Source organism: Salinisphaera sp. G21_0, from assembly GCF_017744115.1.
Classification (GTDB): domain Bacteria; phylum Pseudomonadota; class Gammaproteobacteria; order Pseudomonadales; family Endozoicomonadaceae; genus Endozoicomonas.
Genome location: NZ_JAGHQW010000005.1, coordinates 57,672 through 115,342, shown reverse-complemented (window position 1 = coordinate 115,342; position 57,671 = coordinate 57,672). Strand labels below are relative to the sequence as shown.

The 57,671-nt window shown below is 49.9% G+C and carries 50 protein-coding genes, 1 tRNA gene and 1 pseudogene (3 of these 52 running past the window's edge); 25 read left to right on the top strand and 27 right to left on the bottom strand.

Features of this window, described 5'->3' with window-relative positions; genetic code table 11:
• Positions 1–36, bottom strand: the 5' end (the start) of a protein-coding gene (locus J7439_RS26890) for a sugar-binding domain-containing protein (RefSeq protein ID WP_209200557.1). It extends 222 nt beyond the left edge of the window; the window shows 36 of its 258 coding nt (coding positions 1–36); it begins with the start codon at positions 34–36; the stop codon falls past the left edge of the window.
• Positions 1–319, bottom strand: partial view of a hypothetical protein gene (locus J7439_RS04110; protein ID WP_209200601.1) — the 5' portion only. Its footprint begins 41 nt before the window's first position; 319 of the gene's 360 nt are visible here — the first part of the coding sequence; it begins with the start codon at positions 317–319; its stop codon lies off the left edge, out of view. The genes J7439_RS26890 and J7439_RS04110 overlap by 77 nt, the downstream gene beginning before the upstream one ends.
• Positions 320–688: 369 nt before the next feature.
• Between J7439_RS04110 and J7439_RS04105 the strand changes: the two genes are divergently transcribed.
• From J7439_RS04105 to J7439_RS04025, 17 genes and pseudogenes are all read left to right on the top strand, one after another.
• Positions 689–1,366, top strand: coding sequence for an START domain-containing protein (locus tag J7439_RS04105; protein ID WP_209200556.1), 678 nt, complete (start codon positions 689–691; stop codon positions 1,364–1,366).
• Positions 1,367–1,636: 270 nt separating this feature from the next.
• Positions 1,637–2,281 (top strand): hypothetical protein, encoded by a 645-nt coding sequence (locus tag J7439_RS04100; protein ID WP_209200555.1) that lies wholly within the window; start codon positions 1,637–1,639, stop codon positions 2,279–2,281.
• A 196-nt stretch (positions 2,282–2,477) separates the two neighbouring features.
• Positions 2,478–3,485, top strand: coding sequence for a CobW family GTP-binding protein (locus J7439_RS04095; RefSeq protein WP_209200554.1), 1,008 nt, complete (start codon positions 2,478–2,480; stop codon positions 3,483–3,485).
• A gap of 322 nt (positions 3,486–3,807) precedes the next feature.
• Complete coding sequence (locus tag J7439_RS04090; RefSeq protein ID WP_209200553.1) at positions 3,808–4,737, top strand: hypothetical protein; 930 nt, start codon at positions 3,808–3,810, stop codon at positions 4,735–4,737.
• Between the two features lie 484 nt (positions 4,738–5,221).
• Complete coding sequence (locus J7439_RS04085; protein WP_209200552.1) at positions 5,222–5,872, top strand: thiopurine S-methyltransferase; 651 nt, start codon at positions 5,222–5,224, stop codon at positions 5,870–5,872.
• 200 nt (positions 5,873–6,072) lie between these two features.
• On the top strand, positions 6,073–7,011 hold the full coding sequence (locus J7439_RS04080) for a hypothetical protein (protein WP_209200551.1): 939 nt from the start codon (positions 6,073–6,075) through the stop codon (positions 7,009–7,011).
• 192 nt (positions 7,012–7,203) lie between these two features.
• Positions 7,204–7,587 (top strand): MerR family transcriptional regulator, encoded by a 384-nt coding sequence (locus tag J7439_RS04075; RefSeq protein ID WP_209200550.1) that lies wholly within the window; start codon positions 7,204–7,206, stop codon positions 7,585–7,587.
• A 52-nt stretch (positions 7,588–7,639) separates the two neighbouring features.
• Complete coding sequence (locus J7439_RS04070) at positions 7,640–8,809, top strand: isovaleryl-CoA dehydrogenase (RefSeq protein ID WP_209200549.1); 1,170 nt, start codon at positions 7,640–7,642, stop codon at positions 8,807–8,809.
• Between the two features lie 18 nt (positions 8,810–8,827).
• The gene (locus tag J7439_RS04065; RefSeq protein WP_209200548.1) at positions 8,828–10,435 is read left to right on the top strand and encodes a carboxyl transferase domain-containing protein; all 1,608 of its coding nucleotides are present in this window, start codon (positions 8,828–8,830) and stop codon (positions 10,433–10,435) included.
• Between the two features lie 13 nt (positions 10,436–10,448).
• On the top strand, positions 10,449–11,297 hold the full coding sequence (locus J7439_RS04060; RefSeq protein ID WP_209200547.1) for an enoyl-CoA hydratase-related protein: 849 nt from the start codon (positions 10,449–10,451) through the stop codon (positions 11,295–11,297).
• A complete protein-coding gene (locus tag J7439_RS04055) occupies positions 11,290–13,266 on the top strand; it encodes an acetyl/propionyl/methylcrotonyl-CoA carboxylase subunit alpha (RefSeq protein WP_209200546.1) in 1,977 nt (658 codons plus the stop codon). Before J7439_RS04060 ends, J7439_RS04055 begins: the two co-directional genes overlap by 8 nt.
• Positions 13,267–13,293: 27 nt before the next feature.
• Positions 13,294–14,232: a hydroxymethylglutaryl-CoA lyase gene (locus J7439_RS04050; RefSeq protein WP_209200545.1), complete on the top strand. Its 939-nt coding sequence runs from the start codon at positions 13,294–13,296 to the stop codon at positions 14,230–14,232.
• A gap of 56 nt (positions 14,233–14,288) precedes the next feature.
• Positions 14,289–16,232 carry an acetoacetate--CoA ligase gene (locus J7439_RS04045; RefSeq protein ID WP_209200544.1) on the top strand — a complete coding sequence of 648 codons (1,944 nt, stop codon included), beginning with the start codon at positions 14,289–14,291 and terminating at the stop codon, positions 16,230–16,232.
• 298 nt (positions 16,233–16,530) lie between these two features.
• The gene (locus tag J7439_RS04040) at positions 16,531–18,420 is read left to right on the top strand and encodes a M26 family metallopeptidase (protein WP_209200543.1); all 1,890 of its coding nucleotides are present in this window, start codon (positions 16,531–16,533) and stop codon (positions 18,418–18,420) included.
• 179 nt (positions 18,421–18,599) lie between these two features.
• Positions 18,600–19,142: pseudogene (locus tag J7439_RS04035) on the top strand (AMP-binding enzyme); the annotation flags it as partial.
• Positions 19,143–19,441: 299 nt separating this feature from the next.
• Complete coding sequence (locus J7439_RS04030) at positions 19,442–21,475, top strand: M26 family metallopeptidase (protein WP_209200541.1); 2,034 nt, start codon at positions 19,442–19,444, stop codon at positions 21,473–21,475.
• Positions 21,476–22,116: 641 nt separating this feature from the next.
• Positions 22,117–23,340 (top strand): ankyrin repeat domain-containing protein, encoded by a 1,224-nt coding sequence (locus J7439_RS04025; protein ID WP_209200540.1) that lies wholly within the window; start codon positions 22,117–22,119, stop codon positions 23,338–23,340.
• Positions 23,341–23,491: 151 nt separating this feature from the next.
• On the opposite strand, the gene ggt is transcribed toward J7439_RS04025, so the two are convergent.
• Positions 23,492–25,240: a gamma-glutamyltransferase gene (gene ggt / locus J7439_RS04020; protein WP_209200539.1), complete on the bottom strand. Its 1,749-nt coding sequence runs from the start codon at positions 25,238–25,240 to the stop codon at positions 23,492–23,494.
• 208 nt (positions 25,241–25,448) lie between these two features.
• Positions 25,449–26,027 carry a hemerythrin domain-containing protein gene (locus J7439_RS04015; protein WP_209200538.1) on the bottom strand — a complete coding sequence of 193 codons (579 nt, stop codon included), beginning with the start codon at positions 26,025–26,027 and terminating at the stop codon, positions 25,449–25,451.
• Between the two features lie 267 nt (positions 26,028–26,294).
• Between J7439_RS04015 and J7439_RS04010 the strand changes: the two genes are divergently transcribed.
• From J7439_RS04010 to J7439_RS03995, 4 genes are all read left to right on the top strand, one after another.
• Complete coding sequence (locus J7439_RS04010) at positions 26,295–26,483, top strand: hypothetical protein (RefSeq protein ID WP_209200537.1); 189 nt, start codon at positions 26,295–26,297, stop codon at positions 26,481–26,483.
• Positions 26,484–26,715: 232 nt separating this feature from the next.
• Positions 26,716–27,282: an elongation factor P-like protein EfpL gene (gene efpL / locus J7439_RS04005; protein ID WP_209200536.1), complete on the top strand. Its 567-nt coding sequence runs from the start codon at positions 26,716–26,718 to the stop codon at positions 27,280–27,282.
• A gap of 304 nt (positions 27,283–27,586) precedes the next feature.
• Complete coding sequence (locus J7439_RS04000; protein WP_209200535.1) at positions 27,587–28,111, top strand: hypothetical protein; 525 nt, start codon at positions 27,587–27,589, stop codon at positions 28,109–28,111.
• Positions 28,112–28,185: 74 nt separating this feature from the next.
• On the top strand, positions 28,186–28,794 hold the full coding sequence (locus tag J7439_RS03995; RefSeq protein WP_209200534.1) for a DUF416 family protein: 609 nt from the start codon (positions 28,186–28,188) through the stop codon (positions 28,792–28,794).
• A 51-nt stretch (positions 28,795–28,845) separates the two neighbouring features.
• Here the strand turns inward: J7439_RS03995 and J7439_RS03990 are convergent, their stop codons facing one another.
• Entirely contained in the window at positions 28,846–30,888 is a 2,043-nt protein-coding gene (locus J7439_RS03990) for a hypothetical protein (RefSeq protein WP_209200533.1), read from the bottom strand.
• Between the two features lie 52 nt (positions 30,889–30,940).
• The gene (locus tag J7439_RS03985; protein WP_209200532.1) at positions 30,941–31,303 is read right to left on the bottom strand and encodes a hypothetical protein; all 363 of its coding nucleotides are present in this window, start codon (positions 31,301–31,303) and stop codon (positions 30,941–30,943) included.
• 241 nt (positions 31,304–31,544) lie between these two features.
• On the opposite strand from J7439_RS03985, the gene J7439_RS03980 reads away from it, so the two are divergent.
• Positions 31,545–31,742, top strand: a complete 198-nt coding sequence (locus tag J7439_RS03980; protein ID WP_209200600.1) for a DUF2788 domain-containing protein — start codon at positions 31,545–31,547, stop codon at positions 31,740–31,742.
• 58 nt (positions 31,743–31,800) lie between these two features.
• On the opposite strand, the gene J7439_RS03975 is transcribed toward J7439_RS03980, so the two are convergent.
• On the bottom strand, positions 31,801–33,249 hold the full coding sequence (locus tag J7439_RS03975; RefSeq protein WP_209200531.1) for a DASS family sodium-coupled anion symporter: 1,449 nt from the start codon (positions 33,247–33,249) through the stop codon (positions 31,801–31,803).
• 89 nt (positions 33,250–33,338) lie between these two features.
• Here J7439_RS03975 and J7439_RS03970 point away from each other — a divergent pair, with 89 nt between their 5' ends.
• Positions 33,339–33,995 (top strand): pseudouridine synthase, encoded by a 657-nt coding sequence (locus tag J7439_RS03970; protein ID WP_209200530.1) that lies wholly within the window; start codon positions 33,339–33,341, stop codon positions 33,993–33,995.
• Positions 33,956–34,420, top strand: coding sequence for a VanZ family protein (locus tag J7439_RS03965; protein WP_209200529.1), 465 nt, complete (start codon positions 33,956–33,958; stop codon positions 34,418–34,420). Before J7439_RS03970 ends, J7439_RS03965 begins: the two co-directional genes overlap by 40 nt.
• Positions 34,421–34,560: 140 nt before the next feature.
• Here J7439_RS03965 and J7439_RS03960 read toward each other — a convergent pair whose 3' ends face one another.
• From J7439_RS03960 to J7439_RS03865, 20 genes are all read right to left on the bottom strand, one after another.
• Entirely contained in the window at positions 34,561–35,322 is a 762-nt protein-coding gene (locus tag J7439_RS03960) for an amino acid ABC transporter ATP-binding protein (protein ID WP_209200528.1), read from the bottom strand.
• Positions 35,306–36,256: an amino acid ABC transporter permease gene (locus tag J7439_RS03955; protein ID WP_353622994.1), complete on the bottom strand. Its 951-nt coding sequence runs from the start codon at positions 36,254–36,256 to the stop codon at positions 35,306–35,308. The genes J7439_RS03960 and J7439_RS03955 overlap by 17 nt, the downstream gene beginning before the upstream one ends.
• 45 nt (positions 36,257–36,301) lie before the next feature.
• Complete coding sequence (locus tag J7439_RS03950; protein ID WP_209200526.1) at positions 36,302–37,111, bottom strand: transporter substrate-binding domain-containing protein; 810 nt, start codon at positions 37,109–37,111, stop codon at positions 36,302–36,304.
• Between the two features lie 190 nt (positions 37,112–37,301).
• Positions 37,302–38,693, bottom strand: coding sequence for a Fic family protein (locus tag J7439_RS03945; RefSeq protein WP_209200525.1), 1,392 nt, complete (start codon positions 38,691–38,693; stop codon positions 37,302–37,304).
• A 332-nt stretch (positions 38,694–39,025) separates the two neighbouring features.
• A complete protein-coding gene (locus J7439_RS03940) occupies positions 39,026–40,885 on the bottom strand; it encodes a V-type ATP synthase subunit A (protein ID WP_502950403.1) in 1,860 nt (619 codons plus the stop codon).
• An 18-nt stretch (positions 40,886–40,903) separates the two neighbouring features.
• Positions 40,904–41,593, bottom strand: a complete 690-nt coding sequence (locus tag J7439_RS03935; RefSeq protein WP_101747255.1) for a DUF2764 family protein — start codon at positions 41,591–41,593, stop codon at positions 40,904–40,906.
• A gap of 196 nt (positions 41,594–41,789) precedes the next feature.
• Positions 41,790–42,482 (bottom strand): hypothetical protein, encoded by a 693-nt coding sequence (locus tag J7439_RS03930; protein ID WP_101747257.1) that lies wholly within the window; start codon positions 42,480–42,482, stop codon positions 41,790–41,792.
• A 134-nt stretch (positions 42,483–42,616) separates the two neighbouring features.
• A complete protein-coding gene (locus tag J7439_RS03925; protein ID WP_209200523.1) occupies positions 42,617–43,066 on the bottom strand; it encodes an ATP synthase subunit C in 450 nt (149 codons plus the stop codon).
• 2 nt (positions 43,067–43,068) lie between these two features.
• Positions 43,069–44,916, bottom strand: a complete 1,848-nt coding sequence (locus J7439_RS03920) for a V-type ATP synthase subunit I (RefSeq protein ID WP_209200522.1) — start codon at positions 44,914–44,916, stop codon at positions 43,069–43,071.
• Between the two features lie 34 nt (positions 44,917–44,950).
• On the bottom strand, positions 44,951–45,577 hold the full coding sequence (locus J7439_RS03915; protein ID WP_209200521.1) for a V-type ATP synthase subunit D: 627 nt from the start codon (positions 45,575–45,577) through the stop codon (positions 44,951–44,953).
• Positions 45,578–45,582: 5 nt separating this feature from the next.
• Entirely contained in the window at positions 45,583–46,986 is a 1,404-nt protein-coding gene (locus tag J7439_RS03910) for a V-type ATP synthase subunit B (protein WP_209200520.1), read from the bottom strand.
• A gap of 410 nt (positions 46,987–47,396) precedes the next feature.
• Positions 47,397–48,404, bottom strand: coding sequence for an ornithine carbamoyltransferase (argF, locus tag J7439_RS03905; protein WP_209200599.1), 1,008 nt, complete (start codon positions 48,402–48,404; stop codon positions 47,397–47,399).
• Positions 48,405–48,737: 333 nt separating this feature from the next.
• Positions 48,738–50,552 carry an RING finger protein gene (locus J7439_RS03900; protein ID WP_209200519.1) on the bottom strand — a complete coding sequence of 605 codons (1,815 nt, stop codon included), beginning with the start codon at positions 50,550–50,552 and terminating at the stop codon, positions 48,738–48,740.
• Between the two features lie 29 nt (positions 50,553–50,581).
• A complete protein-coding gene (locus J7439_RS03895; protein WP_209200518.1) occupies positions 50,582–51,352 on the bottom strand; it encodes a PepSY domain-containing protein in 771 nt (256 codons plus the stop codon).
• 80 nt (positions 51,353–51,432) lie between these two features.
• Complete coding sequence (locus tag J7439_RS03890) at positions 51,433–52,383, bottom strand: 5-oxoprolinase subunit C family protein (RefSeq protein WP_209200517.1); 951 nt, start codon at positions 52,381–52,383, stop codon at positions 51,433–51,435.
• A complete protein-coding gene (gene pxpB / locus J7439_RS03885; protein WP_209200516.1) occupies positions 52,350–53,078 on the bottom strand; it encodes a 5-oxoprolinase subunit PxpB in 729 nt (242 codons plus the stop codon). The genes J7439_RS03890 and pxpB overlap by 34 nt, the downstream gene beginning before the upstream one ends.
• The gene (locus J7439_RS03880; protein ID WP_209200515.1) at positions 53,075–53,818 is read right to left on the bottom strand and encodes a 5-oxoprolinase subunit PxpA; all 744 of its coding nucleotides are present in this window, start codon (positions 53,816–53,818) and stop codon (positions 53,075–53,077) included. Before J7439_RS03880 ends, pxpB begins: the two co-directional genes overlap by 4 nt.
• A 4-nt stretch (positions 53,819–53,822) precedes the next feature.
• Positions 53,823–55,073, bottom strand: a complete 1,251-nt coding sequence (locus J7439_RS03875) for a valine--pyruvate transaminase (protein ID WP_163369720.1) — start codon at positions 55,071–55,073, stop codon at positions 53,823–53,825.
• A 126-nt stretch (positions 55,074–55,199) separates the two neighbouring features.
• A complete protein-coding gene (locus tag J7439_RS03870; protein WP_209200514.1) occupies positions 55,200–56,168 on the bottom strand; it encodes a P1 family peptidase in 969 nt (322 codons plus the stop codon).
• 238 nt (positions 56,169–56,406) lie between these two features.
• Positions 56,407–56,482: transfer RNA gene (locus tag J7439_RS03865), tRNA-Glu, on the bottom strand.
• A 152-nt stretch (positions 56,483–56,634) separates the two neighbouring features.
• Here J7439_RS03865 and J7439_RS03860 point away from each other — a divergent pair.
• Positions 56,635–57,671: the 5' portion of an ATP-binding protein gene (locus J7439_RS03860; RefSeq protein ID WP_209200513.1), read on the top strand. 1,300 nt of this gene lie beyond the right edge of the window; only the first 1,037 of its 2,337 coding nucleotides appear in the window; the start codon lies at positions 56,635–56,637; its stop codon lies beyond the right edge, outside the window.

Sequence of the window (57,671 nt, the reverse complement as noted above, 5' to 3'; positions counted from 1 at the left end):
TATGAACAGATTTTTGCGAGTAGGAGGATTGCCCATAAAAATAACTACCCCCGCCCTGGCCATTATCAATATCCCAGACATGAGGAATGTTGACCTGCTCCCAGCTACTGTCATCATAACCGCTGATGACAGACTCCGGGGAAATGTAGTCCATCCGGAATTGCCAGTCATTATTGATCAGGTCACTCTCCCTGGGTTGGGAGGTAAACCCGGGCTCGGGATTGATTACTGGAGGGGAAGTATCGTCGTTATCGTCGTTGTTACACCCGGCTATCAGGGCCAGCGACAGAGCCGGGATCAACAAATGATGCTTCTTCACTCAATTATTCCTTTATTGTTTCCGGAATGAGACGTTGAAGGCGCATCATGGGGCATTTGGCCTGACATCATACTGACTTATGTCAAGCATGGTGTCAGACCAATTCAAAAGATAACACACAAGTTCAGAGAGTGATCAATAACTTGCCGTATCGACTAAGTAGTTGATCTTGAATATCAGGTGCTGGTCAACTCAATTGAAGCCCGAATGACGGTGTGTGACTTTTTATCTCACGGCTTTTTATAATGTAGCCTGAAGGGGCGGTATTTTTTGTCCGTGTCAGAGTGGATTAACTTTGCAACAATGGTGCTGCCTGTCGTGAACAGATTGCACTTTCTCCACCAATAATAATGTTATGGAGCAACAGTAATGAAGTATTTGATTACCTGTGGTATCTCGGTTTTGTTAGCCTGGACTACTCTGGCTCTGGCCGAAGAGAAAAGCGAGCACTTCGAATGGCAACTGGTAAAAGACGACAGTGATTCAGGCATTAAAGTTTTTACCCGAAACGTTGCCGGTTCAGAGCTGCGGGAGTTTCGTGGTGAAATGACCATTTCATCCACGCTGACAGCGCCGGTAGCGTTAATCGAAGATGTTGCCGTCGCAACAGAGTGGATGCATAACTGCGGTGGCATCGATGCTATCGAATACCACCAGGACCGGGGTGAAGCCATTACTTATATGATCACCAAAGCCCCCTGGCCAGTATCGGATCGTGACACCGTTGTACACTCCCGTACCCGTCAGGATGCAACCAGCAAAGTTGTTCGTGTTGACCTGACGGCCAAAAATGATCAAATGCCTGCAAATAACGATTATGTACGTATTACCAGAATGAATGGCTTCTGGTTGTTTACGCCAGCAGCAGACGGCCAGATTGATGTTGTTTATCAGGTGCATGCAGAGCCGGGCGGCGCTCTCCCTGCCTGGTTATCCAACAGTATTGTGGTTGATACACCGTATCACACACTGAAAAACATGCAGATAATTATTCAGGCCCGGCGTTACCAGAAAGCGCAACGTAACTATATTCAAAACGACGTATAACGTCCTTTGCCGCTGTGACAGCAACAGCGCATAAGTCATTGCCATGTCACAGACGGTTTATCTGGCTGGTAAACAAGGAGCTCACCCGTCGTGATTAATGGCTTTAAGCAGTTGGCGAAATGGCATCGTAAATTTCATTTGGTTACCGAGGGAACTATTGGCGGATTAAACAGACTAAACGACAGCATAAGCTCTTTGTCTGTGCAGAGTGATTAAGTTATTCAGCTCATCTGAACAACAACATCTACGTCTCAACAAAAAGGTCTTTTTATGCTTGATCCAACAGGAAATAATGACACTGTTTATACCACACCATTGACCGGTCCTACCTCTTACAATACCGCTCCTCCCTCTTACAATGCTGTCATGGCAGAAATGGCACAGGAAAGTGCGACATTTAATCAGTCATTAACAACCGTTAACCAGAAAGTTGATGCTCTTGTTTTAACGGCAGCTGCGGAGAACAACTGTCAGGCACACCAGATTGTCAGGCCACTGATTGATCATCTTATAGAACGTTTTCAACTGACTGTAACGCAACTTCAGCAGGTCAGTACCGCTGCACGAAACCCCAATGAACCCGATAATTGGAACTGGGACCAATGGCAAAAGAAACATTATGTACCCTCCTGGTCGGGGAAAGACTGCTTCAGCCCAAAATCAAAGGAGAAAGTAAATAGGGTTATACTTGCACTTCACGATCAAATAAGCTCCGATGGTTCATTTAAAACCTGTCAAAATCTACCTTATGTAAAGGAACAATTTGGTCTTGGCGCAGCTCAGGAGAGCAAGGATTTTCTGGATCTTTCACAGCTATTTAGCCAAACTTTAAAACCACTGACACCATTTATTCGCCAATGCATTGCGGCAGGTTTGTTCACAAAAAACTTTATTAATAAATTGTATGCGATGTGAAGGCCCTGGTCTCAGGTCTGGAATAACCTCAATACCTCCTTCTCCGGTCGTCAATATACTGCCCGGAGAAATCAGGAAACACTGACTGCCGCTATGGCCATGATGAATTAGCCCTGCTCCCTTCCTGACCACACCTTATTTTTAGAATCTCGAGCAGGCTGCTACACTTGCCTGAAATTGCAAGGCTGTTAATACAATGCAGAAAAAAATTCCTGCCAATTTGATCACCGGCTTCCTGGGCTCCGGTAAAACCACCGCCATTTTGCATTTACTCAGGCAGAAACCGGAAAACGAAACCTGGGCTGTGCTGGTCAATGAGTTTGGCGAAGTCGGTATTGATGGTGCCCTGTTACAAGGCTCTTCGGCACGTAATGATGTATTCGTGCGAGAAGTGCCCGGGGGCTGTATGTGCTGCGTGGCCGGACTACCCATGCAGATTGGCCTTAATATGCTGATCGCCCGCAGCAAACCGGACCGGCTGCTGATTGAGCCCACCGGGCTGGGCCATCCCCAGGAAATTATTAACACACTGCAAGGAGAGTATTACCGTGAGGTTCTGAGCCCGGAAGCGAGTATCTGCCTTGTGGATCCGCGCAACCTTGAAGATACCCGATACCTTGAGAATGACAATTTTCGGGATCAGATTCATCTGGCCGATGTTCTGGTAGCCAACAAAACTGACTTATCCTGCGAAACTGACCGCAGACGTTTTGAGCAGTTTGCAGACCAGCTGCCGGAGCCAAAACCAGAAACGGCCTGGGTAAAGCAAGGTGCATTATCCGTAGAGTTGCTGGATCTTCCTCACCGTGATCGTGTGGCGGTTAACCCCAAAGCACACCATGCACATCAGAAAAGCCCTGATCAGCTGCAGACCACCGAAGCCATGGGCCTCAAGCTACCTGAAGGCCAGCTTTTCCTCCGTAAGGAGAACACAGGCCAGCATCATTTCAGCTGTGGCTGGCTGTTTTCTGAAAGCGCTTCGTTTTCATTTGACCGGCTGTTCTCACTGATTCATGCGCAAACTGCCCAGCGATTAAAAGCAGTGGCAAAAACAGACCAGGGGGTGAAAGGTTTTAATATGCAGGATGGCATTGTCAGTGTGATAGAGATTGAAGAAACGTCAGATAGCCGCCTGGAAATCATCAGCAGCGCACCTATGGACTGGGATGACTTTGAAACCAGGCTACAGGAAACCATTATCTGAAAACTTCATTCATGCATCGGGACTCCAACCAGGAAAAAGGAATATCCCGATAAAGCTGTTTACCGCCGACCACTTCTGCAAGAAAAGCTTTTCCCTCTCCTGCCTGCCAGAAAATGACTCTTTATCTTATGTCCAACATTTATTAGACCCAGAGTGTGAACTTTCCTACCCAACATCTTGTCCAATCAAGTAAGATCAAGTTTCATCAACATTTAATGATTTAATCACCCTGTTATTTAATCTCTTGTAATATGTTACTAGACAAAATTAAATCAACAACATATTTATTTCAGAATGATAATAAATTTTCAGGATAGCTGTAATGAATTTTGATAAAATCAACCTCCCTCCTGATTCGTGTAATCGTTTCAGAGCACATTCTCAAGACACTGAAAGCGGGCAAGTCGATTTTGGCCCTTTTCGTGTAGATATATCCCCAACCCGGGCTGTCACTCATTTCTCTCAAGTAGATGGAGCTTCAACTGAAGCTGATAAGAATGATTACACCTCCAGATTTGAAAACGTTGGTACTGTTTCATCTAATGAGGCTGCCAGCCCCCCGAAGGTTACCCCTGCATTGATTGCAAACACTGGCAAAGTTTTTGAACAAAACGAAAAATTCCCTGTTGAGTTTATTAATGAAATTATCGAACTATTAGAAAACAACCATACTTTTGCAGAATTATCCGAATTGAAAAAAGATAAAAATGCACTGATGTTATTACTGAAGCCCCAAGAGGCAAAGGACGAGGACAATATAAGCTGCAATGAATACGTGGATTTAAAAAATATTGATATTAAGGGTATCCCGTTACCAAATATTATGAAAGAGCATAATATGAAGGAGCATAAACTGAAGCCAGGCACTACGCCAGAGGTAGAAACAGTTTACTCATATTGTGATAGTGACTGGTATATTCATGACTATGATGATACGCGGATTGCCTTTGGAATTCTGAAAAGCGGTGACCCATTCCAGTTCAAATATTTTTTCAATGTCAGTAGTCAGAGTTTCGATTTAGATAGCCCTGACCTCATTATTGCACCTGACTGGAACATTCTGATTGATAATTTAGCAGATGACGATCTGAAAATATTTGTAACAAATATGAGTAAATCCAATTCCGCCTTGTTACACGATTGGCTTAAAATCCACCCATCAGTCAGCCTTACTGATACACGTGAAAAATTAAAAATTGTTTTAAATCCCGATTTATTGGATAAGTTTTGTCAACAGGTGATCAATAATTGAGTCACCTGCTCAAAACGGGCTGTTTCACACCCTAAGTAGTTGGCCAAATGGAATCGTATATTTCTGGCTAAGTGGACAGTTACTATGCAAGGCGCAACGTAGGAAGCATAGCCGTAGCTATGTGACCGGAGTTGCAACGCCGCAGAGTGACTGTCCACTTAGTCAGAAAAATATGATTTCATTTGGTTAACTACTTATTCACAGGCCAGGTATTAATGGGGGGGCGGCCGGTATCGGACAGCACAACCCTGCCCCTGGATGTCAGTTTCTTTGCCAGGGAATTTCCCATCGTGGATCTTCCTGCTCAATGCGTCCCTTCAATCACAACCAGTGGCATTCTGCTACCTTGTATGCACCACTTCAGAGAGTAAAGCTGATCATGAACTACACTCAGCTATTTATCTTCCTACTGGCAGCCGGTATGGTTAGTAATTGCAAAGCATCCAATTCAGTGTCCGACCATGATAACGGGATATCAATAGCAATGGACGAGATTAACTGGCAGTCTCATTGGCAGAACAATAACATTGGCTTCCATCTTGATCAGGCCAACCCTATGCTGGTTAAACACTGGCCCAAAATACGCGCAGTACCAAAGGATATGGTGTTCGTTCCGCTGTGTGGCAAAAGCCTTGATATGGTTGAGCTCCATAAGCAGGGACACTTTGTTATTGGCTCCGAATTGAGCGAGATTGCCGTGGATGCTTTTTTTTCCGAGCAAAACCTCAATTACACAAGGCAGACCGCCGGTGAACATGAGTACTGGTCCAGCGAACGGTTAGCCCTGATTCAGGGGGATTTTTTCACCCTGACAGAAGAGAGTATTCCGGCCAGATTTGTTTATGACCGGGCAGCACTGGTTGCACTCCCTCCCGGCAAGCAGGAAGCCTACATAGAACAACTTCTGCGCATCGCAACGGATATTGAGCAAATTCTGTTGATCACGGTTGAATATGATGATACTGCCGCAGCAGCGCCACCATTCAGTATCCCACCCAATCGGGTAAAAGCACTCTACGGTGACCACTTCGAGATCGATCTGATTGAGACACGGGACACCAAACCCTCACCACGAAAACAGGCCCAGGGTTTGCAAGTAATTACAGAGCATGTTTTCAAACTTGACCGGAAGTAGTTTCTAACCACTTTTTACCGGGACCAGCAGTGTCAATTCCTTCTCCTGCCTGATATCACCAGGCAGGCTATCTATGTCGTCTAAACTCTACTTTTTTATCTGCCATCCACACTTCTTTTGTGATTGATTGGGCTGTATCAGGGAGGAACTTTTTAAAGAAGGGACAGTCTCAAGCGGTAATTCAGTATTTCTATAATTCAATGAACACATCTAACGCAGGCTCAAATTTCGGTTTTGTTTATCCGTGTTTTCGGGATTTGTCAGGAACACCTTTAGCAAACCCTTATGCTATCAGCACACATCGAGGTATGGCTGGCAATTATGTACAGATAGTTCATTCACCCCATGCCAGATACATAAATAATTACGTAACCAATCAGGGCATGCCGACTTCTACCAGACGCTCCCTTAATGATTTTTCCATTTCTTATTTACTATCCACTGAAAACAAACCACCGTTTCCCGGATTCTATGTACAGGCAGACCTTGTTGCCATTGTCCCTTGTGATGTAACCAGGAAAGCCGCTGATAATTTTACAAAAAAGGATTTAACCCCAAGAAGCTCTCAACAAATAGCTCAGCAATTACCCTCGAAAAATGCATCAGTCAGTTTTTCTCAGTCATCATGGAGTCCAGCGGCTGTAGTCGATCCATGGAATACAGCAACACAACAACAAGCGTGCAAAGAAACTGGCTGGTTGAAAGTAACTGAACCATACGATTCTGGTGAACCTCTGCTTGTTTCGCGCAAAGGTGTATGTACTTTTGAAAGACGCAGGCCAAACCAGGCAAAAAGTAAAGCCAAATATGCCACATCCGAAAAACGCAGGGAGGCCCATGCCAGAAGTGCAGCCAAACACGCCAAAACCGATAAAGGCAAGGCTAGCAGGGCCAAATACGCCAAATCCCAAAAAGGCAGAGCCAATAATAACAGATGTGTAGCCAAATACGTCCAAACCGCTAAAGGCAAGGCAATAAAAGCCATATGTAATGCAAGATCAAACGCCTATAGAGCAGCCTTAAAAAAAGGCTTTAGTGAAAAAGTAGCGAGGGAAAAAGGAGAGCTGGCAGCGAATGCAAAAAAAGCAGAATTATCCATCACTTCCCTCTCTTCCTACGCCTTCACCCCCCCTGACTGAAGGAATATTAATATCCCTGATGAAGCTCTCCTCACCCTGACTGGTAAGCAATCGACGCTAAAAAACAGTTACCAGACCAGAAAAGTCCGTGGGTCCAGCAGACAAGTTTACGTTTACGTAAGGGGAAGCTATACTCAAGTCGTGATTAGAAAGAAGCGTCTTTAACACGCTGCCAATAATGAGCACAGAACCATGTCCGAGAGCACGTTCACTATTTCAGAACTCGCCAGGGAGTTTGACCTCACTCCCAGGGCGATACGCTTTTATGAGGATCAGGGGCTACTCAGCCCAAAGCGTAATGGTCTGCAGCGCGTATATAGCAAGAAGGACCGCGTTCATCTTAAGCTTATTGTCCGGGGCAAGCGTCTTGGTTTAAGCCTGGCTGAATCCAGAGATTTGATTGCGCTGTATGACCCGACGTCCCGAAATAAAAAGCAACTCCGGGCAATGCTTGATGCCATTGATACGTCCAGTATGCGTCTTGAGCAACAGCTTCAGGATATTCACATAATGCAGGATGAACTTACCAAAGCCAGAAAGCGCTGTGTTAAAGCCCTGAAGGAAAGCGAACAGTAAACCGTTAGATAAAACGCCCACAGCAATAACAATAAAAAGTGAGGAAGCCCCAATGAGCCAATACTCAGAGCTGAATTTCAACCTTGGAGAAACCAACGACATGCTCAGGGAGCAGGTCAGGCAGTTTGCGGCAAAAGAGATTGCGCCAAGGGCCACGGAGATCGACCAGACCAACCAGTTCCCCATGGATCTCTGGCAGAAAATGGGGGATATGGGTTTGCTGGGTATCACCGTATCTGAACCGTATGGCGGCTCAGCCATGGGGTATCTTGCCCATGTTATCGCCATGGAAGAGATCAGCAGGGCTTCTGCTGCCGTTGGGCTCAGCTATGGTGCCCACTCCAACCTCTGTGTCAACCAGATTTTCCGGATGGGTAGCGATGCGCAAAAAGAACAATATCTGCCTGACTTGATCAGTGGCCAGGCCGTTGGAGCGCTGGCCATGAGTGAACCGGAAGCCGGTTCCGATGTGGTCAGTATGAAGCTTAAGGCCGAAAAGAAAGGTGACCGCTTTATCCTGAACGGTAACAAAATGTGGATCACTAATGGTCCTGATGCCTCCACCTACGTGATCTATGCCAAGACAGAACCGGAAAAGAGATCCCGTGGCATCACCGCCTTTATTGTCGAAAGGGACTTCCCGGGATTCTCCAGGGCCCAGAAACTGGACAAACTGGGCATGCGGGGTTCAAACACCTGCGAACTGGTCTTTGAGGACTGTGAAGTGCCCGCACAGAACATTCTGGGCAACCTCAATGGCGGTGTTGAAGTGCTGATGAGCGGACTGGACTACGAGCGGGTGGTTCTGTCAGGAGGCCCCACCGGCATCATGCAGGCCTGCCTGGATGTGGTTCTGCCTTACATTCATGACCGTAAACAGTTTGGCCAGTCCATCGGTGAATTTCAGCTGATTCAGGGCAAGGTTGCCGATATGTACACACAGATGAATGCCTGCAAAGCATACCTCTATGCTGTCGCTGCCGCCTGTGACCGTGGCGAAACAACCCGCAAGGATGCGGCTGGCGTTATTCTCTACTGTGCCGAAAGAGCCACCGCACTGGCACTGGAGGCCATCCAGATACTCGGTGGCAATGGCTATATCAATGACTACCCCACCGGACGCCTTTTGAGGGATGCAAAACTGTATGAGATCGGTGCCGGCACATCAGAAATCCGTCGTATGCTGATCGGCCGGGAGCTGTTTCAGGAAACGGGACATTAAAACGGAGGGGGGATTGTCATGGTGGCACTTACCACAACAATAGCTATTGACAGCGCAGAATTTAATGACAACCGTCGTCAAATGCAGGCACTGGTTGATGAACTGCAGCAGAAGTCTGATCACCTGAAACAGGGAGGTTCTGCAAAAGCCCGGGAAAAACACATCAGCAAAGGCAAACTGCTGCCAAGGGATAGAATCGCCCTGTTGCTGGACCCTGGCTCCCCTTTTATGGAAGTAGGACTTTTTGCGGCCGACAAGGTCTACAACGAAGCAGTACCCTGTGCCGGCGTGGTGGCCGGTATTGGCCAGGTTTCAGGCCGTGAGTGCATGATTGTCGCTAACGATGCCACCGTCAAAGGCGGCAGCTACTTTCCACTCACCGTTAAAAAGCATTTAAGAGCCCAGGCCATCGCCGAGCAGAATCACCTGCCCTGTATCTATCTGGTGGATTCCGGTGGTGCCAACCTGCCCAGACAGGATGAAGTGTTCCCTGACCGGGAACACTTTGGCCGGATTTTCTTTAATCAGGCCAATATGTCGGCCAGGGGGATTCCACAGATTGCCGCGGTGATGGGCTCCTGCACCGCCGGCGGCGCTTATGTTCCTGCCATGGCAGATGAAAGCATTATTGTCCGCGGTCAGGGCACCATTTTCCTTGCTGGCCCTCCCCTGGTGAAAGCTGCCACCGGCGAAGAGATTAGCGCTGAAGCGCTGGGTGGTGCAGACGTTCATTGTCGTCAATCCGGCGTGGCCGACCATTACGCCAATGATGATGCCCATGCCATCCGCCTGATCCGACAATCGGTATCCCGCCTGAACCTGGTAAAAAAAAGTTATTACGACCTCCAGCCGAGTATCGAACCACTGTATGACATCAAAGAGCTCTACGGGGTTGTCCCTTCGGACCTGAGACAACCCTATGACGTCAGGGAAGTCATCGCCCGTATTGTTGATGGCTCCGATTTTGATGAGTTCAAGGCGCTGTTCGGGGAAACGCTGGTGTGTGGCTTTGCCCGAATCCATGGGCATCCGGTGGGGATTGTTGCCAACAACGGCATACTCTTTTCCGAATCCGCCCAGAAAGGTGCGCACTTTATCGAACTGTGCTGTCAGCGCAAAATGCCACTGGTGTTTCTCCAGAATACCACCGGTTATATGGTGGGATCTCAGGCGGAGTCCGGGGGTATTGCCCGCCATGGCGCGAAAATGGTCAACGCTGTTGCCTGTGCCAGAGTCCCAAAGTTTACGGTGATTATCGGTGGCAGTTTTGGTGCGGGAAATTATGGCATGTGTGGCAGAGCCTACGACCCCCGATTTCTCTGGAGCTGGCCCAATGCCCGTATTTCGGTGATGGGCGCAGAACAGGCCGCCAATGTCCTGGTCCAGGTCAAACGTGATGCCATGGAGAAACAGGGGCAGGCATTAAGTGAAGAGGAAGCCCGGGCCATTCGTCAGCCCATTCTTGAGAACTACAATCACCAGGGCAATCCATACTACGCCAGTGCACGACTCTGGGATGACGGGGTGATTGATCCGGCGGATACCCGTACCGTCCTTGGGCTGGGCCTTTCTGCGGCAATGAATGCCCCTATTGAAGAGACCCGCTTTGGCATATTCAGGATGTAAGGTGCGCATCACAATGAACTATAAGAACCTGACCCTCGATATAAGTGACCGTCAGATCGTTACGCTCTGTCTCAACCGGCCTGAAACCGGCAACGCCCTGAATAAAGAGCTGATTGCCGAAATGCACCAGGCTCTTGATCAGATTGAGCAGACGCCCACCCGCCTTCTGATACTCAAAGCCAATGGTAAACATTTCTGTACCGGTGCTGACCTCAACTGGATGAAACAGTCGAAAGCACTGAGCAAAGAAGAAAATCATCAGGATGCCCGGCAACTGGCCAGCCTGATTCAACGGCTGGACCAGTTCCCTGCCCCTACTATAGCGGCGGTCCAGGGTGCAGCATTTGGTGGTGCCCTGGGGCTGATCACCGCCTGCGATATCGCCATCGCCAGTAAATCCGCAAAGTTCTGCCTGAGCGAAGTCAAACTTGGGCTTATTCCTGCGGTCATCAGTCCTTACGTTGTTCGAGCCATGGGAGCACGCCAGGCACGACGCTATTTTATCAGTGCAGAAACCATCTCAGCCAAACAGGCTCTGCGCCTGAACCTGATTCATGAACGGTGTAAAGAGCAGGATTTATCGTCGACAGTCAAAGCACTTTGTGACCAAATCATTCAAAACGCCCCCGTTGCCATGGCTGAAGCGAAAAGATTAATTGATGACATCAGTCATCAGCTGATTGATGAAGACCTCATTAATCTGACCTGTGAACGAATTGCCAGTCTTCGTATTTCACCGGAAGGTCAGGAGGGATTGAGTGCTTTTCTGGAAAAGCGGGCTCCGGGCTGGGGAGAGCCTTCAGCCAATAAAAAGCCATCAGCCAATAAAAAGCCATCAGCAGAGGAGCAACACCATGATTAAACGCCTGCTGATTGCCAACCGTGGGGAAATCGCCTGCCGAATTATAAAAACAGCCCATGCCATGGGTATGGAAACCATTGCCCTCTATTCCGATGCCGACCATCGGGCACTCCATACGACCATGGCCACTAAAGCAGTCTATGCTGGCCCCAGCCCTGCTCTTGAGAGTTACCTGGATATTGAGAAAATATTATCTATAGCAGAGCAGGAAAAGGCGGATGCCATTCACCCCGGTTATGGTTTCCTGTCGGAAAATGCCGACTTTGCCCTGGCCTGCCAGCAAAAAGGCATTATCTTCGTAGGCCCTCCAGCTTCGGCTATCGATGCCATGGGCTCGAAAAGTGAAGCCAAGAAAATCATGGCAGAGGCCGGAGTCCCTCTGGTTCCCGGTTACCACGGCGAGCACCAGAGTAACCAGCAGCTGATGGCTGAAGCCGAACTCATTGGTTACCCCCTGCTGATCAAGGCTGCTTTTGGCGGTGGTGGTAAAGGGATGCGTGTTGTTGAACATTCAGAGCACCTGGAGCAGCAGCTGGAATCAGCAAGGCGTGAAGCAGAAAAAGCCTTTGGCAATGACCAATTGCTCCTTGAACGTTTTGTCACAAAAGCGCGGCATGTTGAAGTTCAGATCTTCTTTGACCAACAGGGAAATGGTGTTTTTCTGTTTGACCGGGACTGCTCTTTGCAGCGCCGACATCAAAAAGTGATTGAAGAAGCGCCTGCCCCCGGCCTGACTCCCGAACTGCGCGAAGCCATGGGCAATGCCGCCGTCGCCGCCGGAAAAGCCATCGGCTATCAAGGGGCGGGTACCGTGGAGTTTCTGCTTGATGGTGATCAATTCTACTTTATGGAGATGAATACCCGCCTCCAGGTGGAGCATCCGGTAACGGAAATGGTCACCGATCTGGATCTGGTTGAGTGGCAGTTAACCGTGGCATCCGGCAAGCCTCTGCCATTGGATCAGGCGTCATTACACTGCCATGGCCATGCCATTGAAGCCCGGTTGTATGCAGAAAACCCAAGTCTGGATTTTCTACCCACCTCCGGACGCATTTTGACCCTGGAATGGCCAGAGACCCATGGCAACCTGCGTATTGATACCGGCATTCAGGCCGGTGACAGCATCACCGCCTGGTATGACCCCATGATGGCAAAAATCATTGCCAGAGGCCCCAGCCGACAAGCTGCAATAGCACAGCTTCAGACGGCGCTGGCCCAGTATTATCAGGCAGGGATCTGCGATAATCGGGACTTTCTCGCCCACCTGCTGGCAACGCCGGAATTTATTGATGCCAAACTCAGTACTGACTTTATTGATCATCACCCTTTTCCCGCTTTATCCCCGGAGCAAAGAGAGCAGCTGTTAGCGGTTGCGGCTATTTATCAGTTTGAATGTGGCAACCTCGCCAGACCGGATAAGTTACTGCCAACCTTATGTGGCTCCACTTTCAGCACAGAATCCCTGGTTCAGCTTTATCTGGATGAACAGCGCTGGCTGGTCAGGATCGATAAACATTCCAACCGTTATCGACTCCGTATCGAAGATAAATCACTGACTATAACCGCCAATGTTAACCACAAAACCTGCGGCGCATCAGTGAGCCTCCGTTTTGACACGACAGACGCAGAGAAATTACAGCCAATCATTTGCCGTATAATTCCCCAGCCCGGGGAATTATTGAAAGTCATTCTTCCGGAAATCAGCTATGAAGTTGCACTCCCCGGCCACCCCATGGAACAGGAAGACCATCAGGATAATGTACCTCTTGCTCCGATGAGTGGCTCCATCACCTGCGTGATGGTCAATGAGGGCCAGTCTGTGGTGCAGGGAACCCCGCTGCTGATGATGGAAGCAATGAAGATGGAGCACTGCATCACCGCCAAAGAGTCCGGAACCATTGAGCGGATACTTTATCAGGCCGGAGACCAGGTTGGGGCAGGTTCGCCATTACTGACGTTCATCGAATAAGCAACACTAAAAACATGGAGCAAAGGGATGGCCAGTGATACAGCCAATTCACAGCAACTGCCTGACAGGGTAACGCTGGTTGAGATGGGTGCCAGAGACGGGCTGCAGAATCAGCCGGAGATACTCTCTGCCGGGATTCGCTCTGAGCTGATCAACCGTCTTGCCAGAACAGGACTGAAGCGTATTGAAGCTGGCAGCTTTGTGTCACCAAAAGCCGTTCCGCAAATGGCAGACTCCCACAAAGTTTTTGATCTTCTTCATCGACAACCGGGAATCACCTATGGTGCCCTGACCCCAAACCTCAAAGGTTTTGAGGCAGCCCTGGTCGCTGGCGCTGATGAAGTGGCGGTATTTGCTTCAGCCTCAGAAGGGTTCAGCCAAAAAAATATCAACTGTTCCATTGCCCAAAGCCTGCAGCGTTTTGAACCGGTTATGGCAGCGGCAAAAAAATACGGTTTAAACGTCAGAGGCTATGTTTCCTGTGTGATGGGATGCCCCTATGATGGCGATATCCGCCCTTCTGCCGTTGCCGGAGTGGCCGAACAACTCTGGCAGATGGGCTGCTATGAAATATCCCTGGGTGACACCACTGGCGTTGGCACGCCCCTCAACGCCAAAAAAGTTCTGGAGCACACTTCCCGACATATTCCCGTCTCAGCCCTGGCGGCACACTTTCACAATACCTATGGACAGGCACTGGCCAATGTTTTAGCACTGCTCGAAGAAGGGCTTTCGGTGATTGACAGTTCGGTTGCCGGCCTGGGAGGTTGTCCTTATGCCCCCGGGGCATCGGGCAATCTGGCGACGGAAGATGTGGTCTATATGCTGCACGGCATGGGCATAAAAACCGGGATAAATATGGAGGAACTGCTCAAAGCGGCTACATTCATTTGTGACCAGCTGGGCATACCCTCAAGATCAAATGCCGGGTTGGCATTGAGCCGGTCGATTCAGCCTTCCGGGTGAATTACCACTCGCGAATCCAGAAAAGAACCCAGAAAAGAATCCAAAAGAGAAAGCCAATGACAGCACTGTGGATACCGGATCAAAACACAATAACATCATCCAATCTTCAGGCGTTTATCAACCGCGTAAAAGAAGTCACAGGTTTGCCACTGGAGGATTATTCTGATCTATACCGATGGAGCATTGAAGACCGCCCGGCCTTCTGGCAACAGCTGGCGGAATTCTACCGCGTACAATTTCATACCCAACCCACCGCTCCCTTAATAAACGACAGTATGCCAGGCGCTCAATGGTTTCCTGACTCAACACTGAACTATGCAGAACACCTTCTGCAACGAAGAGATAATAAAACAGCCCTGGTATTCAAAGGTGAGAATGGCCGTCGCCGAAACCTGAGCTACCGGGAGCTCTATCAGTCAGTAGCCGCAGCCCAACAGGGGTTGATTGAAGCCGGTGTCAAAAAAGGGGATCGTATTGCGGCCTTTATGCCCAACTGCCCGGAAACCATTATTCTGATGCTGGCCACCACAGCGCTCGGGGCAATCTGGTCATCCTGTTCGCCAGATTTTGGTATTCAGGGCGTGCTGGACCGTTTCGGACAGATTGAGCCCCGGCTCCTGCTCACGGTTGACGGTTACTTTTATGGCGGTAAAACCATCGACTGTATGGCAAAAACAGCACAGATTCAGCAATACATCCCATCGCTGGAAACCACCGTCGTTGTGCCTTTTGCCAATCCGGAGCCGGATATCGGGCAACTCAACAATGCGGTGCTCTGGGCTGATTTCTGCCAGCCATCCAATGAATCGGTGAGTATCGTACCTGTCGAGTTTAATCATCCACTGTTCATTATGTACTCTTCAGGTACCACTGGTGCCCCCAAGTGCATTGTTCATGGTCATGGAGGAACGCTGCTACAGCATTTGAAAGAGCTGGGCCTTCATACCGATCTGAAAGCCCGGGATACGATTTTCTACTTTACCACCTGTGGCTGGATGATGTGGAACTGGCTGGTTTCCTCGCTAGCCCTTGGGGCCACTGTCGTTTTGTACGATGGCTCCCCCTTTTATCCCGAACCTGCAACTCTGATGGATATGGCAGAGGCGGAGAACGTTGCCATTTTTGGTACCAGTGCCAAGTACATTGCCGCCCTGCAAAAAGCCGGCGTCAAACCTGCCAGCAGTCATAACCTTCAACATCTCAAAGCCATTCTGTCGACAGGCTCTCCCTTGCTGCACGAAAGCTATGACTATGTCTTTCAGGCGGTAAAAGCGGATGTCCGGCTTTCTTCCATATCCGGTGGCACGGACATCATCTCCTGCTTTGCCCTGGGCTGCCCGATACTGCCGGTCTATCGTGGTGAACTGCAGTGTCGGGGGCTGGGTATGGATGTTCACTTTGTGGATACGGCAGGGACTCCTGTGACTGAAGAAAAGGGAGAGCTGGTCTGTCAGTCCAGCTTCCCGTCCATGCCCATTGGCTTCTGGAATGATCGTGATGGCAGCAAATACCACAACGCCTACTTCAACGAGTTTGCAGGGGTTTGGGCTCATGGCGATTACGGCGAGCTGACCCGGCACGGTGGCGTTATTATCCATGGCCGGGCCGATGCCGTATTGAATCCGGGAGGTGTCCGCATTGGTACTGCCGAGATTTATCGCCAGGTTGAAAAGGTAGAGGAAGTGCTAGAAAGCATTGCGGTAGGACAGGAATGGGAAGACGACACACGCATTGTGTTGTTTGTGCAGCTTCGTGATGGCGTGACACTCAATGATCAATTGATCCGAAAAATCATCCAGACCATTCGCAGCAACACTACGCCTCGTCACGTTCCCGCCAAGGTTCTTCAGGTAACCGACATTCCAAGAACCATCAGCGGTAAAATCGTTGAGCTGGCGGTGCGTGAAGTTATCCATAATCGGCCGGTAAAAAATACCGATGCCCTGGCCAACCCGGATGCCCTGGATCAGTTCAGACACCGTCAGGAGCTTTTTTCCTGAGCTTTTCGAAGTACTGAAGGGCTCACGCATTTCAGGCTGGCCCGTTTTATACGCTTCTCGGGAATTTTCACGGCAAAGTAACGCATCCGGGGCTATTCTACCCTGCGGGTTGTTTGCTCTTTGCCGTGAGAATCCCCGAGTCAGGCACGAATAGGCCTTCACTACCCGTGTGGCATTTTCATTATGCTGGATGACCGAACAATCAAATTACAAAGTCTCATGACTGTCTGTGGCGGTCTTGGGAATTTGAGCGGTAGGAAACCAGCGCAATAATTAACGCCATCATGAGGGAGTGATTTTGATACAGCCACCAACCATGCCCGGCAGCGTTACTGCCAGCGCCTCACGACCTGCAACAACCCAGTCTGTCGGGCCACAGGGACGGTGGGGGCGACTGGGTGTGTGCACAGAATCTGACGCCGTACCGTTGTTACAGGACAATACCCGGGAGGAAAACCCGGTAAACGACCACAGTACAATAAAAAACAGACAGCAAGACGTACCGCCGCAGCACCGTAAACCGGCCAGCACAACGCCCCGGACTCGTCAGCTGCCGAACCTGACCATGGTACCATGTGCTCCGTCCGGCCTCACTGCTGCCAATGCGACAGCCACAGCCAACGATCACAGTGACCGGTGGATAGCGGTGCCGGACGCTGCAACCCTGGGCAAGATCGGCCATGACCCTGACTATCCACTCAATGGTACTTACCGACAGACCGGGGATATTGATGGTAGCCAGTTGGGCCAGCCCATTGGTAATGATACTCATCCATTTACCGGCACCCTCCGTGGCGAAAACGGCACCATTTGTAATCTAAGCCATTGTCTGGTGCAAACGCTGGGCGATGAAGGCCGGATCGATGGCCTGAGCTTTAACGGTGCCAATATAAGAGACAAAGGCCCGGTCGCGGTAGTGGCCTGTATCATTGCAGACGAGGCCATGGTCAGTAATGTCAGCGTTGACAATGCCCGTGTAGTAGCCCTGGGTGACAGTGCGGGAATTACCGGGGGGGATGTCCGGGGAACGGTGTTCAACACCACCGCAGTCAACTGTTCAGTGGCAACCTCCGCTGGCGGTAAAGAGACCGGGAACGCAGGTATTGGTGCCGGGCTAATTAGTGGTAATGGTAATGTTGTCGATACCACCGCGGTGAACTGTCACGTGACAGCTTCCCTCAGGGATGGAAGTGCAGGCATCGGCGTGGGTACGGCTTTTGGTAATGGCACGCTTGCTGACACCACGGCGGTGAACTGCAAAGTCGAAAACTCCGGAGATTATGGCTACGCAGGTATTGGCGCGGGCAGAGCTGCTCTTTTTGGCATGGTTGCCGACACCACAGCGGTGAACTGTAACGTGACAGCTTCCGGCTTGGATGGAAGTGCAGGCATCGGCGTGGGTGGGGGCGTTTTTAGTTTGGCAACTGTTGCCAACACCACAGCGGTAAACTGCAATGTGACAACCTCCGGCACTGGCGGGGGTGCCGGCATCGGGGCGGGCACGCTTTTAACTGGATTTGATTCTACAAAGATTGCTGACACCACCGCGCTGAACTGTACCGTGGCATCCTCCGGAAAGGACGCATCTGCTGGCATCGGAGCGGGAATATTAGATTCTAAAGCCATCATTGCCAGCACCACTGCGATAAATTGCGAAATCGACAGTGAATATGCAGTGGCTTCTATCAAGGGTGGTTCTGACCCTGATATCTGTAATGTTCGTATTAATGGACGCTGGCAAAACAATACCGTTCCTGGTTGTCAGCCCTGGCTGGATAATTTATGTGCAGGTATTGACTATGGTCTGCTGACGCCAGATTGTTGGCCTGGTGAGGCACTGGCAAACAATCCTGTTCGTCAGTGTGGGTTCTTCCCTGTCGTCCCGACAACAACCCCAACCACTTCCAGCAATAGCAGCTCAAGGGCTTTGGACCTGAGTCAAGCTGCTATAGCCGGTATTGCCCTGGGCGGTGTGCTTTTTGTGCTGGTGGGGGTTTTGTGCATCTACCGTTACTATCGCAACCTGGCATCGTCTGCGGCTCCGGCTGGCTATAGCCCCATATTGGCCGGGGGCATAGGGGACGACAATCCCGTGACCAGATCCCCCGAGCGCTCCGTGAACCCACTACCCGATCTTGCAGAAGACAACGATGATGGTGAATTAGTGCCGTTACTCCGGTTGGTATAGCATCCGAAACTTAGAAAGCACGCATGGTATCAATTAAGGACTGTTTCCAAGCTCAAAAATAAACTCACTTGCAGCCTTTACAACAGGCACAGAAAAATTACTGCCAATTATTTGCCGTATAATTCCCCAGCCGGGGGAATTATTGAAAGTCATTCTTCCGGATATCAGCTATGAAGTTGCACTTCCCGTCCATGCCCGTTGGCTTATGGAATGACCCTGATGGCAGCAAGTACCACAACGCCTACTTCAACGAGTTTGCAGGGGGCTGGGCTCATGGCGATTACGGCGAGCTGACCCGGCATGGCGGCGTTATTATCCATGGCCGGGCCGATGCCGTATTAAATCCGGGAGACGTCCGCATTGGTACTGCCGAGATTTATCGTCAGGTTGAAAAGGTAGAAGAAGTACTTGAAAGCATTGCGGTAGGACAGGAGTGGGAAGACGACACACGCATTGTGTTGTTTGTGCAGCTTCGTGATGGCGTGACACTTAATGATCAGTTGATCCGGAAAATCATCCAGACCATTCGCAGCAACACTACGCCTCGTCACGTTCCCGCCAAGGTTCTGCAGGTCACCGACATTCCAAGAACCATCAGCGGTAAAATCGTTGAGCTGCCGGTGCGTGAAGTTATTCATAATCGGCCGGTAAAAAATACCGATGCCCAGGCCAACCCGGATGCCCTGGATCAGTTCAGAAATCGTCAGGAACTTTTTTCCTGAGCTTTTCGAAGTACTGAAGGCCTCACGCATTTCAGGCTGGCCCGTTTTATGCTCTTCTCGGGAATTTTCACAGCAAAGTAACGCATCCGGGGCTATTCTACCCTGCGGGTTGTTTGCTCTTTTGCCGTGAGAATCCCCGAGTCAGGCACGAATAGGCCTTCTCTCCACGTGTGGCATTTTCATTATGCTGGATGACCGAACAATCAAATTGCAAAGACCTATGACTGCCTGTGGCGGTCCCGGGAATTTGAGCGGTAGGAAACCAGCACAATAATTAACGCCATCATGAGGGAGTGATTTTGATACAGCCACCAACCATGCCCGGCAGCGTTACTGCCAGTGCCTCGCAACCATCAACAAGCCAGTCTGTCGAGCCACAGGGACGGTGGGGACGACTGGGTGTGTGTTCAGAATCTGACGCCGTACCGTTGTTACAGGAAAATACCCGTGAGGAAAACCCGGTAAACGACCACAGTGCAATAAAAAACAGACAGCAAGACATACCGCCGCAGCATCGTAAACCGGCCAGCACAACGCCCCGGACCCATCAGCTGCTGAACCCGACCATGGTGCCAAGTGCTCCGTCCGGCCTAACTGCTGCCAATGCGACAGCCACAGCCGACGATAACAGTGACCGGTGGATAGCGGTGCCGGATGCTGCAACCCTGGGTAAGATCGGCCATGACCCTGACTATCCACTCAATGGTACTTACCGACAGACCGGGGATATTGATGGTAGCCAGTTGGGCCAGCCCATTGGTAATGATACTCATCCATTTACCGGCACCCTCCGTGGCGAAAACGGCACCATTTGTAATCTTAGCCATTGTCTGGTGCAAACCCTTGGAGGTACAGGCCAGATCGATGGCCTGAACTTTAACGGTGCCAATATAAGAGACAAAGGCCCGGTCGCGGTAGTGGCCTGTATCATTGCAGACGATGCCATGGTCACTAATGCCAGCGTTAAGAATGCCCATGTATTAGCCCTGGGTGACAGTGCGGGGATTGCCGGGGGGAATGTCCGGGGAACGGTGCTCAACACCACCGCAGTGAACTGCACTGTGGCAGCCTCCGCTGGCGTGGAAGACGCTGGAGCAGCAGGTATTGGTGCCGGGTTTCTTCGTGATAATGGCAGGGTTGTCGGCACCACTGCGGTGAATTGCACATCGGCCAGCTCTGAATATTCAGGAGCAGCAGGCATTGGTGCGGGGAGGCTAATGGCAGGTTTTAAAGCAGAGGGGCGTCGTGATGGTCATGGCATGGTTGCCAACACCACGGCGGTGAACTGCAAAGTTGAAAATTCCGCTAAATATGGAGGTGCAGGCATTGGCGTGGGTACGGCTTTTAATGATGGCACGATTGCTCACACCACGGCGGTGGACTGTTTAGTCGAAAACACCGGTGATTATGGCGACGCAGGTATTGGCCTGGGCAAAGCTGTTTTTTTTGACATGGTTGCCAACACCACAGCGGTGAACTGTACCGTGGCCGCTTCCGGTTTGCGTGGCAATGCAGGCATCGGCGCAGGGGGAGGCAGCTTTTCTGTGGCAAATGTTGCTAACACCACAGCAGCAAACTGCACTGTGACGACCTCCGGCCCCGGCGGGAACGCCGGTATCGGGGTGGGCATGGTTGGTGGCGGATTTGAATCTGTAAAGATAGTTGGCACCACCGCATTGAACTGTACAGTGACAACCTCCGGCAAGAGCGCAGATGCTGGCATCGGAGAGGGAGGATTTTCATCTTATAGCAATCTTGCCTGCACCACGGCGATCAATTGCGAAGTCGACAGTGAATATGGAGATGCTGGTGTCATGGGTGGTCCTGAAGCGGGCATCTGTAATGTCCGTATCAATGGACACTGGCAAAACAATACCGACCCTGGTTGTCATCCCTGGCTGGATAATTCAGGTGCAGGTATTGACCCTGGTCTGCTGCCGCCGAATTATCGGCCCGATGTTTATAATTTTACGGCACTGGCAAACAATCAAATTCATCAGTGTGGGTTCTTCCCGGCCACAATCCCGACAACCATCCCGACAACAACCCCAACCACTTCGGGTAAAAGCAGCTCAAGGGATCTGAACCTGAATCAAGCCGCTTTAGCCGCTATAGCCCTGGGCGGTGTACTCTTGGTGCTGGTGGTTGGCTTGTGTATCTTCCGCTACTATCGCAACCGGGCATCGCCTGCGGCTGGTTATAGCCCCATATTGGCCGGGAGCACAGGGGACAATCCCGTGAACAGATCCCCCGAACGCTCCGTGAACTCACTGCCCGATATTGCAGAAGACAGCGATGATGGTGAATTGGTGCCGTTACTTCGGTTGGTATAGAAACCGAAAGTTAGAAAGCACGACTGTTATTAATTAAGGACTGTTCCCAAGAGGCTGACCGAGAATAGACTGCTATCCTCGCTAATGGGTCGCCTGGACGGGCGCTATCCTCGCTCAGCCTCCTAAGCTGAAAAACAACTCACTTGCAGCCTTCACGTTCTGGAAAAACGCTTTTCAGAGTGCAGTGGTAGCAATCCGGCCAAGGTGGTTCTCGCTCTCTCACTGGTTTTGCACTGACAGTGTTTCTGTATATCTGATCAGTCCTTTGACAACAGATTTCAGGAAAATACCAATGGAGGTGAAAGGCAGCTGCTCGCTTTTAACGGAGATCTGTTATGAATAATGTTACAAATTCGATAAACAATTTAAGTAATTTTCCAACTTGTGCTCTCTGTAAAGAGCAAACAAACAGCTTATTTGGTGGGCGATCGGTGGTCACCGCGTCGTGCCCTGAGTCCCACCAATTCCATCTTGACTGCATTCTTCAACCATTGCTTGATCAAGCCAGGGCTGAGGCCAGGCGGAGTGAACTGCATTGCATTGTCTGTTCGGAGCAACCTATCCTGCCGTTGCTTCGTTGCTCTCAGCCTTTAGCTGCACATGCCTGTCGTTATGGGGATCTGGAAGCACTGGGAAAGGTGTTGGATCTTGATATCGACAATATAGGCTGGCAACAACAATCTGGAGGAGCCGTTTATGCTGACAATCTGGAGAGCATAATTGATGCCCTGGGAAAGATTGCCGCTAAACACGGTCAGGTTGAGTGCTTGCAATTATTGTGGGAAAAATCAAAAGAGCCACACCCCAATCCTAACTCTGTATTGTATACAGCAGCTGCAAATGGCCGGATTGAGTGTCTGGAGTGGGTATTAAACACCTGGTTCAAGGGGCACCATAGAGATTACATTACCGAACAACTTAATATGGCAATGGGTTCTGCTGCTGGAGAAGCTCAGGTAGAGTCTATGCGGTATTTGATGAAAAAGGGGGCGAACGAAGCTGCTGGAGCCCTGCGTATTGCCTCGGAAAGTGGCCAAACTGATTCAATCCGATTTCTGATGAAATCATGGTACTGTTTTGAGGATCTCAACAGTGGACGACGTACTGAGATTTTAAATGAGTCTCTGATGATCGCCACCGCGAAAAATCTCCCCGTGAGCGTACATGTTCTGCTCAACGAGGGGGGGCTCGCTCTTAGTCTTGATCTCAATCATGCATTGTTCAATGCAGTTGGGTCAGGCAGCACCGAGTGCATGCAACCTCTGATTGACGCAGGTGCGGACATTAATGGCAGAGTTGAAAAAGGCAGCGTTCTCACGAACGGTTTCACGCCTCTTACCTGTGCGGTCAGTCGTCAAGACAAAAAGCTCATGAACGCAGTCATGCTCGCCGGGGCAAATGTGGATGTTAAAAACCGGTTTGGCGACTGTGCACTTCATATCGCCGCTGGACTTGATGATATTACCTTTCTTCAAAAACTCCTTGAGTCTGGGGCGGATCGCAATGCCAGAGATCAACAGGGCCGTACGGCCCTCCACCTGGGCAACCGGACTGACAATGTAGAATGTGCCAAAACTCTGATTAGGGCTGGGGCAGATATTAATGCCAGAGACTACTCCGGTGAAACTGCACTCTTTGCGGCTGCCAGAGAAAACAATATCGGATACCTTATGACCCTTATTGATGCCAATGCAGATATTAACGTCAAAAACAACAGGAACCAGACGGCGCTGGATTTTGCAAGTGACGTACAATGCGAGCGAGCGCTTATCGGAGCCGGAGCCAAGTACAGCTGGCAGTTAGAGCTATTGGATGTTGCAGAAGCTTTTGAAGATCTAAATGATCTGCAGTGCACTTTATCCTGATCCTTATTCGCTGCTACTTTGGTTTGGGATGAAAACAAGAGAAAAAACGGTTCTTTTCTTGCTATTCCATAGCCATGACTCTGGTGAGGCAGATCATGGCTTGGAGTCTTAAGTCAGTGCCATTGGTCTTCGATCTTGGGCATACGGGTATTCAGTCCCCCATAACCGCACCTTCCCGCCGTGGATCAGCAGCCCCTTCCAGGCCTGACTTCTTTATAACAATGGCATGCAGACCGCTGTTCAGATCACGGACTGATACCTTATACCCCATTGCTTTTAGCGGTATTACCAGCTTTTCCGCATCCGTTCCGGACTCAAGTTCATAAGATCCCTGCATATTGATTCGGTGAGATAGACTAACGGCTTCATCCACGGGTAATTGCCAGTCCAGATGAGCAATAACTGTTTTGACAACATGAACAATTATACGACTGCCACCCGCAGAGCCAAGAACCATATAGGGCTTGCCATCACGTAACACGATAGTGGGCGTCATAGAAGACATTGGTCGTTTTCCTGGTGCTATGCGATTGGCTACCGGTTTGCCATCAATAAATGGACGGAAGGAAAAATCCGTCATGGAGTTATTCAACAGAAAACCACCAACCATCAGGCGTGAGCCAAAAGCATTCTCTACGCTGGAGGTCATCGCCACCGCATTGCCATCACCATCAACAATGCTGATATGCGTCGTTGCCGGGAGTTCCAGCGCTTCAACGGAAGCCTGACGTATTTCGTCTATGCCCGGCGGCAAGCCCGGAGCAACCCCTTGCAACGGCTTTCCAGTTTTAAGCAGCCGACTTCGCTCAAGAAGATAGGACTTATCCAGCAACCCCTCCGGCACATTAATAAAGTCCTGATCCGCCATATACATTCCACGGTCGGCAAAAGCCAGACGCGTTGCATCACCAATCAGTTGCCAGCTAATGGGGTTGTCCTTGCCCAGTTCAGGCAGGTTGTAGTGATCCAGCATCCCGAGAATCTGCCCCATGGTCAGCCCACCCGAACTCGGTGGTCCCATACTGCACACCCGATACCTCCGATAGTCCATACAGGCAGGGTCACGTTCCTGAACCTGATAACGGTTCAGGTCACTCATAGTCAGTAAGCCAGGATTATCGGTTACTGAGTTCACCGTTGTGACGATATCGCGACCAATCTCTCCCTGATAGAACGGATCAATCCCACGACTGGCAATAAGAGACAGAGTATTGGCAAATGGCAGGTTTTTCAGCAGATCGCCTTCCTGCACAGGACGGCCTTCAGGATAAAAGTAGTTTCTCGTGTTTTCATAACGCCCCAGACGTGTCTGATCCATGGCAACAAGGCTGGCCAGTCTTGGCGACACAATAAACCCTTCCCGGGCCAGTTTTATCGCTGGCTTGAACAAGGTTTTCCAAGCCAGTTTTCCATGCTTTTGATGCACTTCATACATCAACTTGAGCAGACCGGGAGTTGCTACCGATCGCCCACCCACAACCGCATCATAAAACGCCCTGGGTTCTCCTGTTTCATCAAGAAAGTGATCCGGCTTTACCTGCCCCGGTGCAGTCTCACGACCTTCCCAGGTGGATAACTGTCCGACCTTATTATCAAAATAAACGACTAATCCCGACCCACCAATACCTGAAGATTGCGGTTCCACCAGGTTCAGTACCAGCTGCGTGGTGATGACAGCATCAATAGCAGAACCGCCCTGTTTGAGAATTTCGTAACCAGCTCTCGCTGCATAGGGGTTTGCAGTAGCTACCATATAGTCAGAGGCCCTGACCAGTTCCTGTTCCGTATTGCCTGTACCCGGCTCGGGCGCAATCTCTCCGGGGGGAATGGCATCAGCAAGAACGAAATGAGCCTGCATCCAGAAAATGCCTGCAACAATCCATGTTATTGGTTTACCCACGCTCCATCCTCTCTTTCGATAGCGAAATAAAAAACTGCCCTATACAATTATCACTTTATGAATATCAGTGCTATTACATTGCAGACTGGGTGAAGAAGATAAAGGCGAAGGGACAAGCCGCAAACTGAGTTACGGTCTGGACAGAACTCCCAGCAAATTCTTAACATGCAATTTGCTGGAGAGTAAAGGTTATGAGTAGAGCTGAATATCAAATAACCGGCTCAACCCCGTTTTCCCGCTCAGTAACATACTGGTACAGATTTTGGTATACCTCCCATAAATGAGAACCAAAAAGTGGATCAGACATCTGTTTAAGATCATTATCAACCAGTACCAGATCATCAACACTCAATAAGGACTGCATCGCCGGAATCATATACTGGTTTTCCAGTTCCATATGTTCCCGCTGCAATTCACTGTAGAGCGTGTATTCAGCCAGTAGCAGATTAATCGGGATAACCTGGTCAGAAGCAACGGTATTGAAAGCCTCCACGAGCCTCTGGGTCATTGCCGTAATCTGCCGGTGTTGATCCTCAATCATATCAAACTGAACCCGTTCTTCTTTACTGGCCAACCGGGGACGAAGCCGGGCCATCAACCTGGACTCAAGAGGATGGTGAAATGCATCTGGATAGTTATGCATATAATCCAGCGCTTCAATAATAATGTTCAGCTGAGGATTGTGCTCACTGCCTTCCCGGTAACCAGAGACCTCGTAATCCAGGTAGTCCAGCAAGCGTGCCATATGCTGATGGTCTTTGATGATTCGGTCAATCACTGTCGTCATATAGCATCCCCCTTAGATATTTCTTCTAATAATCTTTTTTATAGGCCCAGCCTTTTTCAAGCATTGATGTAAGTCAATTTTTTCTATGTTAGCGAGCACGATGCAATATTTTTCATGAAATTGACAGACAACAAGCTTCATCAGTGGTTTACATAGGCTTTCAACAAACTTTCATGACAAGGCACTCTTTTTATGCCCTGCATCAACAAACGGAGTCATGGCGAAAGGTAAGCTACCGCGCACATTATAACTGGCTCGGAGGTTATCATGCCGAACCCCCTGTACATGCTTGAATACCTGGCATACGCTGGAGTGGATACCAAGCCTCTCGTTGATGAGAAAGCCATTAAGGAAGAGTATTTAAGGCAGATATACCGTGTGGATTCCAGGGATAAAATTCTCGATAACACGGGCAAGGTTGTTGGTAAATCCAGTAACCCACGACATCTGCATTGATGAGACTCATCTTTAAACCCCAATCCGGCATTGTATTGCGCAACACTTCACTCACTGCTCTCTTTATCAGCAGGCATAATCAATTTAAAATGCCCCGATGGATGCTTTACTCTGGCTGTCCGGCCAGAGACTCCTGACGCTGGAACTTGACTATCCAGGTCAAACAGTACAGACCAGAGCAATCATCACTCCAACCGTATTTATCTGCATACCAGCTATTCCGAGGAATCCAATGCCTTACGCTCGAGAACTGAAAAAAGGCCAGATTGTAGACATTGAAGGCCAGTATTATCAGGTTCGTCAGGTTGAGGCGAAAAGCCCATCTGCCCGCGGTGCCCAGACCCTGTATAAGGTTCGTTTCAGTTCTGTTCCCGGCGGCCAGAAACTTGAGCAGACACTGACCGGCGACATTCTTCTCACTGATGTGGACCTGCAGAGAAGAGCCGTCACGCTTCTCTATCGTGAAGACAATGAGTGTACGTTTATGGATTCTGAGGATTATTCCCAGTATCTCGTCAATGCCAGCACGATTGAGGACCAGCTTCTCTATATCGCTGACAATATGGCAGGCCTGACCGCCCTGCTGGTTGATGGCCAGCTACTGGCGATTGACCTGCCAGCATCCGTTGCCCTGGAAATCGTTGATACAGCCCCTGGCATAAAAGGAGCCTCGGCCGCGGCAAGAACAAAACCGGCCCGGGTCAGCACTGGCCTGGAAGTCCAGGTTCCAGAGTATCTCAGTAACGGGGAAATCATTAAAATCAATACAGAAACCGGGAAGTTCATGTCCCGCGCCTGATGGCCATTGGTTTCCGGGGATGTTCTCTGGAAGCCATATTCGAAATATAAAAAGATATTTTTATTCTCTAAAACAATTAAAACACTCAAAACCATAGATCAAATAGAAATATGATACCTTTGTTCAAGTTATTTTCACTCTTTAGGTGTCTAATGTGATGGTATGCATTTAAACAATATGTTTTAAGCAATTGGTTTTTGATTATCTAAATAGAATTAAAAATATTCTCTTCCTATCGAAAACCCAAAAATCTCTTTTGGAGAAAAAGAACAAACAGACATAAATCAACTCAAGGATTAAAGCTATGAAAATAACTAATATTGCCCAAAACATTTTTCGAACGATTTACTTATCTATGGCAATGGGCTTTATATCCTATTCATCAGCTGATCATTCCCTGCTGATGGAATCAAATGATAGAACTCCGTTTTTAAACGATGTTTCATCCATGAATGATTTTCTGGCACCGACCTATCAAACAGACCACAAACAAGCAGAATTTATTTTCAAACAGACAATAGAGATCAATGAAGAGCGCATTGGCTCATTCATTTACAAAACCATTGACGACCCGGATAAGGTCCGGGACCGGGTTGCAGGCTCAGCCATTCTTTACGGACTGGAGAGCATCGGTCTTGGAGAAAGCGTTAAAGAAAGTATCTACTTTATCAGGCAGAACACCCGATATTCTTTCAGTGATTGTGGGGAAGTCCAGCTCAGGACCAATCGAATTACTGCCGGCAGCTGCTTACCGGATGGTGGTGCTGTTGAGTTAAATTCCAATTATAATTTCAACTCTGTACGACTGCAGTTTACCTGGCCCCTGTAAATTTAAAGTAGTGATGTCGCTGTTAACAAGAAATGCTAAAATGCCAGCGGCATCAACCCTAATGGTAATCATCATTGAACACCCGCACACTATACGCTCAATATTCCCGCCAAATTGAATTACTCGCTCCCTGGCAACTGGCCACACTGGCTACGGCTGTCACTGAGAGAGCATGGCCCAACTTTGCACTGTTTTCAGAGCTGGCAGAATTTGGCCATGCTGCCGATGTGAGGCACTGTCTGAACATGCTCTGGGACTACACCGCCGGACTTCAATCGGCAAAAAACTTCGAACGTCTGCTTGAACGACTGGATGAAAATACGCCAGCCCCTGAAGATTTTGATATGTTTGGTGTTGAACCGGCGCTGGATTTTTCGGCTGGTCTTAACTGTGCCATCAACTGTGCCATGAAAGCATCCATTGATGAAACAGCCAGTGCATTAACGGTGTCACTCAGCACCATCGGTAAATTCATAAAATACACTGAAGCACAAGAGCTCAGAGGGACAGAGCTCGCGCAGTATACTGAAGAGCATGAATTGTTTGAGGTTCAACGTCGGTTTATCAGTGAGTTGATCCGCATGGTCTGTCAGCAAAAGAAACCATCAAAAGAATTTACCAAAGAGCTTCGGCTTCTTTCTGCCAACGATGGCGTCAGTCAACTGGGGATCAGTCTTGATTAAGTCAAGTGGACCGGCATTCGCTGCTGCACAGTTATTGCCGGTTGCCCCGGATTACTTCACATTAGAAATGATATCCCTGAGCAGGGAGTAGATCTTCTGCTGGGCGTTGGACATGGCCTCAAAGTTTTGATTATACGTCTGCATCGCCCTTTGCAGCTGAACGGTCTGAATCTGACTGTTGCCATTGAGATTATCACGGGCATTAATCAGGCTCTTCTTTAACGTGACCCACTCTTCAGGGGTCAGCTTGCCACTGCCGCTGGCATCGGGATAGGTAATCCTCAATATATTACTCAGGAGTTCTTTCTCCTTCTGGGTCATAAACGGCGTGGTACCGCTAAACTCATCATTGACTGACTGGCTGAACGCCAGCTTCCTGCCAAAAAAACCGGATACCTGATTGCTGGAATCATTGGGATTCGCTTTACTGATGGCCTGGGTACCCCGGCCATCATACTCCCACTGGTGCATGCCTCCGGCTTCAAACAGGATGTGACCATCATGATTGTTGACATCCAGGCTATGGCGGTTTTTCGGACGAGCAGCATTTTCTTCAGCCTGTGGAAGTGGTGCATACTGATCATAGGAGAATCCGGGTATAGTACTGGAGGCAGACATTGATTTTATGTTAATTGCGCCCTCATCCATATGGTAGTTTATCCATGATCTGAGCTTTGCTGCTGAATGATCCATCACGCGTTCAAAGAAATCATCCACAGACTCTCCGGGGACCAATTTGTAGCTATAATTTCTGCCATACGAGTTATCGTCCCCATCAGTATCCTCCAGCGTCAAGTTAATGGAATAGCCATTGGTCTGTAATTCTTTTTCAAGCCCTTTCATCTGTTCATCGCTGAGATCTCTTTTCGTCAGGTCACTTCTCAATTTTAATAAATAATCATCAGTGAATGCCTTGATACTCCCATAATTCTCAGAGTCATAAAAATCCCGGCTTACGTTAATAGCGCTGGATGAAGCTTGTTTGGTTGTTTTACTGGTCCCTGGTATCACTTCCTGATAACTATAAGCGGGAAAGTGAATGTCGGTTTGGATATACTCTATTTCTATATCACCTTCCTCTGCATGGACATAGTTTCGGAAATCCGTTTTAGAGCTATTAACGGCACGTCCAATAAATTGGGAGAGCGTTTCACTGGCGTAGGGCTCATAATCAAATGTTTTACGATAAATCTCATTAGTATTATCCGCGTCACCCAGTTCCCAGTAAATAGATATCCCGCCATCCGACTTTATCTTGGACAGTATGGCGGCCTGTTCCGCTGGAGATTTATTCTGAATAACCCCTTGCCACTGGGAGGATACTCTTTCCCCATGGACGGCATCAATGGTGTCGTAATTTTCGTTCTCATCGTAGTGCTCATACACCGGCAGAGTGTTAGCAGGAACACTTACCGTTTGCGTTTTTGAGGTCGGCTGGGATACTCCCACGTCAGTTGGGGTCTCAACGGTAGGGGAGCCGATGGTCATTGATCCGGCAACATTAACATCACTGATTTTCATTCCCTGATTATCTCGGGTAATGATAATCGAAGTTATATCCGCCATTCCTCCGGAAAAGTCCGAGGAGTTGAATGTTTTATCCGGGGCTCCGGCCTTAAAGGTAATCTCAGTGCCATCATTCAGTATATAGGTCATGTCGTTCATCACGGGAATGCCAACTTCCAGTGCATCCACCGTAGCACCGGCAGGCACAGGTATCAGAGTCTGGTTCTGGTAGATTAACTGATTACCATCCCCGTCAAGGAGAGTGAAGGTATTCCCACCCTTACCATCTGGCTGGAAATTCAACCCGTAACCATTATCAAGCACAACATTTTTGCCTTTAACCTGCCATGTGGTGGAGGAATAATGGGTTGATCCATACTCGGCGACATTAGCCTTGCCAATCAACTTATTAATGGTATCTATATACTGGTTACTTTTATCAATTTCACCAATAATTCGTCGAACTTCTGAGTCCAGCATTTCTCCACGCTCAAGATAGACAGCAGCAATGAAGTCCTGCTGACTCATATCTGCCGGATTTAGAGTTTTTATATCATTCGTCGTGGAAACGCCGTTAACGTTATTCATGCTGAACTCATCCCTGAAAAGCATTTATTTTTTGTATTGATCTGTTTACGCCCTATACATATCCAGAGCGCTTTTTAACGGTACTTGCTTTCTTCACTTTACGTTGCGTGAGCAGACGGCTGGCACTATTCAGCTCTTTGCGCTTAGCCGCTGCTTCATTGGCCATATTGCTTTTAAACTCATTATGAAAATTGAGCAGTTCTTCCCTGGCTTTCTGCTTTTGGCGAGATGTCCAATAGTCACTATTGATAAAAGCACGTAGCTTTTGCCGGTCCATTCCACCATTTTTCATAAACTCTTCCTGCTTATCCAGCAACGCTTTTGCCTCCCGGACGGCAGCCTTTGATGCCTCCGAAGTCAGATAGTTGGTTTTTTGTAATTTGGTGACATCTACCAGCCTGAGTTTGAGCGCCATACCTACCCCCGGATAGCCTTTGACCAGATCATTTTGAAACTCTCTGGATACCTATATCGGTCTGGGGACAAATCTGTGTAGGGTCTGTTGAAGGTTGAGGGTTGCAGCACCTGGCAATAACGCATCAACTGATGGGAGCTGTACTATGTTTATATGCGATATTGGCGACTCAGCAGAAAATGCCTAAAATACCGGCATAAGAAAGTTGGCGAAAAAAGTCGGCAAAATTTCTGGAGGTTCTATGGATGTTGCTGAATTCGAATCCATCATGTTGCAGGTCTTAATCAGCGGGCTGGTTTTATTTATGGCTTTTATCGTTTATGACCTGGCCAAAAAATCCAATGCGGGAAAATGGGGTACATTTGTACTCTTTGGAGCTCTCGGCCTGGGTGTCCTGGGTTTCCTGATCAAAACGTTTCTTGTTGAGGTGATTGTTTAGGCCACAACACACTGTGGCAAATGGCCGGATCAGTTACAACTTATTGGCTATAACCTGGCTATAAATAGCCTAACCAGGACAACCAGACACTACCCAACCCCAGCCACACCAGCAAATAGAGCGAACTCATGATCAACCCGACTTTCCACCAGGTGGAAAGAGAGAGATAACCGGCCCCATAAAGAATTGGTGCCGGTCCATTTCCATAGTGGGTAATAACAGCACAAATATTACTCATATAAGCCAGCATCAGTGCACCTCCCAGTGGCGGAACACCAGCTCCGAGCATAATCAGCAGAAAACCGGCATACATGGCACTGATCTGTGCTGTGGATGCGGCAAAGAAATAATGGAAAAAGTAGTAAAGTCCACAAACGGTGATCATTGCCAGCCAGGCGGGCAGACCGTCAAACAGAACGCCAACCTGATCACTGACATAGCTCACTACGCCATAGGCACTGAGGTAATGAGCCATGGTAATAAATGCCCCGAACCAGATCATGGTGTCCCAGGCCCCCTTATTACCACGGAGATCATCCCAGTTCAGAACACCGCTTGACAGCAGAATGCACACCCCCACCATGGCAACCAGCGTCGCTGAAAAGCCCAGCTGCTGGCCAAATATCCAGAGCACAAGCAGCGCCAGGAATGTACCGGCCATAATCCATTCATCCCTGGTCAGGGAGCCCAGGCGGTGAAGTTCATCCTGTGCCACCTTGACGGCCATGGGGGTTTCTTTCAATTCCGGCGGGATAATGCGATACAGGCAAAGTGGCATCAAGATAAGACAGACAATACCGGGTAACAATGCCCCCAGGGCCCACGTCGCCCAGCTCAACTCAATACCCTGATTGCCAGCAAGCTTGACCACCAGTGGATTACCCGCCATGGCGGTCAGAAACATGGTGCTGGTGATGGCATTGGCATGGAAGACGATCATCAACAGAAAAGCCCCCATCCTTTTGGCAGTGGCTCCCGGTTTACTGTCATAGACAGTGGCGATGGATTGCATAATGGGGTATACCACAGCACCTGCGCGAGCCGTGGTACTGGGCATTGCCGGGGCAAGCAGCATATCCGTCAGGGTAAGTCCGTAACCCAGCGTCAGGGTTTTCTTCCCCATGATACGCATGAAGCAGTAGGCAATTCTGAGCCCAAGCCCGGTTTTTATAAACCCGTGAGAGATGAAAAACGCCAGCACCACCAGCCAGGTTACGGGATCACCATAACCCGCCAGTGCCTGCTTGAGGGTCAGCGTTTTGGTCAGTCCCAGAGCTGTCACCCCCATCAGTGTGATTGCCGACATGGGCATGGGGGTGACCATCACCCCCAACAGGGTGCTGATAAAAATAATCAGCATATGCCACCCCTGCAGATCCAGACCTTCCGGAGCGGGTAGCACCCAAAGACTCCCCCCCAATAGCAATGGAGCTAAATAACTGATAACTGATTTCAAATCAGTTGCCCGCTGCTGAGGGTGATCACAGCTTGCTGGTGGTGTACTCACACAAACCCCTTTTAAATGGTTAAGGCCATAGTCTAGTCCACAGGTTCTCCTGCATTTATAATTCTGACTTTTCTCATCAGTGATTACCCATGCAGGCTTCTGTTATACGCCCTTCCAAAAAAAGCCGATTATTGCTTTTTAATAAACCTTACGGTGTCCTGACCCAGTTTACGGACCAGGAAGGACGGCAAACCCTGAAGGATTTCATTAACATTCCCGGCATCTATCCAGCGGGCAGGCTGGATCGAGACAGCGAAGGGTTGTTACTGCTGACGGATAATGGCCAGTTGCAAAACCTGATTGCCTCACCTGAGCACAAGATGCCCAAAACATACTGGGTTCAGGTGGAAGGAATCCCGGACTCTCAACCCTTAGACCATCTTCGTACCGGAATAGTTCTGAACGACGGCCCTACTCTCCCGGCCCGGGCAGAAATCATTGACCCTCCTGATGTCTGGGACAGAGTGCCGCCCATACGGGAAAGAAAGTCGATTCCGGATTGCTGGATTCAATTAACTATAAAGGAGGGTAGAAACCGTCAGGTAAGAAGAATGACCGCTGCTATCGGCCATCCAACACTCAGGCTGATTCGCTGCCAGATAGGATCATGGAAAATTGACGACCTGCAGCCGGGTCATTGGCGTGAGCTGGAAATTCCTGCTTCACTGAAAGACAAACTCAATACAAACAGATCCAAACGTGTAAAGTGGAAAACCTCAGGAAATCCCCGTCACTGGAAGACGTAATTCTTCAGCACTATTTACCGGTCAGCAGAGCGGCATTAGCCATCACCCTGACAGCCATCACTATTTTGTCTCTATTGCCTATAGATAACTTCAGAGGTGTTGACCTGACATTCTGGAGGCTACCGGTGGCTGCTGACAAAATAGCCCATTGCCTTGCTTTTCTGGTTATTTCCGGCCTGCTTGATGGCTGTTGTTACCAGGACAATTTCAACCTGAAAAAAGCGGCTATCGCGGCTTTATACGGTATCTGGATTGAAGGCCTGCAATCCCTTACCGACTATCGCCACCCATCGTTCTGGGATATCGTCGCAAACTGCTTTGGCATCCTTATGTACTGGTTATTGATTCCAGCATTTAAAAGAACGCCTGTATTAAGGGTTCGCTGGGCGTTTAAGGAAACACACCCAGGAGATAACAACGGATAATTACATCTAACCGATCCGACGTTATAGCCTTTCGGATATGGACCAGGAGAAAGGATAGAGTGATCAAAGAGCACAGCTGAAATACTCCCCCCCCCCCGGAATCCATAAAGAGCCAGCTGTTTTACTGACCAAAGATTTCGTCAAATTACCTGACTTAAGAAAACCCGCAAACGTTCATTCTCCGGTGCCTGAAAAAAAACCTCCGGCTCACTATCCACCAGTAACTCACCGCCGTCCATAAACAGGACCCGATCAGCCACCTCCCGGGCAAACCCCATTTCATGGGTAACCACCACCATGGTCATCCCCTCTGCAGCCAGCTGTTTCATCACATCCAGCACTTCACCAACCATTTCCGGGTCAAGGGCACTGGTGGGTTCATCAAACAGCATAATCCGTGGCTGCATGGCCAGTGCCCTGGCGATGGCAACCCGCTGTTGCTGTCCACCCGACAGTTGCGGAGGAAAACTGGCGGCCTTATCCGACAGCCCTACTTTCAGCAGAAGGGCTTTTGCCCGCTCCTCTGCTTCAGTGCGGCTGATGCCACGAACCTTCATGGGTGCCAGGCAGATATTGTCCAATACTGACAGGTGGGGGAACAGATTAAACGACTGAAAAACCATCCCCACTTCTTCCCGGAGTTTATTCACATCCCCGGGCGTGGTCAGGGATATACCATCAATAACAATTTCACCCGCATTAATGGTTTCCAGCTGATTCAGGGTTCGCAGAAATGTCGACTTACCGGAGCCGCTGGGGCCAATGACCACAACGACCTCACCCTCCTGAATATTCTGATGAACATTTTTCAGAGCATGCACCCCGTTGGGATAGACCTTCTCAACCCCGGTGGCCCGGATAATGCCCGCTGCGGACAAAGAACCTTCAGTCTCTGACGGCATATCTCACCTCCAAACGACGGACCAGCCAGGAAAGCATGGCGGTCAGAACCAGGTACAACAGGGCAACACTGAACCATACTTCAAACGGGCTGAATGTCACACTTACCACTTCCCGTCCAGCCTTGGTAAGGTCTGTCAGCGAGATAACGGAAACCAGCGAAGAATCCTTGATCAGGTTGATAAACTGGCCAGCCAGTGGTGGCAACACCCTTTTGAACGCCTGCGGTAGAATGATATAGCGCATGGTCATGCCACGGCTCATCCCCAGACTTCGTCCGGCCTCCATCTGCCCCCGGCTGATAGATTCGATACCGGCCCGGATGATTTCTGCCACATAGGCTCCGGTGAATACTGACAGCGCCACCACACCGGCGGTGAATCGCTCCAGATCCATAACAGTGCCAATAAAGAAGTAGACAATGAAGATTTGCACCAGCAGGGGCGTCCCCCTCACCAGCTCAACATAAACAGTCGCAAGGTGACGCAGTGCCGGATTGGGTGATATGCGCGCCAGACCAGCCAGAGCCCCAAGAACAATGGCAAAAACAATAGACACCAGGGAGAGCTTGATGGTCATCCAGAGTCCATTGGCCATCGGTCCCGGCTGCCAGTGATAGTTGACCGCCAACAGGTCACCTGCAAAGATCAGGTCACCGTCACTGACAGCAATTTCCTGATAACCGACAACAGTCATACGCTCACTGTCGTCAGCATCATTAATGAGGTTTAGCTCTCCTGCTTCATTACTTTGTATGGTGCCATCAAACTCCGCACGAAGTTCATCGCGGGCCTGATAAACAATGTACTGGGGAATTCGATCCCAGCGCCAGATATAGTCAATCGCTTGACTGGACTTGTAGATACCCAGACCCAACAGCAGCAATATTGCCGCAAAAACCAGATTCCACAGAACCTGGTTTGGCGGCTTTTCCATTTGCAGAGGCTGGCCTTTCACGGGTTTACCCTGCAGCATCAACCGTTACTTCAGGGTCTTTTGCCATGCGGAACTTTCGAACCACTTGGCATAAATTTTATCGTAAGTACCATCGCCCTGAATCTGGGTCAGGAAGTTATTTAACCAGTTAACAAAGTCCGGGTCCCCCTTGCGAACGCCCCAGGCCAGCGGCTCATAAGTGAAAGGAGTGTCCAGGTGAACCAGTTTGCCCGGATTCTGGCTGGAGTAGACCGCATTAAACGGGAGGTCATAAATAAAGGCATCTGCCTTGCCATTCACCACTTCAATGGCACCTTCAGATTCGGTTTCGAACAATCTCAGCTTAGCCTTGCTCAGGTAGCGCCTGGCGGCCAGATCGCCAGTGGTGCCCAGCTTGGAAACCACCGTATATTTTGGATTATTCAGATCTTTGTAAGACTTGATTTCATCTTCCAGGCCATTACGCAGCAATACACTCTGGCCAATGACAATATAGGGGTTGGCAAAGTTAATCTGCAGGTTACGCTGGGAAGTCAGAGTCATACCGGACATGATAATGTCAAACTTATCCGTCACCAGTGCCGGAATAATGCCATCCCATGCGGTATTGACAATTTCCAGCTCTACGCCCATGGACTTGGCCATCTGCCGGGCAACGTCCACATCAAAACCAACGATCTTACCCTGCTTGTTGGTCATTTCAAATGGCATATAGCCTGCATCCAGACCAACACGAAGCACCTTGCGCTCCATAATCTTGTTCAGCGTGGACTCTTCCCATATCTGGTTATAAGAGGCAAAAAGCGAGGAACTGAACGCCAGCAGAAATGCCAGCATGGCGGTAATTTTTTTCATTATAACTCCTTTCCGCAACCAGATATCCTGTACCACTGGTGCCAGAACTTTTTTATCATTATGTACGGCGAATCCCTGACCGCTTTAGCCTCGTAGTTATCTGGTTATACGAGGAGAACATTCTGCATTGTACATATACTGTCGTTTTTTACCAACAATACCAACCCAACCTGTCAACATCCGTAACCCCCTATCGCCAGTCTTGCTGCAAATACCCATGCAACCTGCTTTTTGCCTGATCATGAAAACAGAGAGAGGGTGGATTAGATAAGGTTGGCTGCCTATTGCGCTGTATACCGATAAAAAGATCCTGCCCTTCCTTTATCATTTGGGAGAACTCGGCAGATGACTTCGCAGTAATGGCGTCAGCATCCAGAATAATTGACGGAGGCTGACCATTTCTGAGCAGCTCGCGATTGATCAGGTAAATAATGGTTCTGCCATTTCCGTCAAGAAAATAGTGCAAAAGCATTAATCGCTTTGCCAGCCGGGCAGTAGATAAGCGAACATCTTCCGGAGTCGGGGTGCTATGCAGCGCCTTTCTATGGTCAACCAGCACGTTTATCAATACATTTTTCTTGCGAATATTACCTTTGTCAGGCTCATCACAATAGGCTCTGACCGTAACTTTACCCGGTCTCTCATCATTTGGCGCATGGTAGCCACAAATATGAAAAATTGCGTGATTTTCAGGAGAGAGTTTATCTATACCCCGGTATTTTTTATCGCAGTTCTGCACGAATAACATCATTTCCAGGTAACCAGACTGCGTGAATTTTTCTTTCGGAATATCAAATACATGTGATACAGCACAGTCATAAGTTGGAGATATAGGTTCACCATACCAGGACTTGACATCCTTAGTCAGACGTTGATGAATCTGATTCAATATCAACAAATTCACAGGTTCAAGATCGCCACGACGGGACTGCTCCAACAAACCTGCAAAGGCCTGACAAAGATTATGAACCGTATTGGCATCATAATTTTGGGCATCTACCCCCAGATAATAGTCTTCCTTCGAGCCAAACAGCATTGGAAAATAGCATGCTGGAAATCCCCGGGTAAGCCGATTTCTGTCCATTGCAACCTGTAATTCCGGAAGGGATTTTCTATGACTGATGATTCCATCGACTATTGCGTCATAACACCCATCCGGATATTTTTTATAAGCCTTAAGAAGATGATCAGCTGTAGTTTTCCTGGAACTATCCAGCCCGGAAAAAGTGGCTCTTATCAGCTGGAAAAAAACAGCTTTCACCTCACTGTCTTTTAAGACATCACCTGCCAGCTCATAATCGCTGTCTGTGGCAGATTCTCCTTTTGCAACAAGAGCATCGATCAAAATCCCTGACACAACAGGAAAAAATCTGATAAATCGAGGGGTAAAACTTTTATCACAGTCAGGATATGCTGGCTGCACAAATTGCCTGCAAAGCTCAATGTCATGTTTCAGGAATGCCTGCAAAGCACACTGAACCCTGGTTTTCACTTCTATCTTTTGCGCAGAGACTGGTTGAGTAACAGTACCGATAGCTGAAAACCTCTCAGCCAAACGCTGCATCCTGCCGTCTTCCTGCAAATTTGAGCCAGAATCAGCGCCTGAAAGGTCATCATGTTCACAGGGGGTAACATGGTAAGAGCCCATCCTGCCACCCGCACGTTCTTGCTGATAAGAATGGTAAGTTTGAACAATGCAAGAGTCAGGCAAGCCTGAAATTTTATCGCTATCCATATAACACCGACTGCTCTTTTCAACATAGCCAGTGTTGATATTAAAAAAACCAAAAAGTTCAAACTAAATCAAAGATATTCAGGGGATAATGGGCGAAGACATATCTGAAAATATCCGGGTTAAAAAAGTACTGCCGGCATCGCCGGCAGACTTGGACAGGACGTGTTATACAACAGCCATCAGGCAGCTAAAGCACCCATGGCGTAATGGCTGCGAAGCTCCTGAATACGGTGCATGTAGTTGTTGTATTCAGGTGATCCGTGATGTGCATAGTGCATGTTCTTGAACAGGCCGGTCAGCTTGATAAAGTAATCACGCACCTCTTCTTTCTCGCTGAAGTTGTACTGCTGACGAATCAGGCTCACCACCAGGTCAAAGTTTTCCTGCTGACGATGGATTGGGCAGGAAGCGTCCACATCGTCAAAAGCGTCCTGCTGCAGATAGACCATGTCCAGCATGTAAGACTTCTGGAAAGTCACGTAGTCTTCCAGAGTAATACCCTCTTCACCAGTTACCTGCATCATCTGGTTGATGCTGTCACCACGCACCAGCAGTTCCTGCATCTCCCGGACATTGCTGACCCACTCTGGTGACAGGTTTTTCGAGTACCAGTCTTCCAGCTGATCCAGATAACGGGACCAGGAGATCAGAGGATCAATCGCCGGGTAGAAACGCTTGTAAGCACGATCATAAGACAGACCAAGGAACGCCTTTACGGTACTCAGGGTGGCCTGGGTCACCGGCTCTTCAAAGTTACCACCAGCCGGTGATACAGAGCCAATCATGGTCAGGGAACCTTCGTCGCCGTCTTCGTTGCGAACCACACCACAACGCTCGTAAACCCCCTTGATGGCAGAGTCCATATAGGCCGGGAAGCCTTCTTCACCGGGAATTTCTTCCAGACGGTTAGAGGTTTCACGCATGGCCTGGGCCCAGCGGGAAGTAGAGTCAGCCAGGGCCAGCACGTTGTAACCCATCTGGCGATAGTACTCACCCAGTGTCAGACCGGTATAGATAGAGGCTTCACGGGCAGCCACCGGCATAGACGACGTATTACAGATAATGACCGTACGATCGATAAGGGCACCACCGGTCTTGGGGTCCTGCAGGTGCGGGAACTCTTCGATGGTTTCAACCACCTCACCGGCACGCTCACCGCAGGCAGTGACAATAACGATATCCGCGTCGCAGTAACGGGAAAAACCGTGCTGCAATACTGTCTTACCGGAACCGAAAGGTCCGGGGATACAGCCGGTACCACCACGGGCAATCGGGAAGAAGGTATCAACGATACGGGTGGTGGTGATCAGCGGCTGGTTAGGGTAAAGACGCTCGGTCTTGCCTTTTGCGGCCAGCGTTTCAGCGATTGACTTACGCACCGGCCAGCGCTGGTACATGGTCAAGGGAATTTCTTCACCCTTATGGTTTTTCACCCGAGCCACGATAGTGTCAACAGAGAAGTTGCCTTCCTGAATCCAGACCACTTCCACTTCACCCACGGTATCAAACGGAATCATGATTTTGTGGGTAAAGCGACCTTCCGGAACGGTACCAAAGGTTTCACCGGCACGGAGTTTATCGCCGATTTTAGCCACGGCAGTAAACGCCCAGTTATGGGTACGATCCAGGGACTCAACCTGAACACCACGCTGCAGGAAGCGACCATGCAGATTCGCCAGACGCTCCAGCGGGTTCTGCAGACCGTCGTAGATCATGCTGAGAATACCAGGCCCCAGATCCACAGACAGCATGTGCCCGGTCTGAATGATCAGGTCACCGACAGCAACACCACGGGTTTCCTCAAACACCTGAATATCCGCCGTGTTGCCACGAACACGGAGAATCTCGGCCATCAGCTGCTCTTCCACCGCTTCATTGGCGCGACGGCTTGGCAGTACATAGACCACCTCGTTCTTAACCAGCGGCTTTTTCGCACCATCTTTGCCACTGATGCTTTCGATGGTGATGATATCACCCATCACCGCTACCACCCGGGCAGAGGTCTGTTGCATCAGATCTGTTTTTGTCTGTTCAGTCATGTGTATAACCGTTGTCGTTTAATCCGGGGAACCCGGCAATTGGTGGGCAAATTCCCCTAATGCCTGCTGGGTCAGCTCATTAAACCGAACCACTGCCTGTTCACCATTGTAGGAGGTCCAGCGTGCCACCAGGTTCCAGCGCAGCAGATAGATCACCACGGCTTCAAAATCGAAACGGTGTCTGGCACCAAGCTCGTTCAGCTTGTTCCACACCGCTTCCATCACTGTTTTTTCCAGCGTCAGGTAGTCTTTTTTACTCAGGCATTCAACCGCCACCGGAATCCAGGGGAATGCATGCTGCAAACCGAGGGTGGGATGATTCCAGTTATGGCGGATGTAGGCATAGCGGCTACCGTAACTCCATTTCGCGGACGTCGGAGCCTGAATACCATTGGCCTTTCGTCGCAAGGCGGCAGCAATGGTTCGCATATCCAGACGCCAGTTCACCAGCTCTTTCAGATCAGGACTGTCCAGCTCCTGCAACAGGCGCTCTGCCAGATTGATCAAATACGCTTCTTTGATCTCTTCGCCCAGATGGCTCCAGTGCACCAGCTGTTCCACCTTAACCAGTGTTTCACGATCTGCCGTGGACAACATGGCCAGACGGCGGTCCAGCTGAATGCGTGAGATAGGCGTAATCTTGCTGTTAAACAGTGAGTCAATATGCGGCAGCGATGTCAGCAGGGTATAGTAGGCATTTTCAGCCATTGTATTCTCCTTGGGGAGAGTAATCCGGGTTTTGCCATTTTTTTGCCACGGAATCACGGAGACACAGAGAAAAGAAAACCTGATAAAAAAGCTCTTTCTCCGTGTCTCCGTGTCTCTGTGGCAAATGGCATTTTGAATTCCCCCCCCTTATACGAACGGGTAGCGGGGGTTTCCCTGCCACCAGAACTGACACCAATTATTTAATAATGCCTTCAAGCAGGGCACGGAAACGTGGCTGCAGGTGCTTCAGCAGAACCGCAGCAACGGCTTCATCGGTCAGCTCGACCTGGATATCCTTGTCTTTCAGACGAAAGGCAATGCCACTCTGGCCAGCACCACCAACGGTGAACGTTACGCCATCCTGAAGCATCTCACTGGCCCGCTTCATGGCGAACTCCAGCAAACCACCGGCCTTGAGCAGCTCAGGTTTGTCACGCAGTTCATCCACACCAATGACTTTTCTGGGCAGGATCACTTCGATGTTGTTTTCGCCGCGCAGATTGTTCTGGCCAGCCACTTCCAGAATCATCCCTTCCAGCAGTTTGTCGCCTTCCATGGAGTGGCTGACCACCGCACGGATCTGGTCTGAGAATTTTTCCAGCAGATAGTCTTTCAGCTCAAGGACGGCATTTCGCTCAGCCAGCTGCAGCGCTTCTTTGCCTGCCCTGGTAATAAAATCTGCTTCCTCACGGGCCTTGCCAACAATGGCACTGGCGCGTTTTTCGGCATCCGCGATCAGCTCGGCGGCTTTGGCTTCAGCGTCAGAAATAATCTTGCCCGCTTCCTGGCGACCGCTGTCGACGCCCTGGTTACGCAGCTTTTCGATCAGTTCCTGAACACCGACGGAAACGGTCTTCCCGGTTTGTTTTTCAGGAGTTGCTGTACTCATTATCTAATCCTGTATTTGCTTATGGGCCAATTTTTTGAACCACAAAGCTCACCAAGTTCACAAAGGAAAGAAATAAGAAAAGCTTTTCTCCGTGTTCTTCGTGTCCTTTGTGGTTCCAAATCTTTTACCCATCATCAGGCGGCGATGCCCTGGCCCATAACCAGTGCGAATACGAAAGCAAATACCGCAAAGCCTTCTACGATCGCAGCAGGCGCAATCGAAAGGCCAAACACTTCCGGCTTGTTCTTGGAAGCATTGATGGCCGCCGCAACCGCCTGTCCCTGGTAGACGGCAGAGTACATCAGGGCAACACCGGTCAGCAGACCAATACCAAACAGACCAGGAGCGCTGGCCAGAGTGACGCCGATGCCACTCAGGGTAAACATGATGACAATGCCGTAAATAACCTGGGAAGATGGCATGGCCGAGAGACCGACGAACTTGCCGTAGCCGCTCTCCACATCCAGCATCGCACCACAGGCAGACTGTCCGGCGACGGAACAGCCGATTGCAGAACCCACTGCACCCAGAGCAACCGGTGCGAAAACACCTACCCAACCCAGTGCGATAATCAGTGCATCCATTGTTAATCCTCTTTACTAAAAGTTGTTTGCTGGTTAAAGGTCGTTCTTTGGTTAAAGACTTTAAATGGGTAGCCTTCGTCAGACAGTCCCCAGTTGACAAATTCAATGACGTTAAGACGCATGCCGTGAACCACACCGCTCATGATGCACAGGGCAAAATTCAGCAGGTGACCCAGCAGCAGAATGATTCCCGCAAACAGCACACCGGTGACGGGGCTGGAATTAAGAACGTCCATGGCCAGAGAGTTAAACGTCATGGCCAGGGATGCACCGGACAGGCCGAGGGCAAACAGGCGCATGTAACTGAGTACATCACCAAAAGCACTGGTAATGTTGTAGACGGCTTTCAGGCCATCCAGCATTCTCAGAATAAGGTCCTTGAAGGATGTCACTTCGCGGCTGCTGGAGAACAGGAATACCAGCAGGGCACCGGCAATCATCAGCCCCGGGCCAATGGTGGATTGAAACGCCGCTGGCAGCGTACCGGTCATCCCCAGCCACAGTGTCAGACCACCACCCATCAACCCCGCCCAGCCCAATGGTGCCAGGGCATAACTTGAGCCACGATTGACAATCGCCGTCATGACGTTGGCAACGATCAGGTGCGCAACACCGATCACCACCGACAATTTCATCATGGCGTTGTAATCGTTGAGGTCGATAAAGGCCAGACGGCCAAATAAGCTGCCACTGTCCGGTGCCGCACCGAAGTAACTGCCGATAAAGACACCCCAGACAATACCCACACCGGACATAAAGTACGCCAGATTCATCAGACGACGACCGGTTTCACTCTGCCGGAGCTTGCCCCTGAACAGGAAAACGATCAGTCCGAAAATCAGACAGTACATGGCATCACTCATGATCATCGCGAAGAACAGCGAGAATGAGTAAAACACCACATTGCCCGGATCCCAGGCGCGGTAGTTGGGTGTCTGGAAGAAGCCAAGGGCATCCGCACCACCACCGGTTCCAGCCGGTTTGTCCAGTAACGTCGGAGGATTGTCGTCTGCCGTCGGGTCTTCAAATATTGCCGCAACACCGTGGGCAGCCGTGAAGGCTTCAACATTGGCCTGCTCAGCCACCGGTACCCAGCCCTGCACCAGGAAGAAGCTGTCTTCATCCATAGTGCCACTGGTGGCCTGCTGCAGATCTGCACTGTCCAGACGGGCGGCAAGCACCTGATCCAGAAGGTAGTGCCAGCGTGTCAGCGCTTCTCGCTCAGCCAGCAGATCTTCGATGGCATCCTCTGCTTCATCGAGCATCTCTTCCAGGCGGGAAAGGGGAATCTTACCCACATGAGAACGATGCACAGGAAGCAGAAAGTCCTCGGGCTCCTTGTCAGAAAGAACGATGACGTAACTGTCTTTCTGGCTCTGATGGATCAGCTCCCAGGGCAGCTCGCACTGTTTAAGGGAGTCCCTGAGCGTCGGCAGTTCACCATTGGGCAGAACATAGAACCAGAACCGTTGACCATTCAGGTCAGACAGGGCAGGAAAAGTAAACTCGCCCCAGGGACGCACTTCCCGAATCCGTTCCTGCAGCTTGTCGCGAATATCGGACTGCTCACGGAATTTGGACTTGTTGTCCAAAATCTTATGAACGATGTCGTCTACTCGGGCAGCATCCTTATGTTCACGAAAATTGCGAATCTGCCTTCTCTGTTTTGGGCTGCGCTCCAGCCACGCTTTCGCTTCACTGGCCTCCGCCGGCTGCACCTGAACCTCAACCGGTTTATCGGTTAATGGAATCAGATGCAGACAGCCCAGGGATTGCAGCTCTTTCAGGATGCCGCTCTTCTCCTGGCTCGGCCCGTAAAGGGTGATCTTTTTCAGTCGTTTAATAGCCATAATCAATGCTTTCGCAGGTTATACCACCCGGATATCAGCCCACCTGCGAATGACCTCCTTTGGCTTCCTGGGCCAGAACCTTGCCCTTGGAGAGCTTGGCGTTCATTACGCTGGCCCGGTCCTGGTCAGACATATAGATCTGGATTTTCTGTATGTTCTTTCTGGTCTGGGGAATCAGCACCTTGGAGAACAGGTTGACCCGCTGGGAGGTGGTACGTGTCGCCTTGTCCAGCTCCCTGTGGCGCAGCTGACGAACCTGTAGTTCTATTCTCAGGCGAATCATCTGCTGCAGGAGCTCAACCAGGTAATCAACCCAGTGGGGTTTGGCCAGATCACTGTAGGGTGTCAGCGCAATTTCAATGTGCTCGACCAGAGGAACCGATGTACCGACAATATTTTCCTGGGTCAGGCGCACATCCGTCACCTTCACCAGGTTATCCACCGGAACATCCTGTCTTGCCAGCATCGGCAGCTGCTGTCTGACCAGCTCCTCCACCTCCGCCAGATTTTCCCGCGTCTGTGCCAGCGCCTCTTCGGCCTTTTTACGTTCCATCATCAGCTGCTGACGCTTGAGTTCAAGGGCCGGCAGATAACGGTTGTACGTCTTTAAACTGCGCTTCTCTTTGTTTAATGAACTTTTGTTGAGAGCTACCTTGGCCATGATAATTACGCCTCAGCTGCAGCTTCAGAAGCTTCCTCAGCTCTCTGTGAATCACTTTCTGATGAAAGCTGCTCCGGGTTGGGCCAGTATTTTTCCAGCAGACTCTGTTTCATCAGGGTCTCTTCCGGTCCAAAGCATTCAGCCATGGTCTGCCAGCACTTATCCAGCGCTTCTTCCAGGGACATGGCAGCGTCCAGAGACATAAAGCGTCTTTTGAACAGCTTGCCGAACTTGATGGTTTTCAAGTCATAGCTGGACAGTTCAAAGGCCATGGCCTGTTTCTGGGCGGCATTCACCGAGTCCGAGTAGAAACGAATCATGGTATTCATGATGGCGGGATGGTCTTCGCGGGTTTCTTTACCCTGAACCATCTGCTTCAAACGGGACAGAGAACCAAATGGATCCAGGTGCCCTTCGTGCAGGTAGAACTGACCTTCGGTGATATAACCGGTGTTGTCCGGAACCGGGTGGGTCACGTCATTGCCCGGCATGGTGGTCACCGCCAGAATGGTGACAGAACCGGCACCTTTGTAGTCACAGGCTTTTTCATAACGACGCGCCAGCTGGGAGTACAGATCCCCCATATAACCACGGTTGGCAGGGATCTTGTCCATGGCCACACCAATCTCTTTCATGGCGTCGGCGTAAGAGGTCATGTCGGTCAGCAGAACCAGCACCTTTTTGGACTCTTCGACGGCGAAGTGTTCTGCCACCGCCAGCGCCATATCCGGCGTCAGCAGACGTTCAACCGTCGGGTCAGACGCCAGGTTGGTGAACATAACGGTACGGGCAGAGACACCAGCTTCTTCAAAGGTGGTGCGGAAGAAGTGGTAATCATCGAAGATCAGACCCATGCCGCCAAACACTACGACATCCGCCTCTGCCTGAATGGCGATACGGGCCAGGAAGCGGTTGTAGGGTTCACCGGCGACGGAGAAGATAGGAATTTTCTGGGACTCAACCAGGGTGTTGAAGACATCGATCATGGGCACATTGGTACGCACCATGCGGGAAGCCAGTACACGACGAACCGGGTTTACCGAAGGCCCGTCGATCTCCACCCTGGGATCCTGTTCCAGGGCAGGGCCGCCATCAATGGGCTCACCGGCACCGTTGAAGATTCGCCCAAGAATATTGGGGGAGTAGGTGGTCTTCATGGGCTGGCCCAGGAAGCAGACTGACGCACCGGTGGAGAGGCCCTTGGTGCCGGCAAAAACCTGGAGAGAAACCTCTTCATGGTCAATCTTGATGATCTGCGCCATGGAGTAAGTCTGTCCATCCTGCTCAATCAACGCCAGATCACCATAGTTGGCCTGGGCATTACCCTCAGCCAGGTTAGGAACGTGGACGCGAATGAGGTCACCAACGATGCTGAGAATATTGGTGTATCGCAATAGGCTCTGGGGCATTACTGCTCCTCTATACTGCTGGGAAAAAAGAGAATGGACATAGGCCCAGGAGATCATCAGTCATGCAGGTAACGCTGAGTAAGTGTGATACGCCTCATTGCACACAACATAAGCCAATTGTCGTATGTTTAAGCTAATAAGCCCAAACACTGATCTGTACTGCTGGCTCTATCCAAGCCTCCTGTAAAACAACTTTTTCGTCTCATTAATACAGTCACCTCAGTACTTTACAGGGAAAGTGCTGAGGAACCATTTCGGGTAACGAATGGAAATCAACAGATTAAACATCTAATAGAGTAGACAATTCCACGGGTTTCGCAGAGTTCTACCTAAGCAGCAGGTCAGACTTATTGCTTCGTGTCATTCTGGAAGGTAGCCATCGTTGACACGCACTACTGACACTCTAAGGGCTAACGACTGTTACCCAATGTTTCCACCATCACCGCCTTGATGGTATGCATCCGGTTTTCTGCCTGATCAAAGACAATAGAGGCGTCAGACTCGAACACATCCTCAGTGACTTCCAGGCCGTTCATACCAAATTTGTCAGCGACTTCTTTTCCAATCACCGTGTCATCGTTGTGAAAGGCTGGCAGGCAGTGCAGGAAACGGACATTGGCATTGCCTGTTTTCTGCATCACTGTCTGATTCACCTGATAAGGTTTCATCAGGTTGACCCTTTCATCCCAGGCTTCCATCGGCTCACCCATGGAAACCCAGACATCGGTGTAGAGGAAATCACAACCCGCCACCGCTTCATCCACCGATTCGCTAATGGTGATTTTGGCACCGGTTTCCCGGGCAATTTCCCGACATTGCTCGATAAGCGCAGGGTCAGGGAAGAATTCTGCCGGGGCAGCAATTCTGAAATCCACCCCCATTTTCGCAGAGCCCACCATCAGCGAATTAGCCACGTTGTTGCGCCCATCTCCGAGATAGCAGAGTTTCATCTCACTCAGTGAACGACCATTGCCGTATTCCTGCATGGTCAGAAAATCCGCCAGCACCTGGGTTGGGTGCCAGTCATCGGTCAGACCGTTCCATACTGGCACCCCTGAATAAGCCGCCAGATCTTCAACGTGCTGCTGCAGGTGGCCACGAAATTCAATGCCGTCGTACATACGCCCCAGTACCCGGGCAGTATCTTTCACCGTTTCTTTGGCCCCCATCTGCGAGCCACCACCGATATAGGTGACATTGGCCCCCTGATCAAAACAGGCCACCTCAAAGGCACATCGGGTTCGGGTCGAGGCCTTTTCAAAAATCAGGGCAATATTTCGCCCGGTTAAATGCTGCGCCTCAGTACCGGATCGCTTTGCTGCTTTCAGCTGTGCGGCACGCTCCAGCAAGTGGCTGATCTCCATTGGAGAGAAGTCCAGTAGCTTGAGAAAATGACGGTTCTGCAAATTCTTCTCGATATCAACAGTCACAACAGTCATATACAGTTTCCTGTGTCAGGTCATTTCTTATTCTTTCTTACACTTTTCGTGTCAGGCCAGCGGTCCTTACGTAGACAGTAACGATACCATTACTGCTTGCGGTCAGGATTCAGGGAGTAACATCATCCCCAGACCGGTTATTGCTGTCCAGCTCCAAATCGAACTTCATTCGGGCATAGACTAGCGCCGGACGATACGGAAGACATTACGTAAAAATACGTTTCCAGACTTTATCCCGATTATTGGGCTTCTTATTTACTGCAACTTTACCTATGAAAACAGCTTCCCTGACAAATGCATGCCTACCGGAGGCTATTCAGAGGGATTTTCCCGGGTTTGAGTTGGGACAAAAGAGGTAATATGTGCCTTATGAACTTGGTAGCCGCTCATGAACACCTTACAAAAGTCACAAATATCAGCAATGCTGGACGAGCACTGGGTGGAAACCGACCTGTCTTTCATATTCACCAGGTACAGTCTGTCGGTATCACAGACCAGCATCAGAATCTTTTGCGGATCAACAGATAAACCTGACTCGAAATCCATCAGAATGTAGTCCGTTTGGTTAGTGGCCCGTGCTTCATACATCTCTGTCAGGGCATTAACTACCTGATGCTGCAAGCGGCTCATTTGTACACCTAACTCAGCCTCGCTCATGGGCAGACCCGGCATCTGACCAACTCTGGTCCTCAAAAAGAGAATTTTCTCTTGCTCCTGGCAATAACCAAGCTCGGACATTCGGGCAATCACATGCTTGACGGTCAGTTGAGAATTCCGCAGACCGCCCTCAATCATGTTACTCAGCAGGACAACCTTTTCAGCATCCTCTTTACGGATGCGCTGCAGACCAAGACTCCGGGCAGCAGCAAGAAGAATCCCCCGGTCATTTTTTGACGGTATCCCTTCTCCGAAATCCCTCGGAGGGTACTGCTGAACAAACGCCTTGACATCGATGCTATCCAGAGCTTCGGCATCAGACTCCCCATCCAGGGTCGGACGAACAAAGATAGCCTGGGTTGCACCATTGGTCAGCATAAGGAACTGGAGGTATTTCACCAACTGGGTACCACTGGCAAAACTCCCGAAACCCAGCCGCCCAAGGAAACGGCTCGATAACTGCTCACTGAAGGTAAATAGAAATATCAGGCCAGGCTTTGTCGATTTAGTCGGTTCAGGCTGATGACGAAAGATTCGCACCACTGGCGAAACCGGTTCCGGGTAACCCGTTACCGGATTCTGTCGCAGGCAGGCGAAGGTAACAAAAAACGGGTGATCCGGCTCCAGCTGATCGAGATGTTGCTGCATAGCAGTAAAGAACACATGGGCACCTTCGGGCTTGTCAATATCCATCTGCCTGCCGCAAAGACAGCCTTCTTTCTGACATATTTTCTGCCATTTCGGTACCACCCCGCGAGCCATCATCTCCCTCAGAAACTTATAATCACTGCCACTTGCGCTTGCCAGAGCGAGCAGCTCTTCTGGCTTGAATATTTGTGCCAGGAGCCGCTCAAATCCCATTCTCATACGGACTACATCGATCTCCTGTGAGGGACGAACGATGCTTTGCCGGGCAGCTGCCGACAGGAGAGGATAAGGAGCCTCTGATGAAGTCAGCTCCTGAGGGCCCAACGGGGAACGGTATATTTGAGAATGTGCACTTTCACCGCCACCCTCCGCCCCAACAACAGGCTGATTTTCGGTCACTGATAGCCCGGACACCCCTGAAACGGCAGCAATTGAGCCAGCCTGTTCACTGGCAGGTCCACTATCGGAGGCACGATTCGGTTCACGGCCACCCTGAGCCAGTACTGGTTCAAAAAAGGACCAATCGTACTTCTTTACTTCTTCGCCAAAATCAACATTCCTGACAAATTCAACGGGCATTATTATATTGCAGGTTGAACACGGAGTGATCTCTCTGGTCATCACAACAGTACAGCCATAGTGGTAGTTGTGTCCGCAACAACGGGAAGCCATAAAGGGAGGACGCTCGATATACTCTGTACAAAACCGACAAAACCGACGATCGATAATCTCCTCAGTTAACGGTTGTAACTCTCTGGCCTGACTGCCGACACCAGAGCCCTGGGCCGGAGTATTTGGTAACAGGGCTCGGCCTGGATCCACAAAGGCTCTCCTCAGTAAATGTTATTAAGTCAAATCCAACCCAACGGCGTAATTCTGTCCTCAATCACTTCCCCGTCAACTGCATTTACCACCATCTTATGTCTTATATGATTGTCATCCAGAAAAATGATTTCCCTGACATTCATATTGTTTTTGACACTGCTTCGGGTTCTCAGCACAACCATCCCACGGTACTTTTTCCGTGCATTTTTGATAATCTGCTCAAGGGATATCTGCTTGCCATCCGGTTTCAGGTCATACGTTACGTCTGTGATCACCCTGCCGGTATAAGCGTCCATCGTTAACTGACGACGCTTTACCTTAAACTGTTTATCAGCCAACTCTATAGCATAGACCATATTGCCACCCTGCCTCTCCAGCCAGGTTCGAATTCTATTTGCTCCAGGGTACTTCCTTTCCACCTTTGACAAGATCTCTTCCATTGGCATGGGTACCTGCATAGGGGCATGATCTATCTGCTTGCCACTGAAAGCACCATAAACAACGCGCTCCAACTGGTTATTGGCATCAATAAAGTCGATGACAAACACCTTCTGCTGCTCCTCTTCCTGCAACCGGGCTGAGTATACGACTACGTCAGAAGCCTTATTCCCGAATGTATGTCGGGTTCTGGCTATCAGCTGGTCAAGGGGCACCATGGATCTCAACTTACCAGGCTGTTCAAGGTACGCAGGTGTTGCAGGCACAGTACTGCCCGCAGCAAAAACCGCAGATATAGACAAAGCTGCGCCCGCCAATACGCCGAACACCATCTGCACAGGGAAACTGAACACATTCATCGAGTCTCACCTCTTTTCAGACAACTGTAGAATTGTTTTGCCATAACGCAAGCAGCAATACCTGACGGGAAAACGGCAGGTTACAGGTTAAAGAAGGAGTAGAAGCTTTTTAATTTTTGTCCTGCTGCCTGAAAAGATATCGGCTGAAAACGTATCGGGGTTCCGGGCATTGCCTGTGCCAGCCTGTTCAAATCCAACTGGGCAACACAGCCGAACTTGGGGTAGCCACCCAGTGTCTGATGGTCGCGCATCAGAATAATTGGCTGCCCATTTTCAGGTATCTGAACAGCCCCCAGGGCGATGCCTTCAGAAATCACGCCGCTGAAGGGAGGCGTAATTTTAGCCCCTGCCAATCGATACCCCATACGGTCGCTATTGGGAGAAAGCGTGAATTGGGTCTGATAGAGACTTTTCCGGCTCTGTGCAGAAAAAGCCCGGGCCTGATACGACTCCATCAGATTAAGGCTCAGTGGCCCGGCATATTCCGGGATATACCGGGCAGGCACCATGCGGTTTATGCCGGGTTTAAATACCTCTTTGGAAACGGTCTTGAGAGAATCCCCCTGCCTTATGAGGCAACCACTGTCTTCCTTCGTAACTCTGGCCCCTAACCCACCAATACCATCCCTTACCACGGTCGCCACACTGCCGAAGACTGTGGGTGCAGCAAAGCCGCCGGGAATGGCCAGATAGGCTCTCAGCCCTTTTTTGGGAAACTGAAATGATAACGTATCGCCTTTATCCAGATGCAGGGTCCGCCACCCTTCAACAGGCTGACCATTGACTCTGGTTGCCAGATCAGCCCCTGTTAACGCCAGCGTGATGGCTTGATGCGCTAAAAATCTTGCCTGTCCACCGGTTATCTCCAGCTGGGAACAAAACATACGGTTTCCCAGAAGATAATTTGCCCAGCAATAAGCATGCAGATCCATGGGGCCACCCTGGGCCAGGCCCTGGTAACCCATTCCCGTTCGACCAGTATCCTGAAGCTGCGTCATCATCCCCGGATCCAGGATTTCCAGTGCGACCACAAAGTACCTCCAAGCGCAAAAAACTCATCCCGTGATATAGGCTGGAACTGCACAGATAAACCCACAGAGAAAGGTGACATGGGCGCTTTATCAAAATCAATCAGAGAAACCGGACAATTCCCAATAATCTGCCAACCGCCCGGGGAGTCTGATGGATAGACGGCGGTTTGCTGGTCAGCAATCCCGACACTGCCAGCTGGCAGCATTTTTCGGGGCTCAGACTTTCTTGGCGTGGCAATAGCGGAGTCAACTGACCCCAGGAAAGCAAAACCAGGGCTGAAGCCGATAGCACAAACGACATAAGTCGACTGACTGTGAATCTGGATAACATCTGCCACTGTGCGGTTATGAAACTGTGCTACCTCCGGTAAATCCGGCCCCGTCTCCAGGCTGTAATAAACGGGTAAGGTGATTATCTTACTGACCTTCCGGTCACGATCATCTTTATCATCAGACAGGAAAAAAGCATCGACCAGCACCTGCAGCCTGCTTTTTAATTCGATAAAATCCGTTTTCAGCGGGTGGTACTGAATATAGATGGTCGTATAAGAAGGGATAACTTCAATAAGCTCTGACGGATAGCTACGTCTGATATGGTCAGCCATATCGCCTGTTTTTACCGCCAGCTGAGTATCAATATGATCACCCAGCCGTATGATCAACGCTGTTTCTGAGACAGGCTGGATATCCATCATGACGTAGTGTCTGCCGACTTTACAATCTGATGAATCTGCTGGATTAGCGCTATGGCGTCAGGATTATCCCCATGAACACACAGACTATCGGCGTTCAGCTTCAGCCGCTTTCCGCTGATGGTGCTCACTTCCCCCGAGAGCAGGCTTCTCACCTGCTGAAGAATCGTGGCTGAATCCCGGTGAACAGCCCCTGGCAAGGTTCTTGATACCAGCAAGCCATGATCGTCATAAGCCCTGTCTGCATAGGCTTCATAAATCAGTGGCACTGAATACCTGTCAGCTGTCTTTTTTTGCAACGCATTATTGCTCAGAGCCTGAATCATAAGCGCTGGTTTGATATCCATGTTTGCAGCAGCAATCACAATGGCTTCAAACACATCAGGGTTATTCATCATCCCATGATAAAGGGCTCCATGGGGTTTAATGTACTTTACCCGGGAGCCATACTGCTGACAGATAGCATCCAGTGCGCCCACCTGGTAAGCCACAAGGGCGGTGATGCTTTCAGGGCTGTGGGGAATGGGACGTCGACCAAACCCGGCCTTGTCCTGATATCCGGGGTGAGCCCCAATCGTGACACCGCAGTCTACCGCCTGTTGCACGGTGTCACTCATGGTATCGGGGTCAGAAGCGTGAAAGCCACAGGCAATATTGGCCATATCAATCCATGGCATCACCGCCTGATCATTGCCCATTTGCCAGGGGCCAAAACTCTCCCCCATATCACAATTCAGCCGCACGGGTTTACCTGTAAAGTTTGTGTACTTCTTCCGCCAGAATAGTCAGCCCCTGTTCAACGTCCTGATGATCACGGGTATACGTCAGCCTGAGGCATTCATGCTTATGGGGCCAGTCGTCGTCTATGCCCGGGAAGAAGTAATGCCCGGAAACCACCAGCACATTCCTTGCCTTCAGTCGTTCATACAGTTCCAGACTGGAAACAGGCAGTCCTTCAAACCATAGCCAGAGGAACATTGCCCCTTCTGGTTTATGAACATGCCAGGGAATATCACCCAGTTTCTCTTTGAGGCAGTTCACGGCAAACTGAGCCTTCTCTTGATAGTAAGGACGAATCACATTCTCACAAAGAGCGTTAATACTGTCATCCCGGATCATATCCAGTGCCAGCAGGCTGCCAGTACTGTTTGGAGCCAGATTCATAATGGCATTAATACCCGACAGTGCTCTGATAACCTGCTCATTGGCAACAACAATACCGGTTCTGACCGCCGGAAGCCCCAGTTTGGAAAGGCTCAGGCAAAGAATGGTGTGTTCGTTCCAGCGGGGAGTCGCTTCGGTAAAGATCAACTTTGGAAACGGCGTGCCGTAGGCACCATCAATGATCATGGGAATATCATGTTGCAGGGCCAGGCTATCGAGCCGCTCAATTTCACTATCTGTCAGTACATTACCGGTTGGATTGGTGGGGCGTGACACACAAATGGCACCAATACTGTCATCAATCACCAGCTCCTGAAAATCCACCCGGTATTTGAACGTATGCTGATCCAGATGCTCAATTTCAGGCTTATTGGCCGCAAAAAAATCATCACTCAGCCCGGCATCGGCATAGCCGATGTATTCCGGTGCCAGCGGTAACTGGATACGCTTGTGCCCGCCATCCCCATAGCGTCCGGCAAACATATTGAACAGCATAAAAAAAGCGGCCTGGCTGCCATTAGACAAGGCAATATTGTTTGCCGTCAGCTGCCAGCCAAACTGACGATTAAGAAAAGCCGCCATCTCACGGACAAAGTCTTTTTCTCCCTGAGGAGGATCATAGGTACCCACCAGTCGGGTAAACTCCGCCTGACTCTCGGTAATTTGCCGCAGTCGCTGCCTGAATACGGCTTCCACTTCAGGGATATGGGCCGGATTACCGCCGCCCATCATAATCATATCTTTACCATCAGCAAGGGCATTACCCAGATCATCCATTAATGAAAGGATGCCGGAATGGCTGGTGAATTTTTCGCCAAAGGCAGAAAGCTTCATGCTTACCCCTGATTTATTCTGGTCATAGGATAGTAGAGGTGCTGTTATATAATGATGAACAGAAGCTGTCCACCGTCTAACCAGTCACGGGCCGGATATAGAGGCAGACTTATTACCAGAAAAGGATTATTTTGCACGCATATCGTGAATGGACGGTAAGCCACCCGCGGATGTTGCCGCATAAACGGCACGATGTATCGCCTGTTCCACAGCCTCCGCCCCGACAATGCCCAAAACATTTACATCAGCATCCACTTCTCCGGTTGCTGCGCTGAAAATGGTATCACCATCGTACATGGAATGTGCAGGGCGAATGGCACGCGACAAACCATCATGCCCCATTTGTGCCATTTTTAAAGTCTGGGCTTTGGTTAATTTCCCGTTAGTCACCACCACGCCGATGGTGGTATTTGCCCCGGGCAGTGCTTGAACGGCCTGGTCATTCATTAAGAGATCCATACCAGAAACAAACCGCTGTCCATCTTCGCTCCTGGTGCCGGCAATAAGCTTCTCACCGTTAACAACATCTCCCCAGGCATTAACAGCCATCACGGCACCAACGACCAGCCCTCCTCTCAGACTGATGGCATAACAACCGATGCCACTTTTTGTAGCGCGGTCAAACCCGGCAATTTTACCGATTGATGCTCCGGTACCTGCGCCAACATTACCTTCTCCAATGTCGCAACGACTGGCCAACCTGGTGGCTTCATACCCCATTTGCTCACCGGGTCGGGCAGAGGCATCACCGACCGACTGGTCAAATAGCACTGCACCGGTGACAACCGGAATCCTGATGAAGCCTGTGGGTAAACCAATGCCCTGCTCCTCCAGATAACGACTGACCCCATTCATACTTTCCAGACCCAGCGCACTGCCACCACAAAGCACAATGGCATGGACAGAATCCACCAGGTTTTCAGGCCTTAGCAACTCCGTCTCCCGGGTTCCGGGAGCGGCACCGCGCACATCCACACCCGCCGTTACGCCCTGGTCAAAGCGCAGCACCGTCACTCCGGTCAACCTTTCGAGATCTGATGCATGACCAATGGCCAGGCCGCTAATTGAAAACAGCTCATGCCGCTGAGTAGTCATCTGCAGAACCTGTGACACGGATAATAAGTGGCTGGTCATCTGGAGTTTTTCGTTCTTCTCCGCTTGACCGTTTTTTCATTCGGCAACCGGTAAGATAGTCAAACAGGCCAAAGCTTGCCCTGGTTTTGAAGAGCAGCGTGGAAGATATCGTTGAATACGATACTGAACAGAAGGATGCTGAAGAAAATTGAAATCTTGATCAAAAATGGCAGGTACAAGGGAGTTTCAGGCAGGAAATTGGCGTCCCCTAGGGGACTCGAACCCCTGTTACCGCCGTGAAAGGGCGGTGTCCTAGGCCACTAGACGAAGGGGACGCAAACCTTCGTGCATTGCTGCAGCGGACGGGTATACTAATCTTCACCTGCCACAGAGTCAACCCCTCTTCATTTTTTCATCAATGGTTCTTGAAAAAGAGCTATTTTAACGATTAGATGGGTCACTTATCGCCCGGGAAAGGCAGAGAAATATGAGGTTCAGGGACAGACTCTCTTATAAGCAAGTCAAATACACAGTCAGCGTTGCATTTATTCTGGGACTGATTTTCAGTGTCTTTCAGGTAACTCACGATTATAAGGCTCAGGACAAGAGCATCGATAGTGCCATTCAGGCTTATCTGGACATCAGCAAGGCACCCGCATCACGTATCGCCTACAACCTGGATGAAGAGCTGGCCATAGAGCTGGTGAATGGACTCATTGAATCGCCGTTAATTCTCAGTGCAGCAATTATTGACACCGACAACCTGGTTCTGGCCAAAGCCGGAACCGCAAAAAATTCCGACGAACAGAGACTATTTACCGACCTATTCTTTGGCACCACGCGGACTTATCAGCAACAATTGTCAGTGCCTTACGACCTTGAAGAAGAGCTTGGCACTCTGACCATTACCGCTGACACGCGCCCTTCCGGCCAGGAGTTTCTGGATCGCTCAGTACTCACTCTGGTGTTTGGGCTGGCCCGGACCCTGCTGCTGGCGCTGGCTCTGCAAGGCATGTTTTATCTGATGCTGACCAAACCACTCTTGAAACTGGCCCGTCACGTAAAACAGGTTCGAACAGGCAGCAAACATAAAACACTGGCAATCTCCGGAGACCATCAAAAGGATGAAATAGGGCTACTGACCAGTGCATTTAATGAGTTTCAGGATGATATTGAAAAACAGCTATATCATCTAAGTCTTGCCGAAAATGAGCTTAGACAACATAGCCATGATCTTGAACTTCGCATTGTAAAAAGGACGCAGGAACTGCAGGAAAACAATAACGCGCTGTTCAAGGCCAATGCGGAGCTTGAGAAAGCCCGGCAGGCCGCACTTCGTTCTGCCAGAATTCGTGAAGAACAGCTTTCATACCTGAGCCATGAGATTCGCACGCCACTGAATGGCATTTTAGGCATGCTGGAGCTGACTATTAATGAAGAACTGACCGGCAAACAATATGAGCGCCTCGATCTGGCTCGTCAGTCAGGCGTTCGACTGGTCAGACTGCTCAATAGCATGTTGGA

Excerpts from the sequence above, each read along its gene's own strand:
- J7439_RS04060 (WP_209200547.1), top strand. The coding sequence starts at position 10,449 with ATGAACTATAAGAACCTGACCCTCGATATAAGTGACCGTCAGATCGTT.
- J7439_RS04105 (WP_209200556.1), top strand. The coding sequence starts at position 689 with ATGAAGTATTTGATTACCTGTGGTATCTCGGTTTTGTTAGCCTGGACT.
- J7439_RS04065 (WP_209200548.1), top strand. The coding sequence starts at position 8,828 with ATGGTGGCACTTACCACAACAATAGCTATTGACAGCGCAGAATTTAAT.
- J7439_RS03960 (WP_209200528.1), bottom strand. The coding sequence starts at position 35,322 with ATGCCGTCAGAGACTGAAGGTTCTTTGTCCGCAGCGGGCATTATCCGG.
- J7439_RS03955 (WP_353622994.1), bottom strand. The coding sequence starts at position 36,256 with ATGGAAAAGCCGCCAAACCAGGTTCTGTGGAATCTGGTTTTTGCGGCA.
- J7439_RS04015 (WP_209200538.1), bottom strand. The coding sequence starts at position 26,027 with ATGACGACAGTGATTGACCGAATCATCAAAGACCATCAGCATATGGCA.
- J7439_RS04090 (WP_209200553.1), top strand. The coding sequence starts at position 3,808 with ATGAATTTTGATAAAATCAACCTCCCTCCTGATTCGTGTAATCGTTTC.
- J7439_RS03980 (WP_209200600.1), top strand. The coding sequence starts at position 31,545 with ATGGATGTTGCTGAATTCGAATCCATCATGTTGCAGGTCTTAATCAGC.
- J7439_RS03970 (WP_209200530.1), top strand. The coding sequence starts at position 33,339 with ATGCAGGCTTCTGTTATACGCCCTTCCAAAAAAAGCCGATTATTGCTT.
- J7439_RS04085 (WP_209200552.1), top strand. The coding sequence starts at position 5,222 with ATGGACGAGATTAACTGGCAGTCTCATTGGCAGAACAATAACATTGGC.
- J7439_RS04100 (WP_209200555.1), top strand. The coding sequence starts at position 1,637 with ATGCTTGATCCAACAGGAAATAATGACACTGTTTATACCACACCATTG.
- J7439_RS04075 (WP_209200550.1), top strand. The coding sequence starts at position 7,204 with ATGTCCGAGAGCACGTTCACTATTTCAGAACTCGCCAGGGAGTTTGAC.
- J7439_RS03985 (WP_209200532.1), bottom strand. The coding sequence starts at position 31,303 with ATGGCGCTCAAACTCAGGCTGGTAGATGTCACCAAATTACAAAAAACC.
- J7439_RS04070 (WP_209200549.1), top strand. The coding sequence starts at position 7,640 with ATGAGCCAATACTCAGAGCTGAATTTCAACCTTGGAGAAACCAACGAC.
- J7439_RS03910 (WP_209200520.1), bottom strand. The coding sequence starts at position 46,986 with ATGCCCCAGAGCCTATTGCGATACACCAATATTCTCAGCATCGTTGGT.
- J7439_RS03920 (WP_209200522.1), bottom strand. The coding sequence starts at position 44,916 with ATGGCTATTAAACGACTGAAAAAGATCACCCTTTACGGGCCGAGCCAG.
- J7439_RS04080 (WP_209200551.1), top strand. The coding sequence starts at position 6,073 with ATGAACACATCTAACGCAGGCTCAAATTTCGGTTTTGTTTATCCGTGT.
- J7439_RS03895 (WP_209200518.1), bottom strand. The coding sequence starts at position 51,352 with ATGAATGTGTTCAGTTTCCCTGTGCAGATGGTGTTCGGCGTATTGGCG.
- J7439_RS03950 (WP_209200526.1), bottom strand. The coding sequence starts at position 37,111 with ATGAAAAAAATTACCGCCATGCTGGCATTTCTGCTGGCGTTCAGTTCC.
- J7439_RS03940 (WP_502950403.1), bottom strand. The coding sequence starts at position 40,885 with ATGACTGAACAGACAAAAACAGATCTGATGCAACAGACCTCTGCCCGG.
- J7439_RS04055 (WP_209200546.1), top strand. The coding sequence starts at position 11,290 with ATGATTAAACGCCTGCTGATTGCCAACCGTGGGGAAATCGCCTGCCGA.
- J7439_RS03870 (WP_209200514.1), bottom strand. The coding sequence starts at position 56,168 with ATGACTACTCAGCGGCATGAGCTGTTTTCAATTAGCGGCCTGGCCATT.
- J7439_RS03925 (WP_209200523.1), bottom strand. The coding sequence starts at position 43,066 with ATGGATGCACTGATTATCGCACTGGGTTGGGTAGGTGTTTTCGCACCG.
- J7439_RS03935 (WP_101747255.1), bottom strand. The coding sequence starts at position 41,593 with ATGGCTGAAAATGCCTACTATACCCTGCTGACATCGCTGCCGCATATT.
- efpL (WP_209200536.1), top strand. The coding sequence starts at position 26,716 with ATGCCTTACGCTCGAGAACTGAAAAAAGGCCAGATTGTAGACATTGAA.
- J7439_RS04010 (WP_209200537.1), top strand. The coding sequence starts at position 26,295 with ATGCCGAACCCCCTGTACATGCTTGAATACCTGGCATACGCTGGAGTG.
- J7439_RS04050 (WP_209200545.1), top strand. The coding sequence starts at position 13,294 with ATGGCCAGTGATACAGCCAATTCACAGCAACTGCCTGACAGGGTAACG.
- J7439_RS04095 (WP_209200554.1), top strand. The coding sequence starts at position 2,478 with ATGCAGAAAAAAATTCCTGCCAATTTGATCACCGGCTTCCTGGGCTCC.
- pxpB (WP_209200516.1), bottom strand. The coding sequence starts at position 53,078 with ATGATGGATATCCAGCCTGTCTCAGAAACAGCGTTGATCATACGGCTG.
- J7439_RS03915 (WP_209200521.1), bottom strand. The coding sequence starts at position 45,577 with ATGGCCAAGGTAGCTCTCAACAAAAGTTCATTAAACAAAGAGAAGCGC.
- J7439_RS03990 (WP_209200533.1), bottom strand. The coding sequence starts at position 30,888 with ATGAATAACGTTAACGGCGTTTCCACGACGAATGATATAAAAACTCTA.
- J7439_RS04000 (WP_209200535.1), top strand. The coding sequence starts at position 27,587 with ATGAAAATAACTAATATTGCCCAAAACATTTTTCGAACGATTTACTTA.
- J7439_RS03930 (WP_101747257.1), bottom strand. The coding sequence starts at position 42,482 with ATGAGTACAGCAACTCCTGAAAAACAAACCGGGAAGACCGTTTCCGTC.
- J7439_RS04045 (WP_209200544.1), top strand. The coding sequence starts at position 14,289 with ATGACAGCACTGTGGATACCGGATCAAAACACAATAACATCATCCAAT.
- J7439_RS03875 (WP_163369720.1), bottom strand. The coding sequence starts at position 55,073 with ATGAAGCTTTCTGCCTTTGGCGAAAAATTCACCAGCCATTCCGGCATC.